Below are 56413 nucleotides of genomic sequence, written 5' to 3' on the forward strand. Positions count from 1 at the left end.
AAACTGAAGGGTAGCGTAGCATGCCGGCAGTCCACGTCGGCAGCGGGCGCAAGGTCGTCGCGTTACCTGTCCTGAGTCGAGGCCCTATGAGCACCGTCACACCGGCCGGACACGCTGAACCCGAGCAGCGCCAACCGGTCCTTAATACCGTCGACCGCGTCTGCGAAGTGTGTTTTGGTCTTTTCATGGCATTGACGTTCATCGGCGCCGTCAAGGCAGTCGCCGCCGGCGAAGATGCCGGGTACAAGATGTTCCTCGCCGCACTCGGGTGCAATCTCGCCTGGGGTCTCGCCGACGCAGTGATGTATCTCGTACGTACGCTCGCCGATCGAGGTCAACGCCTGAAACTCGCACTGACCGTGCGGCGGGCGGAAGACCATGCGGCCGCCGTGCGTGCGCTGCGCGACGCATTGCCTGACACCCTGGAACCGCTAGTCGAAGACGCTGACCTCGAGCGGATTCGTGCACGCCTGGCGGACATGCCGACGCTCCCATCTAGAGCGAATTTCGTGCGCGATGACTTCGTCGGCGCGCTGGGCATCTTTGTGCTTGTCGTCCTCGGAACATTCCCGGTTGCGGTGCCGTTTCTCGTCGTCAAGGATCTTACGACGGCACTGATCGCCTCGCGCGTGCTCACACTCGTGATGCTTTTCACCGCGGGCTTTGCGCTGGGGCGTTACACCGGAGCAGGGGCAACGAAGGCAGGCTTCGCCATGATCGCACTTGGTGTCGTGCTGACGATTGCAATCATTGCGCTGGGCGGGTAGTCGACGAGCCGAAGCCTTATTTGGCGTGGTAACAGCATCGAACATCCAATAGATGTCGCCTGCGGCGATGCGGCAAAACAGTCGTTAACCCGCCATGTAACTCGTCTTGCGAGTGCGTCTTCGCCCTGCGAGGAGATTGGACTATTTCCCGCACGCCGAAGCGCGTTGTGGTCGGCACTGCACCGGCACAGAAGCCTCTCCGGCATTACTATCGACGGGTCGACTGGCTTCCGGAATGCTCGCACATTGCTTTCTGTCTCAGGCCTTTTCGTTGAACAGTCAACTTGACGTACGTCAATTGAGCGGCGAGGCGCAGAGGTAAGTTTACCCGTATCGGCAATTGCTGGCGGCTGTCGCCGAGTCGCAGGAACGTAGACGATGAGGTATGCCGCGCGGACGCCGCCCCCGTGCCGGCACGGGCGACTAACACTGGCGAGGCAAACACCATGGGATTTTTGTTACTAGCCGCAATCTTCGTTACATCGGCTGGATTCCTTTTCAGTGATTCACTAGCACCGGCGCCGCCGGCGGCGATTGCGCCAGCCCCTGCTTCAGAGCCAGGAGAAGACGAGACCACTTCCCCGCAGTCGCGTCGCGAGCTGCCCGGGATGAATGCTCCACTCCGTCAACAGGAACCTGAGCCATCCTCCCCAATACGGCGTCGAACAAATGCATAAGCATGGAATGCGAAAAACTCGCAGACTTCACAACAATCCGGCAGGCGATTCAAATTACCGCGTAATGGTGAGCGATCGTCAACTATCCGGACCTCGCGTGACAGTCTCCCGTGGCAGGGCGATCCGTGTCGCGCGACACATGGCCGCAGCCCGGGCTGGCAAATGCAACTCGTCAATTTAATCCAAAGCGCCGCGAAAACCATGTTTTCGTCAAATGAGTGAACGACGCGTAGCTGAACAGGATGAGAACGAGCGCTGGCCAATACGTCCACGGCAATGGAACAAAGCCGAGAACATTTCCAAGCGAGGTAAAAGGCAGTATCACGCCGACAGTGGCAACGATCAGGCTTGTCGTCATGAGCGCCGGACTCGCGCGGCTCTCGAGAAACGGCACCTTTGCGGTGCGGATGATGTGGATGATCAGCGTCTGCGTGAGCAGGGACTCGACGAACCAGCCGGTTTGAAAGAGTGCCGGCTTGTCCCATGCGTCGAAGACGCGGAGCATCATGAAATAGGTCACGTAGTCGAATAGGGAACTGATCGGACCGATCAGAAGCATGAACTTCACGATGTTCCCGAGATCCCACTGGCGGGGCATGCTGAGATATTCCGCGTCGACGTTATCGGTCGGAATGGCCGTTTGGGAGAAGTCGTAAAGCAGATTATTGGTGAGTACCTGAATCGGCGCCATCGGCAGAAACGGCAGAATGATACTTGCGCCAAGCACGCTGAACATATTGCCGAAATTCGAGCTTGCTCCCATCTTGATGTACTTGGTGATGTTGCCGAATACCTTGCGTCCTTCCAGCACGCCGTCGTTCAGCACGGCAAGGCTCTTTTCGAGCAGAATGATGTCGGCGGAATCTTTGGCGATGTCGACGGCGCTATCGACTGACACGCCGACATCCGAAGCCTTGAGCGCGGGCCCGTCGTTGATACCGTCCCCAAGAAAGCCGACAACGTGCCCTTTGCTATGCAGCGCGTCGACGATAGAAGCCTTCTGCGACGGAGACAGTTTCGCGAAAACGGATGCCTTTTCCGCCAGATCCGCGAGTTCGGCTTGGGAGAGCAACTCCAGTTGCTTGCCGAGCACGATGCGATCGACGGCGATTCCCACTTCGTGACAGATCTTCCGGGTCACAATGTCGTTGTCGCCTGTGAGAATCTTTACCTGAACACCGCTCGCCTTCAATGCTGCAATTGCGGCCGCGGCCGTTTCTTTGGGCGGGTCGAGAAATGCAATGAAGCCGAGAAGCGTCAGATCGGTCTCGTCGGCAACTGAATAAGCCGTTTGATCTGGCGGCATGGCTTTATAAGCGACGGCGACCACGCGAAAGCCATCCGAATTGAGCTCGTCGGTGATCTGCTTTGTCGCGGCGTAGTGGCGCTCGTCGAGCGCATCGGTATCGCCGTCAATCGCGTAGCACGAACAAACGGAGAAAATCTCTTCGACGGCGCCCTTGCAGATCATGATGTGTGCGCCATCGTCCCGCGCGAGGACTACGGACATGCGGCGGCGCTCGAAATCGAACGGCATCTCGTCGATCTTGACGAACTGCTCATGAACCTTGAGCTGTTCGTGTAGCTCGACATGATTCAACACGGCGACGTCGAGAAGATTTTTCAGACCCGACTGATGCACGCTGTTCAGGTATGCATACTCCAGTACATGATCCGATTCGTTACCGTGAATGTCGAGATGACGTTTGAGAATGATGTGATCTTGCGTGAGCGTGCCTGTCTTGTCAGTGCAGAGTACGTCCAATGCGCCGAAGTTCTGGATCGCATTCAATCGCTTGACGATGACTTTTTTCCGCGACATGTCGATCGCCCCTTTGGCGAGATTGACGGTCACGATCATCGGAAGCATCTCGGGCGTGAGTCCCACAGCCACAGCGACCGCGAAGAGCAGCGCGTCAAACCAGTTGCCTTTGGTCAGGCCATTGATGACGAACACGAGCGGGACCATGACCAGAATGAAGCGAAGCATCAGCCAGGTGAATCGCGTCACGCCCTTGTCGAAGCTGGTCTCTGTTCGCTGTGCTGCAACCACGTCGGCAATGCGGCCGAACATGGTGGTCTTTCCCGTCAACACCACGACCCCGCAGCCAACACCACTGACGATTGCGCTGCCCATAAAGCAGATGCTGGGCAATTCGAAATGGGAGTCGACGGGCGCCGCATGAACGTGTGGTGCTTTTTCGAGCGGCATGGCTTCGCCCGTCAACGCGGACTGATTGACGAACAGATCGCGAGCGGAAATCAGCCGGAGGTCGGCGGGCACGAGATCGCCTGCCGATAGCCGAACGATGTCGCCCGGAACGAGCTGCTCGATTGGTATGTCGACCTGAGACGAGCCGGTTTCCTTCGATCGCCTGATGACTGTGGCCGTCGTGCGCACCATTTTGCGCAGCGAGTCGGCGGCTTTGTTCGATCGGTGTTCCTGCACAAAGCCCAGCGAGATGCTGAGCGTGACCATTGCCGCGATCATGATCGCCGCGTGTGGGTCGCCGAGCGCGTAAGATGCTGCGGCGAGCGATAAAAGCAGGAGGTTAAGCGGATTGATCGTTCGGTTGGTGAGTTCTCCGATGATCGTGTGGCGTGCTTCGTGGACGACCTGATTGGGGCCATACGTGCGTAGTCGCTGCTGCGCTTCGTCGGCGTCGAGTCCCGATGCGGTGCTGTGCAGCCGTGCCAACGCTTCATCGGGCGACGACTGCGCGAATTCGGTGAGTGCTTCCGCGCTCGCCGCCGAAGGGTGGACAACAGTACGGGACGACTGTCCACGCCAGTTCAGGAACGCAGCGATGGTGTGCAATCCACGTTTTTCGGCTGTCAGCGTCATGATCGCGTGTGTCTCTGATCGGGCAGGAATGCCCGAATCAACAGTCAAATAGAGGAAAGTGAACAGCCTGTACGTCGTAACCAGCCTCACGATTAAGAGCCGAGGCGATCGACGAACGATTGACGTAAGTCAATCGCGCCGGGGAATCGGCCGTCGTTGTCAGAGAAACGTCATATTGGCCGTCGAGACTGGGCGGGTTCATGTACCCCGGGTTGTCATGATGCAAAAGAACGAGACGATCTCTGTGTTGGGAGAGCGCGGCTTGCTGTTGCCAGGCTGGATCAAGGCGGCACTCTCTGCGAACAACCGTCTGAAGCTCTATCTGAGCGTGCTTCAGGCGGCATTGGCGCACGCCGACGATCCCAATACCGGTGCATCCGAATTGCCGAATGGCATCGTGATCGTCGTCAGGATCGGCAGCGTGGCGAGAAAGAGCACGATTGTCGCGAGCAGTCCTGTGAGCCGGCCGGGCATGGCCGCGGGAATACGCAAGATTCTCATGAGTGGGACTCGCCGTGGCGTTGCAGCGTGCGCACGAGCCGTTGCCAGATGGCCATCACGGCGAGTGTCGCCACCATCAGCACGACACCCGACGCGGATGCGGCATGCCAGTTCAGCAGCGGCGCCGCATGGTCATGCACCAGTACGGCGAGCATCGGGACGCGCCGTCCGCGGAGCAGCAGCGGCACCTCAAATGCGCTCGCGTTGTAGGCGAACAGGAGCAGCGCCCCGGACACGAGCCCTGGCATGGCCAGCGGCAGCACCACATCACGCATCGTCTGCCAGCGTGTGGCGCCAGGTGTGGCGGCCGCCTCTTCATACGAGTGCGATATCGCGCGCATCGCGCTCCAATTCGGCAGCACGGCGATCGCCCGATGCTGAAACGACTCGCTCAAATCTCATCGCGCGGTCCAGCCAGAGAATCGCGTAGACGGCGGGATCGGGGCATTCGAATATATCGAGGTGGATGGTGACTCCCATCGATTGCTCCCTTCACAGGCTGGATTCAAGACTCTTGCAACGCTCGCATCATTGGGACATGACCCATTCGATCAGCGTATGTGCGTCTTGTGCGGAAAGCGGCCCGCCGCGCTCGGCAGGCAACGGCATCGCCATGTCGCCCCAGTGCGCGCGACCGCCCATTCGCAGCTTGTGTTCGAGCATCGCCGTGGCGTTCGGCACGCCGCGATAGCGGTCGGCGATCTGATGAAACGACGGCGCGAGGAACGGCGCATCCGACGTATGGCAGAACATGCAATGCTGCTGATCGACCAGTTCCGTCGGTTCGTTGCGTTGCGCGAGCGCGGTCTGCGATGTCGCCAGCAACACGCTGCACGCGCAAACGAGCAACACGGATAAACGCGCACGGATCACGTTGAAGCCTCCTTGTTGGCGGACAGCTTCAATCTATCGCGCGACACATCGGGGCCATTGAGGCAGGTCAACGGATTCAGTGAGAGTCGGACGATGACAAGCGATCGTGAGCGTGTCAAAACACCACGTCGGACAGGGGCCGTCTTGGTGCATGACCGACCTGCGGGCCGCGTCCGACGCGCAGCAGCAACTGCGGTATCGCATCGACGCGCAGCAGGACTTTGAGCCGTTCGCGCAGCGCGCCGACTTCGACGGGCTGGTTCAGGTATGACGCGGTGAGTCCTTCCGCCGCCGCGACCAGCAGCATCCGCTCGAGCGCCTGCCCGGTCGCGAGCCACGCCTCCTTGTCGTCTCGCGACGTGGCGATGCCCACGATCAGCGGCGACCCTTCGACGAGATGGTGGTGACTCGCAGGCATGCCCGCGCCGACGTCGAATACGCGCACCACGGACGTGACGAGCGGCATCGCATAGTCGAGCAGGTCGCGCGCGGCCGCGCCGTAGGCGGGCATGCCGTCACCGCGTCGCTGCGGGTGAATCCAGCTTGCCAGCTCCCGCCGGAAGCGCGGATCGGCGAACTGGTCTTGGTCGGCTTCGGCGATCAGTTGCGCGATCGTCTGACGTTCGGCGCGGTCCTCCACACAACTTGCGATCGCGCCTTCTGCATCGCATGCGTCGATCAGCTTCTGCTGTACTTCTGCGGACACGGGTTCGTCGACGAATGGCGCACGTGTCGTGACGCGCGCCGTCAGCGCAACGAAGAGATCGGGCAGCCGCGCATCGCAATGCCCATCGCGCGACACGCGCACGAGCGCCACGATGTCGGGATCGGAATCGGACGGAAACAGCGTGATCGCATACGCGACGCCCAGCCGGCATAACGCAACGCGCAAGTTGAACAGCGCCGCGCCGCAACTGATGATCATCTCGCGATCGAACGGATCGACGACGGGAAGCGCGCGCAGGCGGTCGGCGCACACCTGCACGGTGTCGCCGTCGACGATGAATCGCCACGGCTGCGTGTTGTGATTCGACGGCGCAAGCACCGCGTATTGCAGCGCGAAGCGCAATTGCTGATCCAGAGGCGCGGAGCGGTCGAAACGCCGCTCGTCGATCTTCCATGCGGAAAGTTGCGCAGCGTGCATCATCTCGACGCCTCCTCTGGAAACGGTGCCCGCAGACATGCGGTGCCTGCAGCAATCGTGTCACTTCGAATCGCGACACGCTTGAGGCAGGTCAACGTTCCAGACGGGCTCGCCGAGCGGAGATGAACGGGCGCTGTCGCGCGACGCTAGATGTCGTTTTCGTCGTCGAACAGCTTGTGGCGGATTGCATAGCGCACAAGTCCGTTCTCGTTCGGCTTTTGCATCTTTTCGAGCACGCGTGTCTTGTGCGTGCTGACGGTCTTGACGCTCGCGCACCCTTGATCTGCTTGATGTGCTCAATGCCGTTTCGTACCGGCATCAACAGATCGAGCACGAGCACCTGCGCATCCGTTGAGCGCACCAGCGCGATCGTCGTGACGCTGTCTCAGGCTTCGCCCGCGACTTCATCCGCTGGCTTGCTGGAGGATATGGCGCAGCCCGTCTCGTACGAGCGTATGGTCATCGGCGAGCAATACTTTGGGTGCGGGTTCGGATCTCGATACGGGACTGGCGCCCTATGCGTATGTGGACGACGGTGGAGAGCCGCACGGCATGGCGCTCGACTGTATCCGCTATCTGGCGGACAAGCCGGGGATCACTTTCGTGCGCGAGCGCCTGCCTGATTTCGCCTTGACGGTGGCTTTCCAGACTTCGAATCACTGAACGCGGCCGTGTGCGCGGGCTCTGTGGATATCGCCGCCGATGCCCCGCATCGGCGAGCGAAAAAGCGGTTGCGCCGAATATCGTCCGTCAGAAAGAGAACGGCCCCGCGATCTGCCGCTGGATCGGCCCCGTAATCATCCAGCGGCGCACGATGCGCTAGGCTTCGGGACCCGGCAGACGCGTTGTAGCTGACCGTTTAGCTTTCGATGCCGCTCCACGTCGGCGAGCTGATGACCTTGCGCGGTTGCGCCTGCACGTCGCGATAGCGGATCTTTTCGTCTTCGCGATAGAGCGCGAGGGGATGGTGATCGCGCCCGGTTGCCTTCGACAGCGCTTCGCACGCCTTCACGGCAACGTGTCCGTTCGTTTCTGGCGCGAGTTGCAGGATCACTTCGCATGCGTCGATGTCGGACACGATGCGCGGCATGCCCTTCCTCGAACCTTCCGCTTCCGTGATGCCGTTGAGCTGGCCCAGCTGCTTGACCTCCGTTTCCGTTTTCTACGCGATGCCCTTGCCGCCGTTGCCTACCTTGTTCATCAGCGGGTCGAGCGCGGTGAAGCGCTTGTACAGGTTCGGATAGTCGCGCTCGACCACGGCGACCTGCGGCGCGGTCTTGCCCGGAATCAGCTCGCATTCGCCCTTGTGCCGTTCCTTCACGCCGAACGGTTGCGCGAGCTCGGCGGGCGAGTCGTGCATCAGCGGCGTGAGCACGACGTCCTGCTCGACGCCGAGATGCCCGACGCACACTTCGCTGAAGGCTTTCGCAAATCCCTTGTAGATTTCCCAGTCGGAGCGCGACTGCCAGACAGGATCGACGGCGGCCGAAAGCGGACGGATGAACGGATGCATGTCACTGGTGTTGAGGTCGTTCTTCTCGTACCAGCTTGCGGTCGGCAGCACGATGTCCGAGTACAGGCACGCACTATTGTTGCCGCGGCCGCTCGCGAGCGCACCAGGAACCTGAATCTCGACGCCTTGGTGCGTACCCGCATTGCCGCCGCCGATGGTCATGCGCTCATCCCTCTGACCCATGCCGTGAGCGCGACAAGCGAAGCGGCAACGGGAGAAATCGCGTTCGACGAGGCGCGCGAACGCCGCGCGGCTGGCGCATCGGTGATCCTGGTACGCCGCGATCCCGAAACGGAGGGGTACGGTCTATGCGGAGCCGTGCAGACGGTCGTCGAGCGGCTTGTCGACTTGCAGGCCCGCCTCGCGAGACTGCGGGCGCAATAGACTGTCGACTCAACGCGGAACGCCTCGCGACGTTTCATGGTCCCTCGCTCCCACGGCGGCAAGCGGCAGCCTGACGGTTATCGTAAAGCCTCGATCAGGGGCCGTCTGAACTTTCAGCTCACCGCGCAGGGCGGTAGCACGCTCACGCATACCCAACAGGCCGAACGAGTTTGATGCCGGTCGCGCGTCGCCCCGGCAGCCGCGACCGTTGTCTGCGATGCAGACAATGCAGTCTCGATCGTTGTGCGCGATGTCGACTCTGACCTCGCTCGCGCCCGAATGGCGTGCGACGTTGGTCAGCGCCTCCTGGACGATACGGAAAACCGCTGTCGAGCTATCGTCATTGAAGTCGATATCGTCTGCATCGATGCGCTGCGCGACGCGTACGCCATACAGAGACGAGAACCGTTCGATGAGCCATTCGATTGCAGGGATCAGGCCGAGATCATCCAGCATGGCTGGGCGCAGGTCGGTCGCTATCCGTCTCACGGAGACAACGAGCTGATCGATCAACGCGTAGACGTTGCTCATGTCCGCTTGAGTGGTCGGACCATCGGCACCGTCGACGCGGCCCTGGCTCCTCGCGCACTCCAGCTTCAACGCAGCCAGTTGCTGGCCAAGATCGTCGTGCAGCTCTCGCGCGATGCGGGTTTTTTCCTCTTCGCGTGCGCGCTGGATGTTCGCTGACAGTCGCTGCAACTCTTCGCGCGACTCTCGCAGCGCTTCCTCGGCGAGCCGCCGTTCCGTCACGTCGATGATCCAGCCGACCATGCGATAGGCCTCGCCCGATGGACTCCACAGTGCGTGCCCTCGCGAATGGATCCACCGAAATTCGCCGGATTTCGTGCGTACCCGATACTCGATGTCGTATGCGCGCTTTTGCTCGAGATGCGCTGCGAGGCTTTCTCTTACCCGGTCGACATCGTCGGGGTGAATTGCGTCCAGCACGGCCTGATTCAGGCCCGGCAGCTCGTGCGCTTCATATCCGAGAATTTCCCTGAAATGCGGTGAAAGATAGATCGCACCGGACTGCGGATTCCAGTCCCACAAGCCGGCGCTTGCCCCCCTCACTGCGAGCTGAAACCGTTCCTCGCTTTCCTTGAGCGCCATCGCGACGCGATGACGTTCAATCGCATAACGGATCGCACGGCCGAGTTCAGACGAGCTGATTTCCCGCTTCGAGAGGTAATCCTGCGCGCCGTCCTGAATCGCAAGCAGCCCGACCGACATGTCTTCGAGGCCGGTGAGCACCAGCACGGGCAGTTCAGGTGCCTTCTGGTGGAAACTCCTGAACGTGTCGATTCCTTTCGCGTCGGGCAGCCCCAGATCGAGCAGCACGATGTCGAAATGCGTCGGGATGATGCTTGAAAGGGCATCGGACAGGCGCTCCGCATGAACCAGCTTGTGCTGAAAGTCTTGCACATCGACGAGTGCCTCTTCGATCAACAACGCGTCGGTGGGGCTATCCTCAATGAGGAGAATCTGGATTTCCTGCGTCGTGTTCATGGTTTGACGGGAGGCAAGGTCACGACCCCGAACCAGAAGTCGCTGATTCTGCGCACGACGTCGACGAACTTTGTGAAGTCGACGGGTTTGGCAATGTAGCAGTTGGCATGCAGCCCATACGTCTTCGCTACATCTTCTTCTGACTTGGAAGTCGTCAACACGACGACGGGAATGTTCATCAGTTCCGGATCTGCCTTCAGTTCCTGCAATACTTCCCGCCCGCTCTTTTTGGGCAGGTTGAGATCGAGAATGATCAGACCCGGCCGGGGCGCATCACGATGCTTGCCTTCGCGACGTAGAAATTCCATTGCTGCCACGCCATCTTCGGCGACGTGCAGGGGATTGAGCAGCTTGTAATACTCGAAGGCTTCGCGCGTCATCATGACGTCCGTGGGGCTGTCCTCGACCAGAAGGATGTGGACGAGATCGTCGGCTGGCTGGGCAAGCATGGGCTACTCCTGCAGATTGGGTTGCGATCGAACGCCATCACAAGTCTTCGCATTCAGCGTGAAGAAGAACGTCGTGCCATTGCCGGGCGAAGATTCGACCCAGATGCGTCCTCCGTGCTGCTCGACGATTCGTTTGCAAAGTGCGAGGCCAATGCCCGTGCCCGGATAGTCGGAGCGGGAATGCAAGCGCTGGAAAATCATGAAAATACGCTCGAAGTACTGGGGATCGATGCCGATACCGTTGTCCTTCACAGAGATGATCCAATCGTTGCCTGCGCGTTCGGCGCCAATTTCGATCTGTACCGGCTGGTCCACGCGTCGAAATTTGATCGCGTTGCCCACCAGGTTCTGGAACAGCAGCGCCAGTTGCGTCGGGATCGCCATGACGGCAGGCAGTGTCCCGCGATTGATTCGCGCGCCGGATTCGTTCAGCACGACGCTCAGGCTCTTGAGCGCCTGATCGAGGGCGGCTTCGCACTCGGTCAACTGATGCGCGGCTCCCGATCGGCCGACGCGCGAGTAGGCGAGCAGGTCGTCGATCAGCTTCTGCATCCGGGTGGCGCCGTCTACCGCGTGAGTGATGAACTCGTCTGCACGCGCGTCGAGTTGTCCGGCATATCTGCGTTGCAGCAGTTGCAGCGGGCCGGCCACGGCGCGCAACGGCTCCTGGAGGTCATGCGATGCGACGTAAGCGAACTGTTCAAGGTCCTGGTTCGAACGCGCCAGTTCTTCCGTCCGGCTGATGAGTTCCTGCTCCGCTCGCTTTCGTTCCGTAATGTCGACAATCGCTGCCAGCACGAAGGTTTCTTCCGAAGTCCGGACCGGGTTCAGTCCGATCTCGACGGGAAATTCCGTGCCGTCCCGCCGACGACCGTAGAGATCACGACCGGTGCCCATTGGACGTGGCTTGAGCTCGTCAAAATACGCGGCGCGAAAGCCGTGATGATGAGTCTGGAAGCGTTCAGGGACGAGCGCTTCGATGGATCTTCCAAACAGCTCATCGCGAGCGTAGCCAAACAGCTTTTCGGTTTGTGCGTTGACGAGAACGATCCTGCCTCCGCGGTCCACCATCACCATTGCATTCGGCGCGGCCTCCACGACCTGACGGAAACGTTCTTCGAGACGCCTGCGCTCGGAGATGTCGACGATGGCCGCGAGGACGAACGTGCCCTCGGCGGTCGTGACGGGGTTGAGCCCGATTTCGACCGGGACTTCCCTACCGTCCTTTCGCCGCGCAAAAAGATCCCGGCCAGTGCCCATCGGTCTGCTACTCGGGTCGCCATAAAACATACGACGATATTCGTGATGCGCTGAACGCAGCCGTTCAGGCACGAGCATATCGACACTTTTACCAATCAGTTCACTGCGCGCGTAGCCGAACAGCTTTTCCGTCTGTGCGTTGACGAGCACGATCAGGCCGTCACGGTCGGCCATCACCATCGCGTTGGGCGCTGCTTCCACGACTTGCCGGAAGAGTTCGTGTGTCAGGCTGCTCAATTGCGTGTACGGTTCCATTCGCTCCTCATTGTCCGACGATGCAACCGCCAAACTTTGATTCTGATGATGGGTGCCAGTCTATGGCACCGACGCTCGCGGTGCCGTCGAGCCACCGAGCGTTGCAAAAATTCGACGAGGTTCAGAGAACACATGCGCACCGGAGCGGATGTCGCGAGAAACACATCCGTGGCGGATTTCTCGTCATTGACGATTCATATGTCACTTTATACCGCATATGAGGAAGGACATGACTCGCTCACCGCCGCCGGTCTGCACGGCTGCGCCGGGACTCATCACGCCCTTGACCCCGGGTTTTCCCCCAGTCTCGACCGCTGCTGAAAGTGAACAACGCAATCGAAATGCGTGGCCTCATGCAGAAATAGCATAGGCGAAAGGACATCCGGTATTCCGGGTTCGCCTCGAAGTTCCGGCCTGCTTATGCCACGCCTCAAGTGAAGTCTGGGCTGCGTGCAAGGCCAGCGTTCGGCAGATGGACCGGCCCTTGAGCAACGTCTTGTCAGCGACCGACGAATTAGTCGGAGCAATGTTCAAGGATCGCCTGATGCAGTTCCTCGACGAAGCGATGTAGTGAGGAAATCGAACCGGTCACGCTTTGATATCGCTCGTGGCCGATCTGTGCATCGAGCATGACAAGCATGCCGGCGCGCCTTGCGGCAGAAAGAATCGTGTCGTCAGTGAGCCGTTGCGCAGACTGGATTGCGCTTGCTTGCGAACCCTTGCAAATGACATCGCGATCGTTGTCGACGGACACATCGGCGACGGAAGTTGGGGATGACATGGCAATTCTCCCATCGGGCTCGCGTTAGAGATCGTTGTCACTCGTTATCGGTGGGCTGACACCAAGGCGGACTCCCGAGTCTTCAGTATTGGTCGCAACTGGCGATGCCCCAATAAGCAGAGGCCTAACCTCAAATAGGAGAAGCCGCGAAGCTATCGGAAAATTCCTACCGAAAAGTGAAGCCGCATGCCGGCAGACGATGGCTTCGAATCGACACGGTCGCCGTCGGGAGGTGATACGCGAGATTGTGATTGACTCAGGTCAACGACGACCGTCGGGGGGACGCCATGATGGCATCGGGGTTTGCGCGTATTGCGAGGCGCATCCAGCATCGATATCGCATGGAGACGAAGATGGGCATTGGCATGCAGATTGTCTATCTCGGCTTCTGCGGGACGAAGCAACTGGAATCAGAAGCCGCCGCCCAGCTAGTGCGGCTCGATCGCTACAGCGCGCTTGTGTCGAACTATCATCTGGCGATCGAAGCGATACGCTCGCAATCGGGAACGCCGACATACGATGTTCGCCTCGACCTCATCACGCCAGCGAATGACCTCGAACCCATTGGACACTGTTCAGGCGAGAACGCGGAGGAAGCGATTCGCCGTGCGTTCGACGTCGCAGAGAAGGAACTCCATATGGTCGCTGAGGCGGCAAGACTACGACGGCATTGAAACCAGGCATCGGCAACTCGATGCTGTGCGCGCCTGTAGGCGCCGCTTCTTCGGCTCGCGGTCGAATCGGAGAAGCTTCGTTGCCGCCGCGCTGAGGAGTTTCGAGAATCAGGACGCGATGCTTCGTAACGGATTGGCTGCGCGACGCCGTATATCGCCGCTTTTTCAGCCGAGCAGGGAAGGGTGTTCAGATATCGCTATCGTCTTCGACGAGCTTATGGCGAATCGCGTAGCGCACGAGCGCATTCTCGTTCGGCATTTGCATCTTTTCGAGCACGCGCGTCTTGTGCGTGCTGACTGTCTTGACGCTGACACACAGCTCGCGCGCGATCTCCGTAATGCTTTGGCCTTCCACGATACGCCTGAAGACATCGAATTCCCGATCGGAGAGTCGTTGATGCGGTAGCGCTTCGACGGGTTCGTTCAGGTTCTGCGCGAAGCGCTCGGCCATCGCGAGGCTGACATAGACGCCCCCGGCGGCGATCTTCGTGACGGCGCCGACGAGTTCCGCGCTTGCGCTTTCCTTGGTCAGGTAGCCAGATGCGCCCGCCTTGAATGCACGTACGGCGTACTGTTGTTCAGCGTGCATGGTCAGCACGAGGATGCGCAAAGAAGGTTTTTCGTCTTTGATCTGCTTGATCAGTTCAATGCCGTTGCGACCCGGCATCGACAGGTCGAGCACCAGCACTTCCGCTTCAGTGGATCGGATCAACGCGATCGTCGTCACGCTATCGCATGCCTCGCCGGCCACTTCGAATCCGCTTGCATTTTTTAGAATATGGCGCAGCCCGTCACGTACGAGCGTATGGTCATCGGCCAACAATACCTTGGTCATGGTGAGCCCTTTCCTGTGGTATGGATGGCAGGAGAAACGTGACTGCTAGTGCGACGCCCGTTCTCTCCGCGCTTTTTATGTGCATCCGCCGGGCGCCCTCGACCAGTGTCCCGTCGGCGTCCCCGGCGACGTCCTCCAGCGGCTTCGGATTGCCGTCCCGCAATCGTCGCGCAGCGTACGTTTGTCGCTCCCTCAATACGCTGACGATTGTCTGACAATTCGCGCGATGCATTGCGCGACGACGTCCGCATGCCTTCGATTTTACGCGTTCGGTCGCATCGCGCAGAACGACTGCGGCACACGTTGTCGTCAGACAGAAGCTGCGGACGGATATTCGAGTGGATCGGCTAACGGGCAAATACAACTCAGCAAATTCCTACTGCACATCCTCGTCGACTACGTGCGTTTAAAGCGCCGCTGATTTCAATCGGTGGAGGCCTTTTCAATAATCTGTTTAACGACCTCTGAATGACGGCCGGTCACGGAACAGGCAGGTCGAGGAGCACGAGATGGACGGCAATGGCATTTCACTTAGAGCGCTTGTCGACAAATGGCTCGCGCCTACACGGTCGATTCCGGCGCGGGTAATCAAGGTCGGACGTTTCGGTTCAAGCGGCGTGCGCTACGTTCGGCTCGAAGGCCAGATGGCGACGGGCCCGTTGAGCATCGTCTTCTTCCGGCATGGCGATCACGCATGGGATGTCTTCCCGCCTATCCCTTCGTCGCCTGCGATGGGCACGCGAATCTTTGCAGCCTGATGGCTCCATGGACCGCCACGCCCGTCCAATCAGCACTGGGCGTTAAACGGAAACCCCAGACGCGATCTCCGAGAGCCGCTTGTAGTACAGCATCGTCCGGGAGGCATAGGCAGGCAACATCACCGGCCCAATTGCTGCGCAGTCGAGGACGTTTTGTGCTGTTGCCATGCGCGTGCACATCTCCGTCCAGAGTGCCATCCATTTTGTGAGCGCTTCGGAGTGTGCGAGCGCGAGCGCATGCAAAGTTGCCGCGCCATAAGGCGGACAAGGCAGGCCGTACGCCGGCATGTTGGCCAGCTGAGGCGTTGAAGTCGTGGCATGAAGGTCGGCAGGGGCGGTATCCATGAATGTCTCCAGAACACATGACGAGTTCCCGTCTTGCTGCGGGATTGGCGACGGCAGCGAGCCGGTCGTTTAACTCTATAACGTCCATGCCGGACTCTCTTGAGACGCATCAAATCGACCAGGGCATATCTGCGGCAGCCCGGGCATTCCCCGATTGAACATCGGCAACATCGACGGTTGATACAAGTCAAGCCTGCAACGGTGCGAGCGCCGAAGATGGGAAACATGTCCGGCACCCGGCGCCGGCGATAGCGAGCATTGCGAGCGGAGCGGGCGATGAACGGCAAATCGACGAGTAGCGCACCAGCCGTTGCGTTCAAGCGTGTAATTGTTGCCTCGGAGGGGGGCGCCGGTCTGGTGCCGTTGACGCGATTCGCGTTGCGACTCGCAGCCCCGGATGCCTTCGTTCGGCTGACCGAGGTGGTATGCAATCCGGCCGCCCTCTGTCCGAGGTTGCTGATGTCCTATCCGGACTGGCGCGAAGCACATCGCGCGATGCAGCATGAAGCAAGCACACGGTTGACGCTGGCTGCTCGTCAAGCTGCCGCATTTGTGGCGAAGCCGGAAACCGACCTGATCGATCTTGCGGCGATGCATTGGCAGGCAACGGAAGCGCTCAGTCGGTCGGCCCGTGAATGGCACGCGGATCTTATCGCCGTGGCTTCGCATCCACGAAGTCATCGCTGGGCGTGCAGACTGAATCCCGAGGAACTCGTGGCGATGTCCCATTGCCCCGTGCTGCATGTGCCTTTCGCGCACGTGTGTACGAAGGACGCCGGGGTAACGAGAGTGCTGGTGGCTGTCGATAGATCGCCGCCGTCGCTTACGGCGCTGCATATTGCGGCGAGTGTCGTACCCAAAGGGACCGTTTTCAGGCTTGTCTACGTATTGGATCGTCCAGCCTGGCTCGGCGAACTGCTGCCGCGCGACCGCTTCGGACTGGATGGCGAACAGACGCTCCGTCAGGCCCGAAAGCTAATAAGGGGCACGTCGAAAACAGTGGAACTGGCAGTCGTCGAAACGGAAACTCTATCGGACGATATCGCGAGCACCGTTCTGCACGAAGCGAAGCGATGGCAAGCCGACCTTCTGGTGATGTCGACCAGCAGCAAACCGAAGTTTGTGCATCCGCTACCGGGGCACGTCGTCGCGCAAACGCTGCGCGACGCCGAATGTCCCGTTCTGGTGTGTCCTTCGACGATCGAAGCAACGGCGAATGTCGCGCACCACAATCAGCGTCCTTTGCAGTCGGCATCAAGAGGCGCTGTTTCAGCGTCCGGTGTTCTCTGACAGACGTCTGCACAATACATCAACGAGGAGTGCACCATGTACACGCGGATTCTGGTTGCGGTGGATGGCAGCAAAACGTCGGCTCGGGCGTTGAACGAGGCAGTGACGATGGCCGGTCTCACGCACGGAACGATTCATGCCGTGTACGTTGTCGACAAGACTCCGCTCTTCAACTATGGGGGGTACTACGATCCTGTGGCGCTCCTCGACGCGTTACGAAGAGATGGCCGCATTGCGCTGGAGAATGCGCACTCGGTGTGCGGCAAGGCAGGCGTCGCCTGCAAGATCGAGATGATCGAAACGGAGCGCATGACCGACGACATCGCGCAGACGCTTCAACGCTGCGCGGAACGCACGCGCGCCGAGCTTGTCGTGATGGGTACCCATGGCCGACGAGGCGTGAGCCGCATCGTGCTCGGCAGTGTCGCCGAGAGATTCGTGCGCTTTTCGCAGCGTCCTGTGTTGCTGGTTCGCGGCACCGAACCCGAACACGCAACTGCAAGCGAAGCGTGACGAGTAGGAGGCGGTGGTGCATCAGCGATACCGAATCATGCTTGCATTGATCGGCGTGTTCATTTCGCTGCGCGCACTCGTGTGGAGATTCACGACTGATCTTCGACGACTCGCTTGCATTCAGATGCGGTGTCGTCATCGCGACGGCATCGATTGCTGGCGTTGTCGCGCTACTCAACCTCACGGCGAACGGGCGTCGATAACGGTGCGCGCCTCGAAGGATCTCGCCTATGAAGGGCATATTGCGCCTCGCGTTCAAGTTGCTGGTCAACGACAGCGCGAAGTTCACTGCGCTCATTGTTGGCATTACGTTAGCGGTGTTTCTGATGATCGAAATGACGTCGATCTTCGCGCGTATCCTGAACAAGTCGTCGTCGACGGTGATCAACGTCGGCGCGAAGATGTGGGTGATGGACCCCGCGGTTCAGACGATCGCAAGCAGCATTGGAATGCCGGACTGTGTGCTTGACGCCGTGCGCAGCATCGACGGAGTCAAGTATGCGGTGCCGCTCTATTCAGGCGTCGCGTTGGTGCGGTTACGCGACGGCACATACCCGGCCGCTACGGTCATCGGTCTGCACGACGCGAGCCTGTTCGGCTTACTTTCGTTTCTGCAACTGAGGCGGCACGAACGCTGCTGGCTTGGTGGCGCGCTGCATCGGTTCGATAACGGGTCGCCAGTAAGCGGACGCGTCGAAGTTGCTGCGTTGTCGTGGAGGTGCCGGCACCGTATGCATCGCGCGGCCGCGATTGCGAGCTTCGATGGATTCGGGTCGGCCGTCATGCCAGTCTCATGCTGTTCACGAGATTTATTTCTTGCAACTCGCGCGGAACATCCGGCGCGGCGTTATCTACTTGGCTCCAGAAATTGCGCAGGCTGGGATTCACGATATCGCGCCGGCGTGCGCCGGTGAAGAGGTCATAGTGATTGCACCGGGAGATAGTCAACTGTCGGTCTAACGCCACTGACGAGGCATTGCAGAGGGCGTGCGCGCAATGGGTTTGTTCCGCGCCGGTGATATCGTCGCGATCACCTTCTATCGTGCATAAGGGCGTGTGCCAAAGCGCTTCCGTCGTTATGCGCCGTCCTGCCACTGACCATATCTGACGCGGCAGGAGATCTTCATGGAAAACGACGCGAATGATGTCGACGAAATAGCATTCCGCCATGTCCAGTACGGTGGCATATTTGTCCAGAGAGCGCAGCGCTTTCATGGCACCGGGCACCCGCCCGCGAACCAGCAAGACCAGTAGTCCGACTCGGAGGCGCAGATTCCTTTCCGGGTGCGCGGCCATGATGGCCGCCTGCTGGAGGAAGCCGGGATAGACGCGCCGTCCTGCGCCGCGATACGGCGCGGGCATGGCGTCGATCGCATTGATGCGAAACCAGTCGAGCGTGTGCGAACGGGCGAAGCGGTCAATGAGCGTCGGATGCAGATGCGTATCGATCGGCCCTCCCAGCAGCGCGAAGCTGGCGAATGGAGCGTCCTGCGAGCTTGCGAGCAACGCGGCCGCCGCGAGCGCCGGCACATTCGCCTGGCAGACGGCCATCATGTGGACGGGCGTTTCGTGCGCGCGAGCGCTGCGCATGAAGCGTTCGAGCGCGAGCACGTAATCGTCGAGCGGCAGAGGGCCGGCTTCGGGCGGCACGTCGCGGGCGTCCGCCCAGTCGGTGATATAGGCGTCGCGATGTTCGAGCAACGTTTCGACCGTCTCCCGCAACATCACGGCGTGATGGCCGGCGAGCGGCGCGCACAGCATGACGGGCCATTTTCCGGCCGGCTCCGGCGCGATCCGGTTGCGTGCGAACCTGCGCAGCGAGCCGACTGGCAGCGTGTCGACGACGGATTCGTCGACGGGAATCCGGCAACCGTTGCTCGTGACGCCATCGATGGCGAATAGCGGCGCCTGCTCGAACGCGCACATCGATCGGAGCAGCCAATTGCGGAACGCACTCGCCACTTCACGAGGGACGACCCAAGGTGCTGGCGCAGCGGCCGGGCAGACGCCTTCATCGGGCAGGCTTCCGGCCATTGCGCGAATCAGGCGTCGTTGTGCATCGATGAGCGCGTACCACATGATCTGCTCCGAGTGTTCATCAATAGCGCAGGTAGTGTTGCCGCATTGTCTGGAACGCGTCTGTTTCGCGGGTCATGTGCGTCTGTAACGCGTCGGGACTGGCGCCGTCCTCGATTGCCTGCGAGATCGTGGCCGAGCCGATCGCATCGCGCGTCGCGGCCAGATCGAAAGCCTGGGGATACATCGCGTGCAACGTCGCGACGATCGTCATACCGAGACTGCCCGGCACGCTTTGAGGCGCGATTCGCGTGATGCGGATGCCGTGACAAAGCTGGCCGCGATACGCCGACTCTGTGGGCACGAAATCGATGTGCTCGAAGTGTGCGTCGTCGCGCCGGCCGTTGAGCGCCGCAGCCAGTCTTTCGCCATCGATCCACGGTGCGCCGATCCATTCGAACGGGTGAGGCGTGCCCCGGCCGACGCTGACGTTGGCGCCTTCCAGCAGCGCGACGTCAGGGTACAGGTCGAGCGCGGACAGACTGCGAAGGTTGGGCGATATCGGCATCCATCCGAGACCGGTGTCGGTAAAGCGCATCGAGCGCAGGTAGCCTTCCATCGAAACGACGCGCAGGTCCGCGCCGATATGGCGCTCCTCGTTGAACAGGGTTGCAAGTTCGCCGATGGTCAGGCCGTGTTGCAACGGCATCGGGAAATAACCGGTGAAGCTTTCGTGCCCCGTATCCAGCGAAGGGCCTCCAAACCGGTCCGCGCCTAGCGGATTGGGCCGGTCGAGTACGATCAGCGGAATATGCGCCGCTGCGGCTGCTTCGAGCGCGTAGCCAAGCGTCGTCTCGTAGGTGAAAAAGCGCACGCCTGCGTCCTGCAGATCGAAAACGAGCGCGTCGAGCCCGTCGAGCGTGCCTGGCGGAAAGCGCTTCGTGTGCCCGTACAGGCTGTGCACAACAAGACCGCTCGATGGATCTACACTGTCGCCCACGCGTTCGTCCGAGTCGATGTCGAGGCCGTGCTCGGGAGAGAAGAGCCTCGCCAGCGTGACATGGGTCGCGTGCAACAGAACGTCGATTGTGCGCCGGCCGCGCCCGTCGAAACCGCCGCGATTCGTGACGAGGCCGATGCGCATACCCGCGAGCATCGCGAAGCCTTGTGCGGCGAGCACGTCGATACCTGTGCGGACGGGGCCGTTCGCGGCGGGCAGACGGGCAGCCTGATCAAGCGCGTCGCGAGCGCCGGGCAGCGCGTGGACGATCTGGGTCGAGGAGACAGGGGCCGCGTCGCTTGCCAATAGCGAAGTCACCTGTGCTCGCAACGGCGCCGCGTCGCCGCCATTGTCCATATGCACACGGTTGCTCAGCACGATCAGAAAGCGTCGCGTCACGAAGTCGATCCAGATGCCCGTCCCTGTGTAGCCCGTATGGCCGATCACCCCGATAGAGGGCAAGCGATCCCGGTTGGCCGCGAACGGCGGATACAGCTCCCAGCCCAGGCCGCGCCACGGCGAATGCGCAATGGCGGATGCCGGCACCGCCATCCGCGCGATGCTTTCCGGGTGAAGAACGCGGGCTTGCCGGGGCGATGTCGGCGTCGCATTTGCAGTGTCGGTGAGGCCGCCCCTCAGGAGCATGCGCGCGAAGCGAGCAAGATCGCCCGCCGTGGAAAAGAGCCCCGCGTTGCCCGCCATGCCTTGCATAGCACCGGCAACCGGGTCGTGAACACGACCTTGGCGCATACCGCGGGAATCCGCAGTCGTCGGCGCGCTGCGAGCGGCGTGTGCTGCATCGGGCGTAAAGCTCGTGTCCCGCATGCTCAAAGGGCGAAATATGAACTTGCGGCAATACGCATCGAGGGGAAGGCCGCTTACCCGCGTGACCAATTCCCCGAGCACGACGAAATTGACATCGCTATAAACGATCCGTTCGCCCGGCATCGCGATTGGCCTGATATTGGCAATGCTGCGCAAGAGCACTGCTCGCGTCATGCCACGCTTCCGTCCTGGGAGGTCAGGAGGCTCGGCGGGCAGGCCCGACGTATGGGATAGCAGTTGCTGTATCGTGATCTGCGCCTTTCCGCTTGCGCCGAACGCGGGCCAATAACGCGCAGCGGGCGCAGCAAGATCGAGCGTGCCGCGCTCGACGAGTTGCATGATCGCAGTCGTCGTGGCGACGGCCTTCGTCAACGAAGCGAGATCGAAGACGGTATCGGCTGTCATCGGCTCGACGTGCGGACGCAGCATGCGATTGCCCTGGACCAGTTGCCACGTACGGCCATCCGCCGTGCCCGCGATGACAACCGCGCCCGGAATATGGCCATCGGCGATCTCTTCAGAGACGATCTGCGAGAGGACTGTGCGCGCGTGTCCGTCCAAGACTGTCGTCAGGACCTGCGCATGGGCTGTACCGCTCGAACATGCGATGAACGCGAGCGCGCTCAACCGCCTCAGTGTGGCAATTGCGCGGGATCGTAGCGATTGCGGGGATTCCATAGCATCCACCCGTCGGTGTGCTCGGCATCGGCGGCATCGATCTGCGCGCGAATTTCATCGGCGTCGAATTCGCGGTGATCGAATGCATAGTCGCGAAAGGCCTGGAGCCAGGGACGAAAGCGCACACCCGGCAGCTTCGTGCGCCTTTGCGCTTCCGCCAGCGAGCGTCGCACGATCTGCCCTGGGTCGGCCGTCGGCTTTGTGCACCCGGGCAGGCCCCACGTAAATCCGGACGGATACAGCATCGGCGAAATATAGTCGAGCGGCGCGCCCAGTGTTTCGAGCTGCTGGCCAATCGCGGTGTCGTCGAGGTTCCAGCACACGTAGCCGAAAATATCGGCGGCCACGAAGACGTTGTAGCGCGCAAGGCGCGCACGGGCCGCGGTGAGAAAGCCCGCAATGGCGGCCGTCCGGTTCGCTCGCGTATTGGACTTGCTGAAAGAGAGCCCAGGTGCATCGGGAAACCGTACATAGTCGAACTGGATTTCGTCGAAACCGAGCCGCGCCGCCTCTTCGGCAACATCCAGATTGTGGTCCCACACTTCGTGCCTGAACGGGTCGACCCACTGCAGCTTCTCGCGATCCCGCCATGCATGGCCTTCGGCATCCCGTACGGTCCATTCCGGATGGGCGCTTGCCAGCGGATCATCCTTGAACACGACGATTCGTGCGATCAGGTACAGACCTTCCTGATGCAGACTCTGCAACAGCGCGGCCATGTTTCGGACGACGGGTGCGGGCGAGGGCGCTTTTTCAGCCGCGCCGATCGACTCGCGCGCTTCGCTCACGTACGAAGTCAGGCCACGGTCACCTTTCGCGTCGATCACGAGCGCGTTGATGCCGTTCGTATCCTTCAGGGAGACGGCTGCATCGCGCAACGTAGCACTTGCGACGCCATAGACGGACAGATAGACGGCTCGGGCCCGGAAAGGCGCGAGCGCAACGACGAGCGGCTCGTCCGGCGTCGGGGTCACGGACGTAGACCGGTAGCCAGGTGCACGCGCCGCGACGATGCGTACCGCGCTGCCGCTCGAGAAGGTTCCATTGGCGTCGGCGTATTGCGGTTTGCCGTCGAGCGTAACCGTCGCGTACGGGATGGGCTGGTGCGTCGATTCGTCGACAATCACGCCTTGCACTTCGAAAGCGGCGCGCGAGGGCGAGATGTCGACCGCGAGAAGGGCAGCGATGAACGACAGGACGACGGCGGGCCTTTTCATCGGCGCGCCTCCGTCGGGCGGACGGAAGGCGTATCGGGTTCGCCGAGCAGACGGCCGAGGATGCGCGGTGTCACGTCGTCGACCATCAAAAAGCGGGGCAGCGCCAGCAGCGGCGATGACCGATCGAGCCGATGCGAGCTCAGCGTGAAAGCCGCCACATAGCCGAGCTTGCCAGCAATGTGCATCGCCTCGTCGTCGTACACGCCAAACGGCCAGGCGAGCATGTCGACATGCCCGCCGAGACGGGACTCGATCAGTTCGCGCGAATGTTGCAGCTGTGTCGTAGCAAAACGCTCGAATTCGGCGGGCGACTGGCGACGCCGTTCGACATTGAAATTCGGGTGCCACCAGGTATGCGACTGCACATCGAACAGGCTTGTCGATTGCATGATCCGCAACTGCTCCCAGGTCAGCGCATACGACGCGTTCGAGATCGCGGACGGATAGATGAAGAGCGTGACAGGCAACTGCTCGCGCTGCGCGACCGGCAACAACCGCTCATAGACCGACTCATGACCGTCGTCGACGGTTATTGCAACCGCTTTTGCGGGCAGTGTCGCACCTGGCTCGCGCAACCAGGCGACGATCTGGCGCAGCGGCACGATCTGATAGCCGTGCTCCCTCAGAAAGCGCATGTGCGCTTCAAACGTGGTGACGCGAACGGTCATCGAATCGTCGGCCGTATCGGAAAAGCGATGGTAGACGAGGATCGCGACAGTAGCGACGGCCGGGTGCACGCCTTGGGCCGCGAAGCCCGCAGGCACCGCAAGCAGCGTGGCCGCCATCAACACGCAGACGACCAGCAACAACCGCGCAGCGTCGCGATACGCGGCGCCTGAAGTGGAGCGCAAGCGTCGGTGAAAGGCGGCGCTCATGCGAAGTTCCGGCTCCAGTTGCTGCTCGCCGCGCCGTCGGCGAGCGCTTTTGCCGGGTGCGTGATCATGCAGTCAGTCGTGAGCAGCAGCGATGCAACGGAGATCGCGTTTTGCAGCGCTGTGCGCGCCACCTTGACGGGGTCCACGATTCCGCGCTCGATCATGTCGCCATACTCGCCATGCGCGGCATCGTAGCCGAACGCCTCGCCGGCTTCGGCGACAGCATGGACGACGGCCTGCGCATCGGCGCCGGCGTTTTGTGCGATCTGGCGCAACGGCGCGGCCAGCGCATCGTGCACGATCTTTGCACCGATCTTCTGGGCCTGTGTTTCGCCGTATTGCTCCAGTACGCGGCGCGCTCGCAGCAGCGCAACGCCGCCGCCGGGCACGAAGCCTTCTTCGACGGCGGCGCGCGTCGAATGCAGCGCGTCTTCGAAGCGGTTCTTGCGCTCGCGCAGTGCGGTTTCGGTTGCCGCGCCGACGCGGATTACGGCAACGCCTCCCGCGAGTTTGGCCAGACGCCGGTTGAGCGTCTCGCGCTCGTGCGTATCGGCCGTCGCATCAATGCGCTTTTTCAGCCCTGCGATGCGCTCGGCAATGTGGGCATGATCGCCGTTACCCGCGACGATCGTCGTCGTGTCGCGCGCGATTTCGATACGCCGGGCGGCACCCAGGTCGTCGAGCGCGGCATTTTCAAGCGTGCGGCCCGTCTGCGCCGAGATCACCGTTGCGCCCGTGAGCGCGGCAAGATCGGCGAGTTGTTCCGTGCGGCTTTCGCCAAAGCCCGGCGAGCGGATCGCGCAGGACTTGAACGTGCCGCGCAGATGATTGATGACGAGCGTCGCCAGCGCTTCGCCTTCGACCTCGTTCGCGATGACGAAAAGCGGCTTGCCCGTCGCCATGACGGCTTCGAGTACGGGGAGCAGTTGCGCGATCGACGAGATGTTCATGTCGCACAACAGCACCCTCGGCTCGTCGAGGACGACATCGCGGTGCTCTTCACCGAGGAAGAGCGGTGAAACGAAACCCCGGTCGATCAGCGAGCCGTCGACCGTCTCCAGTTCGTCGTCGAGTTTCGAGCCGTCCTCGATGCTGATGGCGCCTTCCTTGCCGACACGCTCGACAGCGCTCGCCACCAGCGCGCCGATGCTCGCATCGCCGCTCGCCGAAATCGTCGCGATCTGCCTCATTTCGTCTGCGGAGGAACACGGGCGCGCCAGCCTGTGCAGTTCCGCGACCACCTGTTTGCCTGCATCTTCGATCGCGCGCTTGAGCGCCATCGGGTCATGCCCGGCCGTGACGCACTTGTTGCCTTCGACGACGATCGCCTGCGCGAGCGTCGTGGCCGTTGTGGTGCCGTCTCCGGCAACTTCGCTGGTACGTGTGGCGACCTCGCGCAGCAACTGTGCGCCCATTTCCTCATAGGGATCGGACAGGTCGACCGAACCTGCGACGACCACGCCGGAGTTCGCCACGAGAGGCGCGCCCGGGACGCGTTCGACGATCACGTTGCGCCCGCCGGGTCCAAGCGTGACCTTCACCGCTTCGGCAAGCGTGTTGACGCCATTGAGCAGCAGTTGCCGTGCATCCTGATGAAATGCGAGCGTTTTGTGCGACACGACAGACCTCCGCATGCGTTGATGGATCGCACTGATTTCGTGCATCCGTGTGGTTTCTCAGCTATTAGGACATCGCGTGCGGCCGTCGGCTTGACCTGTATCAACGGGGATAGCGCCCCGCAAAGGACGTGCGAAACGTTCAGGTAGATCACACCCGATTGATCGACATCAAGCCATGTGCTGCGCCATCGGCAATGCTGAGACTGTCATGCGTTTGCTGGAATGGAGACTGCAATGAAATGGGATGAAGCACTGCTGCAGAAGGTCGAACAATCATTGCGTTCGGACGCGAGGATCGATGCGAGACAAATCCGCGTGCACGTGCACAGCGGCGTCGTCACGTTGACGGGCACGGTGCCCAATGCGTTGCAAAAACAGTCCGTCGAACAGGTGCTGCGCGGTATCGTGGACTGCCGCGCGCTCGTGATGGAACTGGCGCTTGAGCCCGCGAGCGGCTATGTCAAATCCGATGAGATGCTCGCTGCGCGCATCGTCGCGGCGCTGTCGCAGGTGATGCATCTTCCCGTGGACCGCGTGCGCGTCGAAACCGAGCGCGGCTGCGTGACGCTCACGGGCTGGGTCGACACGGAAAAGCAGCGGCACGCAGTCGACATGCTGGTCGGCCGGATGGAAGGCGTCGTCGGCGTGAGCAACCGGCTCGCCGTGTGCGAGCCGCCCGCAGCCGATGTCGCCGCCCAGATCGCACAGACGCTGAGCGAGCGTCTGCAGCGGGAAATAGAAAGCATATCCGTCGATACGCACGACGGCGTCGTGACGCTTGCAGGTACCGTCGGTTCGCTCGACGAGAAGCGCGCGGCATGCTTCGCGGCGTCGCAGGTGCAGGGCGTGCGCCAGGTCGTTGACCGGCTGGGCGTTGCCTGAGCGAATTTTGTGGCGCGGCGGTGTTGTGATCGCTGCAGTTCGCGGTTCGCAGTTGGCAGCGGCGCCTCGCGTTCATGGCGAGGCGCATCCGCCATTCGGCGAACCGGCGGTAAACAGCGTGCCGGTTCATTATCGACCGCTGCATATGGCGTTGGCCGGAGGCGTAAGCCTGGTGCTGCTATCGCAATGTCGGCGCCTTCAGTCGCGCAATCTGCCGGCGTGCCCTTGTCCTTGTTTCCAAGAGTTCACGATGCCCGTCCAGCGTCCTTCGCGCGATGTCCGCAAACCTGATCGCTGGTCCGATCTGGCGAGTGTCGCGCTCACGGTGTTCGTCGCGCTGCTCATTGCGGTGCAGTTCCTGACGATGCAACGCATGACCACGGAAGTCGCCTACAGCGATTTCCAGCAGCTCGTGGCCGCGAGACAGGTGGACGAGCTCGAGGTGACGCCGACGCGGATCAGCGGCACGCTCAAGATGCCGGGCGCCGCCGCCTGGCTGCCCGCATCCGATGCGGCTGCCTTGAAGAAAAGCGGCGAGCCCTGGCGGTTCACGACGGTTCGCGTCGCCGATGACGGGCTCGCGCAGAGACTTTCCGCGGCGGGCATACGCTACACGGGCGGCGCCGACAGCGCCTGGCCGGGCGTGCTCCTTTCGTGGGCCGTTCCGCTGGTGGCGCTGTTCTTCGTGTGGAACCTGATGTGGCGGCGCTCGGGCGGCGTGCAGGAATACACGAAGATCGGCCGTGGCAATTCGCACATCCTCGTGCAGGACGAAACGGGCATCACCTTCGACGACATCGCCGGCATCGACGAGGCCAAAGCCGAACTCCGGCAGATCGTCGCCTTTCTGCGCGACGCCGAACGCTATCGCAGGCTCGGCGGCAAGATACCAAAGGGTGTGCTGATCGTCGGCGCGCCCGGCACGGGAAAGACGCTGCTCGCGAAAGCCGTTGCCGGCGAGGCGGGTGTGCCGTTCTATTCCGTCAGCGGCGCAGCGTTCGTCGAGATGTTCGTCGGCGTGGGCGCGGCCCGCGTGCGCGATCTGTTCGAACAGGCGCAGGCGGAAGCGCCGTGCATCGTCTTCATCGACGAACTCGATGCGCTCGGCAAGGTGCGCGGGGCGGGTCTGACGTCGGGCAACGACGAGCGCGAGCAGACGCTCAATCAGCTGTTGATCGAGATGGATGGTTTCAGATCGAACTCCGGCGTCATCATCATGGCGGCGACGAACCGGCCGGAGACCCTCGATCCTGCGCTGTTGCGTCCCGGCCGCTTCGACAGGCATATCGCGATTGACCGGCCCGACCTGAACGGCAGGCGTCAGATTCTTGCCGTACATACACGAACGGTGAAGCTGGCAGCCGGCGTCGATCTGAACGAACTGGCGTCGCGCACACCGGGATTCGTCGGCGCAGACCTCGCCAACGTCGTCAACGAGGCCGCGTTGCACGCCGCCGAAGCGGACAAGCAGGCCGTCGACATGTCGGACTTCGACGAGGCGATCGACCGCGCGATGGCGGGCATGGAGCGCAAGAGCCGCGTGATGAACGCGCAGGAAAAGATCACGATCGCGTATCACGAGGCGGGCCATGCGCTCGTCGCGAACAGCCGCAAGCACTGCGACCCGGTCAAGAAGGTGTCGATCATCCCGCGCGGCGTGGCGGCCCTCGGCTACACGCAGCAGGTGCCTACCGAGGACCGCTACGTGCTGCGACAAAGCGAGCTGCTAGACAGGCTCGACGTGCTGCTCGGCGGGCGGGTCGCGGAAGAGCTCATGTTCGGCGACGTATCGACGGGCGCGGAGAACGACCTCGAACGCGCGACCGCGATGGCCCGCCACATGGTGACGCGGTACGGGATGAGCGAGCGCACGGGGCTTGCGACGGTCGGTGAATCCGCCGATAAGATGGTCTTGCCGGGATTCGAACGCTGGCGCGGCGCTTCTTGCAGCGACGACACCGCTCGGCTCGTCGATGAGGAAATTCGCCGGATGCTTGACGACGCGCACGCGCGTGTCAGGGCAACGCTTTCCAGCCAGCGCGCGGCGCTGGAGCGGATCGCAAAGCTGCTGCTCGAGCGCGAAGTGCTCGGCCACGACCAGCTGCAAAGGGCGATCGACGGCTCGTCGATACCTGTACATGATGCGTCCTCCGAACGGGTGGTCGTCGCTGCAGTGAACACGGAAGTGCAGGCGCGGGGGCGTGTCGCGGACGACCGTTCCAAAGTAGCAGGGCGCGACAAGGAATCCTGTTCGGGTTGAAAGCAAGCAACTTACATAGGATCGGAGTACGTCAGGGGCGGGAGCTCAAAGTGTCACTCAGATCGACACGACGGCTCTGGCCGACGGGAGAGAAACCATGCCCCTTGACAACGCGGATTTTGTTGCACTTTCAATGAAATGGCCGACCTGCTCGAGATACTGAATGCCAATCCATTCCGGGTGCACGCATACCGGCAGCCGGCACGTAACCTCTCCGCACTCGGGCACGACCTCACCGCCATGATCGCGAACAAGGAGGACCTGCACGCGATTGGCGGCATCGGCGCGGACTTGAGCGCAAAGCTCATGAGATCGCAGACACGGGAGGTGCGGATTGCTCGAAGAATCGCGGCACAAGGTCCCCGTCGCGCTGCTCGACATGCTGGCCATTCCTGGCATTGGGCCGCGGCGCGTGCGCATGCTGCATGAGGCATTGCATGTCGATTCGCTCGACGAGCTTCGCGAAGCGGCCAAAGCAGGTCGGGTGCGCACGGTGCCGGGTTTCGGAGAGAAAACGGAGACCCAGATACTCGCGGCGATCGACGCGCGACGCAGCAAATCGCGGCGGTTCCTGCTGACGGAAGCGGAACAACGTCTACAACCGCTGCTTGCCTGGCTCAAGGCGGCGCCGGGAACCCTGGGGGCTGTCGGCGCGGGCAGCTACCGACGCATGCGTGACGCGGTGGGCGACCTCGATATCCTCGTCATGTCATCCGACGCAGATGCCGTGATGCAGCGTTTCGAGCGATACGAAGACATCGAAAGGATGCTGACAAGCGGGCCGACGCGCGAGCGCGGCATTGCGCGGCGGATTGCGAGATCACGGTGAAGTCGAGGCCGCCCGGGCGGGTGAGCTGCCCGATCTCGTCGAGCTTTCTGACCTGCGTGGCGACCTTCACGCGCATACGGATGCATCCGACGGGCGCGACAGCCTGCGCGACATGGCGCCGGCCGCTCGCGCGCGCGGCCTTGAATATCTTGCCATCACCGACCATTCGCATCGGCTGCGGATCGCGCACGGTCTGAACGCGGACAGGCTCACACGACAGATCGACGAGATCGACCGTCTGAATGAGGAACTCGACGGTATCGTGCTGCTCAAGGGCGTCGAGGTCGACATCCATCGAAGATGGCAGGCTCGATCTGCCCGATGAAGTGCTAAGTCGCCTCGACATCGTGGTGGCTGCTGCGCATAGTCATTTCGGGCTGACCCGTGCGAAACAGACCGAGCGGATGTTACGGCCGCTGGACCGCCGCATAGCTCGACCCTTGCGCATCCGACGGGACGCCTCCCTCCTGCTCGAACGTGATCCGATGGAACTCGATCTCTACCGGATCATTGCTCACGCGGCAGAGCGGGGATGCCGCCGGGAACTCAATGCTCAACCACAACAGCTCGACCTCGACGAAACGGCGTGTCGTTCGGCGAAAGACGCGGGTGTGCTCGTATCGGTGGCCTCCGACGCTCACAGTTGCGACGGGCTCTCGAATCTTCGATGGGGTATCGCACAGGCGCGACGCGCTTGGCTCACAAAGCGCGATGTGCTCAATACGAGGTCGCTGGCACAGTTGCGGACGCTCCTCATGAAACGCGTGTCTTCGGAACGGCATGCACAGCCGCTTTATCCTGACGCAATTGATTGAAGCCACGCGCGCTTGTGAGGGAAGGCCGCGCTTGACGTGGATCAATGAGGCGACCTTCCCCGGGCCTACGCTGAACATGCAGCCTGACGATGCGGCGGCTCGTGAAGGGCGGCTCGGACACAGGAGATTTGCAATGAAGAGCGACGTGCAACTGAAGAAGGAAGTGGAGCAGGAACTGGAATGGGACCTATCGATCAATGCAGCGGGCGTCGGTGTGGAAGTTCATGACCGCATCGTCACGCTTGCGGGCCATTTGAGCAGCTTCGCGGAAAAGCTCGCGGCTCGCCGCGCGGCGCAGCGGGTGGAGGGTGTGAAAGGCGTCGTGGTGGAACTCGACGTGCGCGTGCCGAGCCACGACAAGCGCACCGACGAGGAAATCGCCGCCTCGGTCCGCTCGGTTCTCGAATGGACTGCGGGACTGTCGGAAAGGGCGGTCCAGGTCACGGTGGAAAGTGGCTGCGTCACGCTCTCCGGCGAGGTCGACTGGGGCTATCAGATGAAGGCGGCAGAGAATGCCGTCGTGCCCCTTCGCGGTGTCGTGAGCGTCGTCAACCAGATCAACGTGCGTGGCAATGCCTCGGCGCGCGATATCGCCGGCGAGATCAGCGCCGCGCTGAAACGCCATGCCGAGGATGAGGCGCGGCACATCGACGTCGCGGTGAGCGACGGTACCGTGACGCTGCGGGGAAAAGCGGGTTCTTTCCCTGAGAGATCGATCATATGCGCCGCAGCCTGGTCCGCGCCCGGCGTGCGCAACGTAGTCGATCAACTCTCTATCGGCGCGTAGCGCGATCTCGCATGCAATTGTGTTTCTGTGGCCAAGACGCGCCGGAGAAACGGTTCCAACCGGTTTTGTGGCCGGGCAATCGAGGGCCATGTCTTCGCCCTCATAGTTGAAGGAGATGTGCGATGAGCAATCTGACGCGGTTTGACCCGTTTTCGCTTGACCCTGTTTCGGACCTGTTCCAGGGGTTCTTCCGACCCATGCGGTCAATGGTTGCGACGCAGGACGCCGAGCTTGCGTCGATGAAGATCGACGTGACGGAAAGCGATGGAGCCTACTCGGTGAAAGCCGAGCTTCCGGGTGTGGACAAAAAGGATATCGACGTTCAGATCAACGGTAGCATCGTCTCGATCCATGCCAAGGTCGAGCGGAACAAGGAAGAGAAAGAGGGCGAACGTGTGATTCGTCGCGAGCGGTATTCAGGTACGTTCAGCCGCTCCTTCTCACTGGCGGGCGAGATCGACGAGGCTAATGCGAAAGCCGAGTACAAGGATGGCGTGCTGTCATTGAGCCTGCCCAGGAAGGCGCCTGCCGATAACAAACGTCTGATGATCAGTTGATACGGATGGGCGGGCCGATTCTGGCTGCCTGATCTATGCCTCGAATGCGCCCACAAGACGATGACATGGAGTACGGCCGCAGAACATGGCCACCGGACATGCGCGAGGATGCGTTTGCGGGCCGGGCATACATCGCCGGCCCGTTTCGTTCCGTGGCTTGTTTGTGGGTCGCGGGATTTCAATCCGCGAGAGAAGTTAGTGTCGTGCCCAGCGCCCCGACTGTCTGCGCAACAATGGGCAATTCATCTTCATTCAGCTTGAGCGCGTCGCTCAACAGGTGGTGATTGATCCAGCCTCGTACGACGCAGCCGAGCCCTTCCGACGCGCAATACAGTGCCACATTCTGCGCCATCGCCCCTGCGGAAATGGCAGAAAAGACATCACGTTGCTGGACAGGCATTTCGAGCAGACGGGACGTGTTGACCACATACACCAGATCAAGGGGAGCGTCGTCGACGAAGAAAACTCGCGCCGGCTCTCGCGCAGCGCGAGCGCCTTCATCAGCGGTGCGCCCGAGGACATGTCGGGCTTGGGCAATTCGATGAAGTCAGGGGCCTCTCCCCGGGCACGAGCCGGTGAACGGCCGGGCGCGGGTTCGTAGGTTAGCAGTTGCGTGTCGGTCATGATCGGCTCCTCCTCCGATGATGGGGCGGTGCTTTCGCGGGTACGTCGGCGCATCGTTCCGAACATAGTGGCCATCTGGTGTCTCGCGATCGACTTCAGTCAACCGCATTGTGATGTGGCTTGCGAGAGCGACACCCGGATGATTCGGCGGCACCCGTCCGCCGATGGGCATGGTCCGGCGAGTTCGCGAACTGCAGCAGACGGGCAAGGCCACGATCGACGTTGCGAAAACGCACGCAGTTGATCTGCGTCAGTCGAGTCACCTGGTCGCGGACCGAAGCTCTCCTCACGGTGGCTGGGCCACGATTCACTTGGAGGAGATGCGTGATGAAAACAGACCGGCAGTTGAAGAACGAAGTCGAAGCGGAACTCGATTGGGACCCGGCCGTCACGTCGACGGACATCGGCGTGGAGGTAACGGATCACGTCGTCACGCTTTCGGGGCATCCGCCGAGCTTTGCGGAAAAGCTCGCAGCGGAAAAGGCCGCGCATCGGGTGGCGGGTGTGAAGGCAGTCGTGGTGGAAATGCAGGTTCACTTGCCGCAAAAAGACGAGCGCACCGATGAAGAAATCGCCAACGCCGTCCACGCGATTCTGCATTGGACGGTCGGCCTGCCTGAAGATTCGGTGAAGGTTCAGGTGGAGAAAGGGTGGATCACGCTGAGGGGCACGGTGGATTGGGCGTACCAGAGCCATGTCGCCGCGCGCGCTGTCAGCCATATGCGCGGCGTGCGCGGTGTGCTGAATCGCATCGAAGTGCGCGGCAAGATCGCGTCCGAGGACATCGGCGAAAAGATCGCGCAGGCCATGCAGCGGCATGCCGAACGCGAAGTCAAACACATCGGCATCCACGTCAAGGATGGAATGGTGACGTTGACGGGCAAAGTGGGTTCTTACGCGGAACGTGCCGTCGCGCGAGGAGCCGCCTGGAGCGCGCCCGGCGTGCTCGCCGTAGTGGACGATCTCGTTGTGGAGTGAGATGCGGGCTTTCGCAGCCGCGACTTTCACGCGAGGCGCGGCTGCAAAAAGAAGGAGTGCGCGATGACCCTATCGGGAAACGTACACCAGCAAACATGGTCGGTGAACGTGCAGACGGAGGCAGTGGGCGAAGGCGGGTTTCGGCCGACGATCAACGTCAGGCATTCGTCGCCGCACGGTGACTTCAAACATACCTTTCGTCACGGAGGCATCTTCAGCACGGAACGGGAAGCCGTGCTCGCAGGTCTACGCGAAGGTATGACATGGATCGAACTCAAGATGGCGCGGACCATCTCAGTGTGAACCATAGAAGATTGTGTAGCTAGGTGTGTGTCGCTGTAGTTTGCGCGGGCGCGGCCGGTGTCGTGCCGATGAAACCCAGACGCGCTGCGTCGCTTTCACCGCAATGCGCCCGGATGCTCACGCGAGCGTTGTCGCGCAGGCTTGCCATTGCGGTGAGATCGGCCACATCGGGTTCGATCGGCGTGCAAGCCGTTACGGTGACGTGAGCGCGATGCGGCAACAAGTCACCATCGGGCAACGCGGCACGGGTGCCGTTTAGCGCAATCGGCACGACCACGCGACGTGCAAGGCATGCCGCGCGAAACGCGCCGAGATGAAACGCGCGCAACCCGGGCGCCCGCGTAAAACTGCCTTCGGGAAAGTACAGCAGACGCTCGCCGTTAGTAGCCAACCGCACGAGTTCCTCCTCATCGGAGACACTCGAAGAAAAATTCGCCCGCTCGACGAAACGCGTGCCGAGCGCGTGCAGCAGGCGCCCGATCAGCCACTGGTTCGCTAGCTCCTGCTTCGCGACGAAGTGCACCGGAGAGGGCAATACCGACGCGAGCACGACCACGTCGAGATAACTGGTGTGGTTGGATACGAAGATGGCACCTGTTGTATCCAGCGCCTGTACTTCACCTTCGAGCGTAACTTCGATGCCTGCAAGCCTAAGAAACACACGACAGGCACGCGCAGCTTGGCGCCAGTTGCGTGACTGATCGCGACTCGAAGCGGTCACTGCGAGCAGCCATGCGCCTGATATGGCAACGACACCGTAGCACCAGACGCCATGCGCGGCGCGCAAGGCGAACTTCATTGTGCGCCGTGCCAAAGGCTCGAAACTTCCTTTCGTCAATGCGAACAGCTGTCGCCATACCGGGCGCCCGACGAGGACGCCACCGTTCGACGTCAATGCCTGCAGCGTCGCTGCATGACGGATCTTTCCCCCGGGTGTGCGCAGAATGCTGTCGGGCGGTACAAGCGCGACCTGTTCCGCGGGCGCCCCGTACAGCGCGATAGTTGCGGCGTTGATTTTGGCCTTTAGGTTCTCGCGTTCGGCCGTGTCCTTCAAGCGGGTCTCGGCAAGAATAACCAGGCGCTCAGTAGCGCCAGATGAACCGGAACCACCGCATACGGCGACGCCGCCGTGAATGACCCCGGAAAGTCGGCCTATCGCTTCTTCCAGTTCATACGGGAAGAAATGCTGGCCGCCCCGAATGATCATGTCTTTTACCCGGCCCGTGACGAAAAGCTCGCCATTCGCGATGTATCCAAGATCGCCCGTATCCAACCAGCCGCCATCGATTAGCCGCGCTGTCTGCGCGGGGTTTTGCCAGTAGCCCTCCGTGGCCGATGTTCCGCGAAATTCGATGCGTCCGATATGGCGCTCAGCGAGCTCGTGCCCTTCGCTGTCGACGATTCGCAGTTCCGTGCCGTCGAGAGCAAAGCCGCAGCCGACGATTTCCGTCGTGTCGTCGCCGTTTAGAGCCTCTGTTGCCACTTGCTGTCTGTCATACGCAGCGCGCACGACGCGGTCAGTATGCAGGCCGCGGCCCGACGGTGGAAATGTCACGGCCAGCGTATTCTCGGCCAGGCCATAGACAGGTGCAATTGCACCAGGATGCAGTCCGTAACGCTCGAAGCGTGCGGCAAACGCACGCATCGTGTTCTGATTGACAGGCTCGGCCCCGCAAAACATATAGCGCAACGAGGAAAGGTTCACACCCATCAATTCGTCATCGCGGAGTTGCCGTGCGCAGCGATCATACGCGAAGTTAGGCGCGGCCGTGAGTGTGCCGCGATAGCGATCGACCAGGTGCAGCCAGCTTGCCGGACGCGCAAGAAACATGAGTGGCGATGCCATCACGACAGGCAACGCATAGTAGAGCGGTGCAAGCCACGTGCCGATCAATCCCATATCGTGATAGAGCGGCAACCAGCTGATCATCACATCGTGCGGCGTCACGCCGATGCGATCACCCATTGCGCGAATGTTGGCGAGCAGGTTGGCGTGAGTCAACGTGACGCCTTTCGGGTCCCCTGTGCTGCCCGACGTGTACTGAAGCAAAGCCACATCCGTCGGATGGGCTGGTTCGACGTGATCGAGCGGCACGCGGCGAATCTGCTGCGGCACGAGAACATGGCGAAGTTGCGGCACGCGCAACGCAAGCAGTTGTGCAATGGTGGCAACCTTATCGAAGGAAATCAGCGCCTTCGCTTGCGCGTTGTTGAGAATGGCCGCATTGCGTGCGACGTGTTCCTCCAGCGCCTGCAATCGCGCGGGCGGGTAGAGCGGAACCGGAATTGCGTTGCACAGCAGAATCCCGAGAAAACAGACGAAGTATTCACGGGACGTCGGCAACATAAGCGCTACCGTGTCACCGCGTTCGATGCCTGTTGCCCTCAAGCCTCCCGCTATTTCCAAAGCTTCGCGACGCAAATCGCTGTATGTGATGCGCGTTTCGTTGAAGGAGTCGTCGATCAGTATGAGATGCGCGCGCCCACCATCGTGCGCCGTGTGCCATTGCAGGGCGTCGCATAGCGTCGAGGCAGCCGTTAGCGCGTTGGCTGCACGTTCATCGGTTTGCCGGACAGGCTCGACTGTGGACGACGACTCTTTCAATGCCGTCTCAGCCTGGCCAATCGCGTCGAGCGCCCGCAATACATCGCTTATGCAGTCTGCCCGAGCAAAAACATCGACGGGCAGTTGCATGCCGAATACCTGCTCGATGCGCGACAGAAGTTCGGCACGCGCGAGGCTGTCGAAGCCGAGCTCGCTTTCGAAGCGAGTCGCGAGCGTGACCTTGTCTGGCTCGAACGCCGTACCCTGCAGTTCCTTCGCGAGTTCGCTGACGATCGCAAGCAGCCGGTGGTCGGCCGCACGTTGTGCGATCCCGCCGTTGGTTTGCAAGGAGGAAAGGGGCATGACCACGTCTCCGATAGACGTCGCAAAGTGCTGCGTCTTCTATAGCCCTTCGAGTTCAACCGTCTGCTGATAGACGGGCACTTCGCACGGCCACCCGAATGTCTCGGAGATGCGCCGGCGCATCGCGTCTGCCGCCACGGGCTCGCCGTGCGTGACGAAGACGCGAGACGGCGCGTCCGTCAGGCTCGACAGCCATTGCAGCAGTTCGCGGTAATCGGCATGCGCCGAAAGCGACGCAATCGACTCCACGTTGGCGCGTACGCGTACATATTCGCCGTGCACCTTGATCGACGGCTCGTGGGCGGCGAGCGCCGAGCCGCGCGTGCCTGCCGCCTGGAAACCGACGAGCACGATCGTGTTGCGAGAGTCCGACGCATACAGGCTCAGGTGATGCAGCACGCGGCCGCCCGTCGCCATTCCACTGCCCGCGATGATCACCATTGGGCCGTGGTGTGATGCAATCGCCTTGGACTGATCGACGGTCCTGGTCTGGATCGCCGCCCTGTCGATTGAACTCGCCTCGGACATGGTCAGCCGATGTTCGTCGAGATGTTTTCGATAGACTTCGGTGACGCTCGTCGCCATCGGACTGTCCAGGTACACGGGGACGTTCGCCATACGTCCGTTCTCTTTGAGCTTCGAAATGTAATAGAGGATCTCCTGAGCGCGCCCGACCGCGAAACATGGGATCAGAACCATGCCGCCTTTTGCGAACGTTTTGTTGAATATCCGCGCGAGTTCGTCCTCCGGATTCGTGTCAGGGTGCAAGCGCTCGCCATAGGTCGATTCGACGACGAGGTAATCCGCATGCGCGAGAGGCGCGGGCGCGCGCATGACGGGATCCTCCGGGCGGCCAACATCACCGGAGAACGCAAGCACCTTGTGGTTGCGGCACATCACGACGCTCGCCGCCCCGAGAATGTGGCCAGCGGGCAGAAAGCGAAAGCAGATTCCGTGCATCAGGTCGATCGGGTTGTCGAATGGGCACGGCACGAACAGACGCAGCGCGCGCTCGGCGTCATCGACCGTATAGAGCGGCAGCGCGGGGTGGTGCTTTGAAAACCCATGCCGGTTTGCGTAGTCGGCTTCTTCTTCCTGGAGCCTCGCGCTGTCGCGCAGCATGATTTCGCAGAGCGCGGCCGTGCCGGGCGTGCAATAGACGGCACCGTGAAAGCCATTGCGAACGAGCAAGGGCAGATAGCCGCTGTGATCGATATGCGCATGAGTGAGTATCACGGCGTCGATCGAGTCGGCCGGGACGGGCAGGGGGGCCCAGTTGCGCAAGCGCAGGTTCTTGACCCCTTGAAACAGCCCGCAATCGACGAGTATTCGTAAGCCCGGTTCTTCGAGCAGGTACTTCGAACCGGTAACGGTATCGCTTGCACCGAGAAAAGTCAGTTTCACAGGTTTCTCCGCTTCATAGAGATGCGTTGCCTCACAGCCTCAATTGCATCCCATGCGAGTGCGAGGCCATTGACCTAGATCATCGGCGGACTACGGAGCGCCGCTAGATTGAAGCCGTCATTTAAATGGCTTATCAAGATCCGCATCGGAATGACGCCGATCACCGACCTTCACTCAGAGCGCCCCAGGACAAGCCGATGAGCGATGGGAACCGCGTTGACTGGGAACCTGAAATAAAGGTCCGCGCATCGCCTGCAAGTCATTGGCACCGTCGATATCGGGCGCGAAAGCATGTGACTTTGTTCTGGTCGGCGGTGGCCCGGCCAGTGTCGCGGCGGCGCGTGCGTGCGGTACGGGCGCTCGAAGAGAAACGCGTGCGACCCGACGTGATCTCGGCCGTTTTCATTGGCGCCTTGAATGGCGCGATCGTCGGGAGTCGTCGGGGTTGCGCGTCGCACCAGCTCGCGCATTTCTGGCGCGACCTTTCGATCGCTTTGCCCAACTGCGCCAATTCGCCCATGCACGAAACGCTGCTGCTCGGGTACACGTTTTGATTCGGCGTGCCCATTGCTTGCGCCCGCGCTGGTGGATCGCGTTCGCAACGATCTGCGCTTTGAACAGTATGCGAACGACTTTAGCGACCTGGTGCTCGACCTGATGCATGAGGTCGATCCCGAGACGGCAAGGCGTCTGAGCCAGCGGCCGAACTATATACGGTTGATGGGAAACCGCGCACCCATTCACGTGACGCGGATATCCCTGCAAGACGAACCGCCATTTGCCACCGATTTTGATTTCTTCGCCGCGACACAATCGAAGCGCTGCAGCAACGTGGCTTGCAGGCCGCCCAGAATGCGCTGAAGGAGTCGACTCCCGAACTGCAGGAGCTGCGCGTGCTGGAGTGAGTGTGCAGGTTGACGGCTACGCTGCATATCGACGTGGGCGGTCGCATGGCTCTTCCTCAGAGCTTGACTTGCATCAATTGTGCGCCGAACTCGGCTGATAGCTTGAAGTCACCAAAGGTTGTTTTCAGCGTGACGCGATGTTGACTGCTCGCGACAAGGACTTTCAGGAGACGACATTGGCGAGATTGTTTGCGGTGGATTGCGTGTTCATCGCATTGGCCGCCGTCATTGCGCTCGCCCTGTATTACCTCATCTGGAAGAACACCGAATGATCGGCTTCTTCGTGCGGGGGTCGCGCGTCGGCAGCGATACGGAGGTTGAACTCGATATGAAATCCCTTAACCCAATAATGATTCGACTGTGCGTTGCTTTTGCGCTGAGCGTCGTGAGCATGGCAGCGTCGGCGCAGTCGTTGCCGGAGGCGGTCAGCCGAAACGGCGTGCTGTATATGACGGGTGGAATCGGCGTAGACGAGGCAAAGACGTTTCTTGCGCTTGCACCTCGGTACAGTCTGCGGTTGATGTTGACATCGGGGAAAGGCAATTACCTCGCGGATGTCGACGTGAACATTGCAACCGTGGACGGCAAGCCCGTTCTCGACACGCGCACCGACGGTCCGTTCCTCTACGTGATGCTGCCGGCCGGACGCTATCGCATCGTCGCGAATGCAGGGCGCGCTGACGTGATCACGCTGGTGGACGTGCCGCGTCGCGGAGGCGTCGATCTGCACGTTTCGCTGCAGGAATCCGTCACGCCCGATGCGGCCGCGATTTGCCCGCGTTGTCGCCTGTCGGCCAGGCTCCGGGGGACCGTCGATGGCGGCTGAGGACACTCCATCGCAAGCGTTGGCGGGCAACGAGTCACCTCAGTCAGCGCCCGGCACGCATCCGTCCGTCGGGCTGACAGCCGCCGAGGTAAAAGCGTTGCAGGCCACGCACGGCGGCAACGTGATCGTATCGGGCACCGACAGCCTGTGGTTACGCACGGTGCGCGACGTGCTCGCCGAGCCGATGTTTGTTCTGCTGCTCATTGCAGCCGCGCTGTACGGTCTGCTCGGCGATACACCGGAAGCGTTGACGCTGCTCGCGTTCGTCATGGCAGTCGTCATGCTCACGATCTTTCAGAGTCACCGCACGGCGAGCGTTCTGCGCGCGCTACGTGACCTGTCCGCGCCACGCGCTCAGGTACTGCGCGATGGAAAGCGGGAGTATGTGTCGGCTGCCGAACTCGTCCCCGGCGACATCGCGTTCGTCGAAGAGGGCGCGAAAGTCCCTGCCGATGGCACGATAACGGAAGCACACGAGCTGAGCGTCGATGAATCGCTGCTCACAGGGGAATCCGTTGCCGTGATGAAGTCGCCGGGCTTGCCGAACGGCTCGCTGGCGGATCCCTCGTCGAACCGGCTGTTTTCAGGGTCGATGGTGGTGCGCGGCCAAGGTTGCATGACGGTCACGGCTATCGGTTCACAGACGCAGCTTGGCCGGATCGGCACGCGCCTCGCCGATGTAAAAGAGCCGCCTTCGCCCCTCCAGATAGAGATTCGCGGCTTCGTGACGCGTTTCGCGACCCTCGGGCTTATGATCTGCGCGTTGCTCGTGCTTGCCTACCGCTGGCGCATGGACGAATGGATACCGGGGCTGCTCGCGGGTATCACGCTCGCAATCAGTCTCCTTCCGGAAGAGCTTCCTGCGATACTGACCATCTTCATGGCATTAGGCGCCCGCCGTATCGTCGACGAAGGGGTGTTGACGCGACGCCTGAGCGCGATCGAAACGCTCGGGCAAACGTCGGTGCTGTGCGTGGATAAGACGGGCACGCTGACACAGAACCGCATGTCGGTGCGCGCGCTCTATGCGAACGGCGAGGAGGCATCGGTACAATATGGCACAGCGGAAATCGGCGCTGCGTTTCATGAATTGCTTGAGTACCTCGTGCTGGCGAGCGAAATCGAGCCGCTCGATCCGATGGAACGCGCGTTTCACGAGACGGGCAATGCATGCCTCGCGAATACGGACCGCTTGCACGCGCACTGGTCTCTCGTGCAGGAGTACGCGCTGACCCCCGAATTTCCGGCGATGTCGCACGTGTGGGAGACGCCCGAACTCGATCATCGCACTGTCGCGTGCAAGGGTGCGCCCGAAGCGATCTGCGCGTTGTGCGATCTCGATCCCGCCGTCGAACAGGCGTTGCTCGAACGCGCGACGCGCATGGCTGAAAGTGGACTGCGTGTGCTTGGCGTCGCGAGGGCATGCTATGACGGAGATGGATGGCCGCAACAGCAGCACGACTTCGATTTCCAGTTTGTGGGGCTCGTCGGGCTGCTCGATCCCGTTCGTCCGGACGTGGCAGGCGCGATTGCCGAGTGCAAGGCGGCGGGTGTGCGTGTGGTGATGATTACGGGCGACTACCCGTCGACGGCGCGCGCGATCGCAACGGAAGTCGGCATCGACGGCACGCGCGTCGTGACGGGCCCGGAACTGGAGGCAATCGACGACACCGCGTTACAGCGGATCATTCGCGATGTGTGTGTCTTTGCGCGCGTCACGCCGGACCAGAAGCTGCGGCTCGTCGAAGCGTTCCGGCACGCGGGGGAGGTCGTGGCGATGACGGGCGACGGCGTCAATGATGCGCCTGCGCTCAAGGCCGCGCACATCGGTATCGCGATGGGCAGGCGCGGCGCGGAAGTGGCGCGCGAGGTCGCCTCGCTGGTACTGTTGCGCGACGACTTCACGCCGATCGTATCGGCAGTTCGGCTGGGGCGGCGCATCTACAGCAACCTGAAGCAGGCGATCTGCTTTACGGTTGCGGCGCACATTCCGATGATCGCCGCGGCGACCATTCCCGTTCTGGCAGCGTGGCGGCCCATGCTGGGGCCTGTTCACATCGTCGCGCTCGAACTGATCATCACCCCTGTGTGCTCGATCGTGTTCGAGAACGAGCGCGAGCAGCCTTCCGTGATGCGGCAGCCGCCACGGCGCGTCGGCGAGCGGTTGATGACCGACGGCGCGCTCGCGATCAGCATTGCGCTCGGATGCGCGGTCGGCTTTGTCGTCGTGAGCGCCTACGCGTGGATCCTGTCCCGTGGATTCGATGCCGTTGCCGCGCGCACGGTGGCGTTTCCACTGCTGGTCGCGGGCAACGTCGGCATCATGTTTGCCGTGCGCCTGCTGGCCGTACTGGCGCAGGGCAGGGCATCGCGCCATCTGCAAGGTACGAATCCATATGGATGGGCGGTCACAGGGTTTGCCGCGCTGGCGCTATCGGCTCTGCTGACTGTCCCCCCGATCGCAAGACTATTCGGCATGCGTGCCGTTCTCAGCGGATTGATGTGAGTTTTCGCGGCGACGGATGAGCAGCACGGGTGTATCGGCGAGCCGCACCGTGCGCGCGGCGACGCTGCCGAGAAACCATCGCGCGAGGCCGCGTCTGCCGTGCGTACCGAGAACAAGCAGGTCGCCGTTCCACTGTGCGAAGTCTCGCATGATCGTGTGTGGGACGTCGTCGCGGGTTTCGTGCGTTTCGATCAATCTTGTTTCAGCATAGCGGCCCTGATCGGCACATATGCGTGCAGCGCGCTCGAGGGTCGTGCAACCCTCGTCGAGAAATGCGCGCTCCAGTTGAACGTTTGGCGTACTGTCCGTCAGATGCACGGCGCGATCCACCACGTAGATCGCGCGCAATCGGGTCTCGGGCGTCGAGATCTGGAGACCTGCCCGTAGTGCACAGAGCGAGCAGGCGCTGCCATCCAGTGCGAAGGCGATACTTTCGGGCGGCCTGTCGGTGGGGACGCGGCTGTTCTCGGGCACGACCAGCAACGAGCAGTCTGCGCGTCGCATGACGGGCTCCGATACGGTGCCCTCGATCCAGCGCAGCAGCCCATGATGGTGCCGCGCGCCCAGTACAATCAGGTCCGCCTGCCAGTGCGATGCCGCGTCGAGCACCGCATCGACTGTATTTCCGTTGTGGACGGAAAGATCGACGAGCCCGAATTCGACATCGGTCCCGGGAAACATGGCGCCGAACTTGCCGAGCACCGCGCGTGCATCGTCGACGATTTCTTCTCTCGCGACCGCCAGAAAGCCTTGAGTCGTCACACCGAGCGGAAACAGCGTGCGCGGGTTTTGCGCGACGGTCACGATCCGGATCTTCGCGCGATCGCCAAACAAGGCTCTTGCATACTCGGCCGCGCGTATCGTCGCGTCGGAATCGTCGACGGCCAGCATGACACGTGTGAACGCGCTACCGGCCGTGGACGGAACATTCGATGCCTGCACCATGATGGCCCTCCGCTTTGGGGACATGTCGACTCATTCATTCTCTCTGCGAAGAGGTGCTGGTGATTGATCGTAGTCAACGTCCCTTGCGACGTGCGACCCACTCGATTCCGCCATACGCTGAACCCGTTACGGCGTGGCTCGATTGACTTCGATCAACGGGATGGCATCGACGCGCGCTAGCATGACTTGATGTAGCTCTCTACGCGCAGTGCGACGCGCTAGAGAACGGTACGCACCACATCATTGCGGCACGCCGATACGCTGCCCAACGAGCGACTATTCCGGAGGACATCAGCCATGAAGTCGGACAATCAACTGCGTCAGGAAGTCGAGGACGAACTGGCGAACAACCCGGCCATCGACGCAATTCGCATCGGCGTGGCGGTCGCCGACGGTATCGTTACGCTCACGGGACATGTGGCAGACTATGCGCAAAAGGTCGCTGCCGAAAAGTCCGCGCTCAGGATCGCGGGCGTTGTCGCCGTGGTCGTGCGCATCGACGTGAAGCTTCGCGAGACCGATCAGCGAACGGATGAAGACATTGGGTTAAGTGTGCGGGCCGTGCTCGACTGGATCGCGGGGCTCGAGGAAGACGCCATCAAGATCAAGGTGGAGAAAGGGTGGGTGACATTGAGCGGCGAAGTGCAGGACGGATATCGCAGCCATGTTGCAGAGAAGAATATCGTGCATATGCGGGGCGTGACGGGTGTGACAAACGACATCAAAATCCGGGGTTCCGCGTCTTCGACCGATATCGAGTACAACATCCGCAAGGCAATCCAGCGTCACACGGACCGGGAAATGAAGCATCTGGGCGTGCAGGTCGACAAGGGAAACGTCACGCTGTCGGGGCGTCTGAGCTCTTCGGTGGAACGCTCCATCGTATGGGGCGCGGCGCGCTCGACGCCAGGCGTGAAGGCCATCATCGATCGTATCGTGATCGGCTGATCAGATGTGTCGATGGCGACGGGCGCGCGCGTGGATTCAACGCAACATGCATTCAAATTTGCATATCGTGCGTTTCGTGCCAGTGGACGATTGCGGCCCAGATCTCTTCCGCCGTCTCACGGAAAACGAAAAGACGCATATCGTCGGGTGAGATCATGCCTTCGGCGATCATGAAATCGAAGTCGATCGCGCACCGCCAGTACGACTCCCCGACAAGGACGACAGGTAATGGCTTGATCTTTTCCGTCTGCAGCAGCGTCAATACTTCGAACAGTTCATCGCAGGTGCCAAAGCCACCGGGAAAGAAGACGGCCGCACGAGCGCGTTCCAGCAGATGGAGCTTTCTGATCGCGAAGTAATGGTGCCTGAAGCATAGATCAGGTGTGAGATAGGGGTTGGGCGCCTGCTCGCGAGGCAACGAGATGTTCAAGCCGATGCTAGGCGCGCCGCGGTCGTAAGCGCCGCGATTCGCAGCCTCCATGATTCCCGGGCCGCCTCCCGTGATAACCGCAAGCGATGATAGCGGTTCAGTGCAATGTGCCGCGCCCACAATGTGGCCCAATTCGCGCGCGACGTCGTAGTAATGGCTGCGCTCGAGCAGATGTCTCGCGGCTTGTAGCGCGCGCTGACGTTCAGGTGAATCGGGGTGTTCGTGGAGCGCGCGCTGCGCGTCCCGGAGTCGACGGCGCGCGTAAGCGGGCGACATGATACGGGTGCTGCCATACACGACAATCGTGTGGCGAATCGCGTGACGTTGCAGCGATTCCTCGGTCTTCCAGTAGTCGAGTTGCAACCGGATGCCGCACATTTCCGGTCGACGCAGGAAAGAGAGATCTTCGTCTGCCTGAAGATAGGTCGGGTTATCGACCAGACGATGCACGCGCAATGAGAGTTCGGTTGCAGTGGGACGATCAGTGTCCATCGCGGAATGAGCCAGGCGTTCGTTTGCGCTTGCCATGTGCGTCCCCGATTTCGCAAATGCCTTCACCTTAAGGCTGCGCAGCGTTGTTGAGTTGATTCAGGTCACGCAATGCGATGCCGACCTTTTCGCCATTATCCGTTGACCTCAGTCAAGTTCCGCATCGTTCGGGGTGCGATTCTATTGACGCCAGTGCATCGGTTGTAAGGACAGGTGCGGCCTGGCAAGCATCGATTGGAGGCACATATGAACTGGCTGTCGGAATGCTTTGCGCAAGAGACCAAGACGCTCAACCTCTCCTTGTGGGTCTATCCACCAGCAGTATTGGGCCCCGACGGGCCGGTCGCCCAGCCTGCGCTGTGCGCTCCCTATCCTGGGATCGAACTTGTCTTTTCTCCGGGGGGCGTAGTGCACCACGGCGATCGGATCTATGAACTGCCGGCGCGATATGACAGCGTCGGGCCGGTCGGCAACCAATCCCTGCAAACGATGGCAGACGGTTCCGGGTTCTTTCGGGAAGTCACGATCTATGCGCCTTCGCCTCTTAACCGCGAAGCGGTCATCGTCGTGAACAAAGCGTTTTCATTCACGCCCCTTTTCGCGGCGGATGGCGCGCCTGGCTTCGTTGGCCAAAGCACGCCTGGCTCTGACGAGTATCTGCGCACCGGGGAGATCAGGCTGCCGTGGCTCTTTTCGGGGTACGTCAGCATCTGAGTCGACGCAGCCGCGCCGGGTTCACACTAACGCAAGGAGCCGATCATGAACCAGTATGAAGCGCAGGTAATCTGGTTCGACGCGCTACGCCGAACAGACGTGCCGTCCGTGGGCGGCAAGAACGCGTCGCTGGGCGAGATGGTGGGTTGCCTCTCCGGTAAGGGAATCAGCGTCCCACCGGGCTTCGCGACGACGGCGAGCGCATATTGGGAGTTCATCGACTCGAATGGATTGCGGGACACCATTTCGACGGTACTCTCCGAATTCGCAGCAAACCGCCGCTCGCTTGCCGATACAGGAGAGACGATCCGCCGGGCAATCCTTCGCGGCGAATGGCCTGATCGCACGGCTCAGGCCATCTGCGACGCGTACCTCGAACTGGCGCGCCGAGTGGGCGTAGACGATGCCGACGTCGCGGTACGCTCCAGCGCGACTGCTGAAGATCTGCCGGACGCGAGCTTTGCAGGCCAGCAGGAAACACTGCTCGCTATTCGCGGCCCCCGGGCCTTGATGGATGCATGCCGTCGCTGTTATGCATCGCTGTTCACGGATCGCGCGATCAGTTACCGCGAAGCGAGAGGCTTCGATCACATGAAGGTCGCACTGTCGATCGGCGTGCAGCAGATGGTGCGTTCCGATCTCGGCGGTGCGGGCGTCGCTTTTTCGATTGATACGGAAACGGGCTTTGACAAGGTCGTTCTGGTCAGCGCGGCATGGGGACTTGGCGAGAACGTCGTGCAGGGCGCTGTCGATCCTGATGAGTATGAGGTGTTCAAACCGCTTCTGATGAACACCGACCTTACGCCCATCATCGGCAAGAGGCGCGGCAGCAAGCTAAAAAAGATGGTGTATGCAAAAGGTGGCGCGCATTCGACCAGAAACGTGCCGACCTCGAAGGCAGAACGTGCAGCGTTTGTGCTCACTGACCAGGACGTGCTCACGATCGCTCGATGGGCGTGCGAAATCGAGTCGCACTATGGCGAACCGATGGATATCGAATGGGCGAAGGACGGGATGACCGGGAACATTTTTGTCGTCCAGGCGCGCCCTGAAACGGTCCAGTCGAGACGTGAGGCGACGGCAGTGAAGTCCTTCCGGTTGTGCTCGGCTGGACGCGAACTGGTCTCTGGCGTGAGCGTCGGCGAGGCGATTGCTGCCGGCAACGTCTGCGTAATTGACCGTCCCGGCGAGATGGATCGCTTCGTCGACGGATCGGTGCTGGTGACGTCCGCAACAGACCCCGACTGGGTGCCCGTCATGCGACGCGCAGCAGGCATCGTGACCGACCATGGCGGCCGCACGTCGCACGCAGCGATCGTCAGCCGGGAACTCGGCCTTCCTGCCATCGTCGGCACGGGCGACGCCACGAGGGTGTTGCACGACGAGCAGGAAGTGACGGTTTGCTGCGCGCAAGGAGAGGTGGGGCGGGTATTTGAAGGGACTGCGGAATACCGGGTCGAAGAAATCGACTTTTCCGCGATTCCGCGCACGCATACCCACGTGATGCTGAACCTCGCGAATCCCGACGCAGCATTGCGCTGGTGGCGCATGCCCGCCGATGGTGTGGGACTGGCGCGAATGGAGTTCGTGATCAGCAATCACATCAAGATTCATCCCATGGCGCTCGCTCGCTATGATCAGCTCAACGATCGGGAAGCCGCGCGCACGATCGACGAAATGACGGAAGGATACAGCGACAAGACCGAATATTTCGTCGACCGTTTGTCCTGCGGACTCGGACGCATCGCAGCCGTTTGCTATCCGCGACCTGTGATCGTGCGGCTCAGCGACTTCAAGACGAACGAATACGCGCACCTGATCGGAGGTCAGCTTTTCGAGCCTGTCGAGGAGAACCCGATGCTCGGCTTTCGCGGCGCGTCGCGCTACTACTCGCCGCGCTATGGTCCGGGCTTTGCGCTCGAATGCCGCGCGCTGAATCGGTTGCGCGTGGAAATGGGCATGAGCAACGTCATCGTCATGGTGCCGTTCTGCCGGACGCCAGATGAGGCAGACCGCGTTCTCGAAGTAATGGCTGCGAACGGGCTCAAGCGCGGAGAGCAGGGGCTGCAGGTCTACGTGATGTGCGAAATTCCGTCGAACGTCATTCTGGCTGAAGCGTTCGCACAGCGCTTCGATGGTTTTTCGATCGGCAGCAACGATCTTACGCAGCTCACGCTCGGCGTCGATCGGGACTCGGCCGAACTGTCAGCGTTGTTCGACGAGCGCAACGATGCTGTCAGGTGGATGGTCCGCGAGGTTATCAAGCGGGCACATCGCGCGGGCGCAAAGGTTGGCCTGTGTGGCGAAGCACCGAGCGCGCACCCCGAGTACGCACGCTTCCTCGTGGAATGCGGGATCGATTCGATATCGGTCAGTCCGGACAGCTTCATAGCCGTCAAACGGCACGTCGCGCAGGCGGAAGCATCGGACGCCTCGCAGGACTTGCCGGAAACGTCAGCGTTCTCTGCGACAGCGCGGTAGGGCAGCAAGGACTTCCCTATGCGAAGCGACTCTGCAAAGGCGCACTGAGTATCCTGGTGAGGCTTGAAACATCACAGGTATATCGAATCGACATTTCGAAAGGCTGAATGTACTCGCGAGGCGACTCGACGTCGTGTCAGGTGCGGCTTGACCCGACGCCGCGCGATGCCGTCCCGGCGCGCGCGTCAAAAAAGTGGGCACAGTTGAAATCTCCTCATGCTCGCCCAGATGGGTCACGAGAAGGCATCTGGGTACAGACGGGCGGCTGAGTCACACCGGCAGCCGGAATGGCGAATTCCCACTCGCCAGATGGATCGCGGGTCAACCCGCCAGTGAAAAATATGCGAGACCGTGTGCAACGCGCGGACGACATCGCAGAGCGCGTAAGAAACTTCTATCCCTCGTGTCGCAACAGGGCTATCTGACTCAAGCCGATATCATCGACGAGTTCCCGGACGAGCATACGTCGCCGGGGGCGCTGCAAGGAATGCCTGCCGCGCTCGCGCAGATGGGAATCGTTGTGCTCGAGGACGACGCAAAAATGCAGCCAGATGCGGATCGCGCACCGATGGCGGTGATCGATCGCGATGCACTCGACGAAGGCAGCGCGCTGCTGGAAGATATGGTGCGAGGAGCAAGCGCGTCGACGGATCCTCTCGCCGTTCACGCACGCCGTATGCATGAAGTGCCACTCCTGACTCCCGACGATGAAGTGACGCTCGTCAGAGAAATCGAGGCTGCGCGTCATGCCATCCTTTGGGCGCTCGCGTCGTGTCCTGAGGCCGTCGAGGCTCTGATCGTGCATTTGCACGTGTCCGCCGACGAAGACGCGAGAGCCGGCAATTGCACTGATATCAGGCAATCGCTCGCCTCGATGCGCGGGGCGTTGCGCAGCAAGGGCGATGAATCGCGTACCGATAGCAACGCGCGGATGAGGATGATGGAGGCGCTCGGCGAGCATTCGTGTCAGCCGATGCGATCGAGCAAGCGTGCGCGGTAGTGAGGGCGTTGCGATGCGGCTCGCTCTCGACGGATGCGCTCGCGGCCGTTGCACGCGATCTGCGTGCGGGTCAAGCGAGCCTTTGCACGGCGACGCGCAGAATGCACGAAGCGAACCTGCACCTCGTCTTGTCGATTGCAAAGAAATACGTAAATCGTGGACTCGAGCTTGCCGGTCTTGTTCAGGAGGGCAATCTTGGGTTGATGCGCAGTCGATAAGTTTGATTATCGCGAACAATTCGGCTCCCCGTTCATGTCGGTGATCAGTTGCGGCGCGTACAGCGTGTCGAACAGCAGATACTGCAACGTACGGGCCGCAAGGCCACATGCGACGAACTGGCCACTGAAAGCGGCTTCGACGAAGCCAGACTCAAGGCGTTACTCGCATTACCCGGTGAACCGGCGTTACTCGATATGCTGCTCGCGGACGGCGAAGGTGCGCTTCCAGAAATTGTCGAGGACCAGAAAGTTAACGACCACTTGAGATACTTGTCGACGCACGTATGCGTGATTGTGTCGGAGCACTGCTGGCTAGTATCGGCCCGACCGACACGGAAGTTTTGCGCCGTCGCCGGTTCGGCATCGGCGGGGGCGCGCCGGAAACCTGCGAGATGATCGCACGCAGCGCAGGCGCTTCACATATCCGCTCGATGGAGCGCAGAGCACTGGAAGCACTGCGTGCGCACGCGCAAGCGAACGGGGCGCACGTCTTTCTCGAATCAGGTGTTTGACAATAGCGTGCTGATCGGCTTGATGGAGGTCAACTGCGTGACTGCCGCCGCCGCGCAATATGGTTCCCGGAAGCCATCGACTATCTGGGAGTCCGCGTGTACCCATATCATGAACTCGAGCGCGATCTCGCGCACATCAAGTCCGCTATATCGTTGCTCGAGCAGACGGGAGCCTATTTTTCAGTTAGAAACCCTGTCAGTGATCCAGCGTACTGGCGGGCCAGGCTCAAGGCTACGCTCAGTAACGCAGCGTACGTCGACGTAGCACAGAAGCAGATCGAGCATCTGCTCAGGCGATTGGATCACCTGCAAACGCGCAAGGCCGACGAACACGCCACCCAGTCTTCCAACCGGTTCGAAATCGAACGGCGTGCTGGCCGAAGCACTTGACCACGACCAAACGGGCGCCAGTCACCACACGCCGCAGACGCAGTTCCTTCAGATCTATGGCTCAAATGAGGCAACGCCCGACGAATGGAATCGGACGGCACCAGAATGAGAGGTTGTTTGACCGCGCTGGAATTCAACACGTGATTGAATGTCCCATGCGGATATCGCAAACGCTGATCTGCATCAGTCTCACAAGGCCATGCATCGCACACCATGAATTCGCTCCGGCTGGCACTTTACCGCGGAACCGTAATGGAAATTATGGAGTACATCATGCATCGCCATCTTCCCCTTTTCGAGCGGCTGGCATTTTCCGTGGTGACAGCGTCGGCAGTGGTTTGTGCTGCATTTCTGCTCGGCCACCGATATGGCGCGTTCGACGGCACAGCTCTGACATGGACGTTCAACTTGTGCCTTGACCGCGCCTTGATGTGTCAGGAACCGGCCACACCCGGCGAGAGAGGATGTGGGCTTGCCGTTGGTAACAACAACGAATGCGCATCCGCAGTCTGGTAGCGCCGGCCGATGCTTTCCGTATCCGAAGTTCGAGAAACATCGCGTCCGGTCGGTCAGCGATTGAGTGCACAAGTTATCCCGCCAAGAGGTGCCGCACCAGCGCCTCATCGGCATCGCTGCAACTGAAGTCGGACCCACCGATGTCGCGATACACCGGGAAGCGCGCAGCCTTCATCTGGTACGCGAGTGCACGCGCTTCGCGCTCAGCGATTTCCGGCTTGAGCAGTCCGGCCAGCACGAGTGCGGCCGACTTGTACGCCGGCGAGTCGTGCTCCACGTGTCCCGCCGCCACAACTTCAAGTCCGAACAGTCGGTGCATCTGCAGGAACTGCGGGCCGCCAACCAGCCGTTGTTATGCGTCTACCTGCTGCGCGACGAACTGAAGCGGCTCTGGTTCTGCCGCAAACCGGCATGGGCGCAAAAGGCATAGGAGCAATGGATCGAACAGGCCCGGCAAAGCAGGATCGCGGCCCTGCAGCTGTTTGCGCAGCGCCTGCAAGGCTACTGGCATGGAATCCTGGCGCGCTGTCGCCATCCACTCAACGCCAGCGTCGTTGAAGGGATCAACAACACCATCAAGGTCATCAAACGTCGCGCTTACGGATACCGCGGCGAGGAGTACTTCTTCCTCAAAATCCGCGCCGCGTTCCCCGGTAATCCTCGACGAACCCAAAAAAAGCCCGGCGAGGCGCCAACCCGGCCGGGCCGAACACATGCCGGCGTCGGGAACCGCCGTACATTTACCCACCGAGAGACATGACGTTTCCCAAAAACCGTGTAACGCTTTGCCACCGCGGTTCGAATGAACCGTTTACCGCGAAACGAAATAAGGGGTTGATCGTCAACTGCGCGAGGGTCCGTCGTCGGCGTGCGATTTAACCTATGCGCCCGATGGCCTGCTGCGTCACGAGTCGATCAGTCGCTCTACGCGTCACAGAACACTACACCGACACCAACGGATCGCCCGCCCAGCGCGTGTTCGCCTGCTTCGCGCGGGCAGTGGGCGACGGGACGGCACCAGCCGCAGTACACGCGACGCCCGGCGATGTGTCTGCCGCGATCGGCCGCGGTGATATGAGCGACCAGCGGCAGTGCATCGACCGCGGCCTTCAGATAGCGCATCAGCAGCGGCCCCGAGGAGAGGGGCGCCTCATGCGCAGAGTCCGCGTCACGGATCTCGAGTCGATAGCGGTCCCGGGCGGTTGCTCCGTCGAACCGGATCAATATGTTGTAGGGATGACGAGGTTTCTCCGGATGGCAATAACAGAATGAAAACTGCGTCGTTGCGCCAGCGCCGGTCCCGGCGCCACAGGAAGCGGGCGGATGGTCGTCTCGATGCTGCATCATTATGTTGCTGTTCCGCTGTAGACAATCGGATAAGGGCGATGGCCGTTCTTGAAACGGCTGTGGAATTTTCCGGGCCTACCAGCCATGTTGATTGATATGGGTCACAGTAATCCGGAAAAGTGGTCACGGCTCTCGTGCGCAGTAACAGCGAGGGGAAGACTGAAGTCTTCCCCTCGCTACGGCTATCCAGCCTTCCCAGGTTACACGCGAACCCAACCGCGCAACGGGTCCTGATCTTCACATGTAGGGCCGACCGACAACATGATGCGCATCGACCCGTCGGCGTTGCGGGTACGCTGGGCTCTCAATCTCAATTCGCCAGCGGCGATCGCCGCTTCGTCGGAAGGCGGTTCGTCCCTGAACATGGGCAACAACGACAGCCAGCCGATGTATTCCGGTTCGGAAACCTCCGCATGCGCAAACCCGAAGTTCGCCGACGTAGTGAACGTCTGTCGATCCAAAGGCAAGACAGAGCAGATGCTCGCCGTCTATGCCAACGCCAAGCGAAGCAATGACGGGCATCACGGCTTCAGCCGTCCGGACAAATCCCATCATCAGCGACTTGCTGATCGGACCACGCCATTCATCGATCGCTTTCCGGGCCTCCGGAAGAACGAACAATTCACCCGTTGCAATGGTTGTCATCGAGAAGATATGGCCTCCAGAAAAAGGCCATCCGGGAGCGTCGTTTGACGTTCCACGAGTGGCGGAACGTCGAACAACACTCGGTCGATTTCAGGCGAAAAAGGGCGGTTGTCCAGGCCAATGCTTAACGAGAACAGTACGCAAATCATTTTCCCGCCGCTGTGCTTCACGCGCGTGCCTGTCAGGTTAGCAACGTGTAGCGAAAAGCATCTCTCGTATGGTAACGGTTAACGTAGGACGACGAACATGTGCGATCATTTTTGGGCGCGTTCAGCGCGAATTGAAGACGCGCGTAACCTCTCATTGCGCGGGGCGATCGCTGCGTGCGATCAGGTTTCCCTTCAGCGCGGCACTCATCGGCATGTTGAGATTTGCGCCGCGCGGCGGAATCGGCGATTCGAACCACTTTGCATACAGGCGCGCGAACTCGCCGCTCTTCATCAGCCGGGTTAGCGTACCGTCGATGAGCCGCTTGAACGCCGGATCGTCCTTTCGCACCATACACGCGTAAGGCTCAATCTGCAGCGCTTCGCCGACGACTTCCCACGTATCCGGGTCGCCAGCGTTCGCACGTAGCCCGTAAAGCAGAACATCGTCGAGTGCGAGCGCCGCCGCTCTGTTGTCCGCAACCTCCTTCAGTGCTTCGGCATAATCCTTTGTGAGCACCACGTCGGCTTCGACATGCTGCGCGTCGAGTTGGCGGCGTAAGGCCTTTTCATTGGTGCTGCCGCCGACGGTCGCGACGACCTTATGTGCGAGATCGGAATAGTCACCGATGTGTGATCCACGTTTGGCCATTAGTCGCGTGCCGGCGTAGAAGTAGTTGGTCGAAAATGTGACATCCTTGCCGCGCGCCGCCGTATTCGTCGTCGATCCGCACTCCAGGTCAACGGTGCCGTTGACGAGCAACGGAATGCGGTTTTGCCCGGTAACAGGCATGTAGACCGTACGTAGGTCCGGCTTTCGAAGCGCCTTTCGGACGTCATCGACAATTGCTTCGGTCACGTCCACCGAAAAGCCAACCGCCTTATGCGGCGTCAGCAGATAACTGAAGGGCACCGCAGATTCCCGATACGAAACGACGATCTGATTGGTTCGCGCAATCTTGTCCAACGTCTGCGCGTGAGCGGCCGTCAACGCGGCATGGCCGACAAACAATGCGGCGAGTGCCACAAGGGATCGATAGATCATGATGCCTCCAGGTCGGGTATACGCGCCCAGTGGTACGTTCCTGGTACGAGTCGCGGCGGCGCGGTAGGCGGACCGGCACCTGTCATTTCGGCTCATTCGTAACCCACGATAGGGTCGAATCGACCGTATCCGATTGATTCAGATCAACGGCTTCGCTCCCGTTGAAACATCGTCTTCCAATCAGGACTTGGCCCATCCATCGTGCTTTCGGAAAGAAAGTCGCGTCAACCGGGGCTTGGAATCGTGCGAGCGACCGCAAACGATTGGCTCGATTAACCATTTAGAGAGTGGGCTTGAGCATCTGAAAGATCTTAAGCGCCCTTGCGCAACGTCTCAGACCGCAGACAGCTAGCGGTTTTTCATCGTGCGACCAATTGACCGCGATCAGATTCGCGTGTCCGCCCTTGTGCTAAAACATGCATCAATAATCCATTTATACGCTAGGTAAGCGCAACGCGGGCCGACCCAGTCTGGGAGCCGCCGTGGTCCACCGTCATGACGAGCGATACGGCTCGCGACATGCGCTCCGCTAGACCTGTGCATGGAAGCTTTTCGTTCATCTCACTGTGTTTGTTGTTTCATTCTGGAGTACGAAAATGTCTACCGTCGCAACACCTTCCGCCGTGATTGTTGTTGATCTTGGCACGGTCGATCCGCGCGAGCGCCATTCAATGGTTTTCGACACGTTTGCAAGACTGGCTCCCGGCCAGGCCCTCGAGCTCGTGTCGGACCACAATCCTGAACCGTTGCTTGAGGAGTTTGCTGCCGAATTGGCGGACGGGTTCTGGTGGCAGGGCGAAAAGGGTTCCCTCAACCTGTGGCGCGTGCTGATTGGTAAGTCAGCGACGGCGCTCGATTGACCGTAAGTGCCGGGTTTCACGCACCTGGCTTCTGCGTTTGAGACGGTCCATGATTGCGCGCGCAACCCACACATTAACGCAGGACAATGCAGGACACTGTACTATTGGCGGATTTGATGGAGGGAGCGCGCACCAGCGAGCATTGCAAGTGGCAATCCGGGAAGTCAGAGGAACACGCTGCTTTTTTCCGGGATGCCGAATATATGAATATCCACAACTCTTTCATGTTGCGTAGATTCCCTTCGAGCCTCGCCGAAACATGACCATGGAGCGCGATAATGTGACGCAACGCATCCTGATTGTTCAGGCGCATAGCTACCTGAACGGCATGCTGCAGCGAGGGCAACAATGGTTACGTGCAGCGGGCTTCGAAGTGGATCTCGCGAAACTGGCGGACGGTGCGTCCACCTCCTTCGGGCAGGATGCGTATTCGCTGCTGATACTGGGCTCGACGTGTCACGACGGGCCGGGATTCCGACTGCTGAAGCGACTGCGTGAAGACCGAAACGATGTTCCGGTGATCATCGCGTCAAGCAGGTCGGAATCCGACGAGAAAGTCAGTATGTTTAACGCTGGAGCCGACGACTACTTCGTGCTGCCGTGTGATGCGGACGAACTGGTGGCCCGTTGTCGAACGTGATACGTCGCTGCCATCCGGTTCTGGCGAAGGACATATCGTGGCGCGACATCACCGTGGACCAGGTGAGTAAGACCGTGACCCGGCGCGATGAACGGGTCGCACTGAGAGCGCGAGAATGGCAGATTTTGGCCTGTCTGCTGGAGCGGCCCGGAATCGCGCTGACTCGTGCCCACATCGCGCGATCCATATATGGCGTCTGCACCGGGTTCGAAAGCAATGGGATGGAAGTCCACATTTCGAGCCTGCGCAGAAAGCTCGGACCGGAATGTATCCGTACCATTCGCGGCACTGGCTATCTCATGGAAAGATGGTGAGCATACCTGGTCAATCGGTGCTGCCCTCGCTTGAGGGAAAAGTAAATGCGATGCCGATCGTCGCTGCCCGCGCCGATGCTCCCGCGCTGGATCCAGCGTGACCGATCCTGGTTGTCGTCATCATCGTGATGATGATGCCCGCCGTGATGCCGGCCGGGATCATCCCACCAGCGCTAATCGCGATAGCCGTATCCGTGGCAGACGGGGCGCGGGCGCATAGACGCCGGGTGGCAGCACCTCTTACACGACGGACGGCTGCGCGACATAGACGGGGGGGAATGCCAAACGGGACCCGGCGTTCATTTGTAGTCGATAGAGGTTATACGCCAATTCGCCGAGGGCGGGGGCAAGATCGAAGGCTCCCTGACGGTTGATCGCGACCTGACGGTTCACGGCATGGTTGCCGGATGTGCGACGGTGCGTCCGGGCTGTGCGCTGACCCTGCGCGGAATGGTGATGGATCTGCTGGTGGAACCGGGCGCGCACGCCACGGTCCACGGCAAGGTCAACGGGACGGTAATCAATCGAGGTGGCCACGTCGAGATCTACAGCATGGTTGGTGCGGTTGCTGATACTTCGCCGTCGTCCC

52 protein-coding genes and 8 pseudogenes are annotated in these 56413 nt (G+C 61.1%); 32 read left to right on the top strand and 28 right to left on the bottom strand.

Annotation, left to right across the window (positions count from 1 at the left end; all coding sequences use genetic code 11):
• Window positions 1-86 precede the first annotated feature (86 nt).
• Window positions 87-767: a VIT1/CCC1 transporter family protein gene (locus BMW76_RS35270; protein ID WP_090873454.1), complete on the top strand. Its 681-nt coding sequence runs from the start codon at window positions 87-89 to the stop codon at window positions 765-767.
• A gap of 849 nt (window positions 768-1616) precedes the next feature.
• On the opposite strand, the gene mgtA is transcribed toward BMW76_RS35270, so the two are convergent.
• From mgtA to BMW76_RS35295, 7 genes and pseudogenes are all read right to left on the bottom strand, one after another.
• Window positions 1617-4289 carry a magnesium-translocating P-type ATPase gene (mgtA, locus tag BMW76_RS35275; protein ID WP_090873455.1) on the bottom strand — a complete coding sequence of 891 codons (2673 nt, stop codon included), beginning with the start codon at window positions 4287-4289 and terminating at the stop codon, window positions 1617-1619.
• 333 nt (window positions 4290-4622) lie between these two features.
• Window positions 4623-4790, bottom strand: coding sequence for a hypothetical protein (locus BMW76_RS40710; protein ID WP_407669069.1), 168 nt, complete (start codon window positions 4788-4790; stop codon window positions 4623-4625).
• Window positions 4787-5158: pseudogene (locus tag BMW76_RS35280) on the bottom strand (ABC transporter permease); the annotation flags it as partial. The gene BMW76_RS40710 and the pseudogene BMW76_RS35280, both read right to left, overlap by 4 nt.
• Window positions 5106-5270: a DUF3564 family protein gene (locus BMW76_RS40715; protein WP_143062404.1), complete on the bottom strand. Its 165-nt coding sequence runs from the start codon at window positions 5268-5270 to the stop codon at window positions 5106-5108. The gene BMW76_RS40715 and the pseudogene BMW76_RS35280, both read right to left, overlap by 53 nt.
• Before the next feature lie 48 nt (window positions 5271-5318).
• The gene (locus BMW76_RS35285; protein WP_090873456.1) at window positions 5319-5663 is read right to left on the bottom strand and encodes a c-type cytochrome; all 345 of its coding nucleotides are present in this window, start codon (window positions 5661-5663) and stop codon (window positions 5319-5321) included.
• 115 nt (window positions 5664-5778) lie between these two features.
• Window positions 5779-6810: an Acg family FMN-binding oxidoreductase gene (locus BMW76_RS35290; RefSeq protein WP_090873457.1), complete on the bottom strand. Its 1032-nt coding sequence runs from the start codon at window positions 6808-6810 to the stop codon at window positions 5779-5781.
• A 143-nt stretch (window positions 6811-6953) separates the two neighbouring features.
• A pseudogene (locus BMW76_RS35295) lies at window positions 6954-7280 on the bottom strand (response regulator transcription factor).
• A 4-nt stretch (window positions 7281-7284) separates the two neighbouring features.
• Between BMW76_RS35295 and BMW76_RS35300 the strand changes: the two are divergent.
• Window positions 7285-7470 carry a type 2 periplasmic-binding domain-containing protein gene (locus tag BMW76_RS35300; RefSeq protein WP_090873458.1) on the top strand — a complete coding sequence of 62 codons (186 nt, stop codon included), beginning with the start codon at window positions 7285-7287 and terminating at the stop codon, window positions 7468-7470.
• A 199-nt stretch (window positions 7471-7669) separates the two neighbouring features.
• On the opposite strand, the pseudogene BMW76_RS35305 reads toward BMW76_RS35300, so the two are convergent.
• A pseudogene (locus BMW76_RS35305) lies at window positions 7670-8398 on the bottom strand (molybdopterin-dependent oxidoreductase); the annotation flags it as partial.
• A 108-nt stretch (window positions 8399-8506) separates the two neighbouring features.
• Here BMW76_RS35305 and BMW76_RS35310 point away from each other — a divergent pair.
• On the top strand, window positions 8507-8704 hold the full coding sequence (locus tag BMW76_RS35310; protein ID WP_090873459.1) for a hypothetical protein: 198 nt from the start codon (window positions 8507-8509) through the stop codon (window positions 8702-8704).
• A gap of 9 nt (window positions 8705-8713) precedes the next feature.
• Here BMW76_RS35310 and BMW76_RS35315 read toward each other — a convergent pair whose 3' ends face one another.
• The 4 genes from BMW76_RS35315 to BMW76_RS35330 all read right to left on the bottom strand — a co-directional run bounded on the left by BMW76_RS35315 (window position 8714) and on the right by BMW76_RS35330 (window position 12955).
• Window positions 8714-10210, bottom strand: a complete 1497-nt coding sequence (locus BMW76_RS35315; RefSeq protein WP_090873460.1) for a hybrid sensor histidine kinase/response regulator — start codon at window positions 10208-10210, stop codon at window positions 8714-8716.
• A complete protein-coding gene (locus BMW76_RS35320) occupies window positions 10207-10659 on the bottom strand; it encodes a response regulator (RefSeq protein WP_090873461.1) in 453 nt (150 codons plus the stop codon). Before BMW76_RS35320 ends, BMW76_RS35315 begins: the two co-directional genes overlap by 4 nt.
• 3 nt (window positions 10660-10662) lie before the next feature.
• On the bottom strand, window positions 10663-12174 hold the full coding sequence (locus BMW76_RS35325; protein ID WP_090873462.1) for a sensor histidine kinase: 1512 nt from the start codon (window positions 12172-12174) through the stop codon (window positions 10663-10665).
• 514 nt (window positions 12175-12688) lie between these two features.
• Window positions 12689-12955, bottom strand: coding sequence for a hypothetical protein (locus BMW76_RS35330; RefSeq protein WP_245763524.1), 267 nt, complete (start codon window positions 12953-12955; stop codon window positions 12689-12691).
• Window positions 12956-13308: 353 nt separating this feature from the next.
• On the opposite strand from BMW76_RS35330, the gene BMW76_RS35335 reads away from it, so the two are divergent.
• Window positions 13309-13629 (top strand): hypothetical protein, encoded by a 321-nt coding sequence (locus BMW76_RS35335; RefSeq protein WP_090873495.1) that lies wholly within the window; start codon window positions 13309-13311, stop codon window positions 13627-13629.
• Window positions 13630-13816: 187 nt separating this feature from the next.
• Here the strand turns inward: BMW76_RS35335 and BMW76_RS35340 are convergent, their stop codons facing one another.
• Entirely contained in the window at window positions 13817-14464 is a 648-nt protein-coding gene (locus BMW76_RS35340; RefSeq protein ID WP_090873463.1) for a response regulator, read from the bottom strand.
• A gap of 509 nt (window positions 14465-14973) precedes the next feature.
• Here BMW76_RS35340 and BMW76_RS35345 point away from each other — a divergent pair.
• The gene (locus tag BMW76_RS35345; protein WP_090873464.1) at window positions 14974-15222 is read left to right on the top strand and encodes a hypothetical protein; all 249 of its coding nucleotides are present in this window, start codon (window positions 14974-14976) and stop codon (window positions 15220-15222) included.
• A 42-nt stretch (window positions 15223-15264) separates the two neighbouring features.
• On the opposite strand, the gene BMW76_RS35350 is transcribed toward BMW76_RS35345, so the two are convergent.
• Complete coding sequence (locus BMW76_RS35350; protein ID WP_090873465.1) at window positions 15265-15567, bottom strand: hypothetical protein; 303 nt, start codon at window positions 15565-15567, stop codon at window positions 15265-15267.
• Between the two features lie 276 nt (window positions 15568-15843).
• Between BMW76_RS35350 and BMW76_RS35355 the strand changes: the two genes are divergently transcribed.
• From BMW76_RS35355 to BMW76_RS35365, 3 genes and pseudogenes are all read left to right on the top strand, one after another.
• Window positions 15844-16857: a universal stress protein gene (locus BMW76_RS35355; protein ID WP_090873466.1), complete on the top strand. Its 1014-nt coding sequence runs from the start codon at window positions 15844-15846 to the stop codon at window positions 16855-16857.
• A 36-nt stretch (window positions 16858-16893) separates the two neighbouring features.
• Window positions 16894-17370, top strand: coding sequence for a universal stress protein (locus BMW76_RS35360; protein WP_090873467.1), 477 nt, complete (start codon window positions 16894-16896; stop codon window positions 17368-17370).
• Window positions 17371-17600: 230 nt separating this feature from the next.
• Window positions 17601-17969, top strand: a pseudogene (locus BMW76_RS35365) (ABC transporter permease); the annotation flags it as partial.
• A 181-nt stretch (window positions 17970-18150) separates the two neighbouring features.
• On the opposite strand, the gene BMW76_RS35370 reads toward BMW76_RS35365, so the two are convergent.
• The 5 genes from BMW76_RS35370 to groL all read right to left on the bottom strand — a co-directional run bounded on the left by BMW76_RS35370 (window position 18151) and on the right by groL (window position 25600).
• Complete coding sequence (locus BMW76_RS35370) at window positions 18151-19131, bottom strand: polyhydroxyalkanoate depolymerase (protein ID WP_322789340.1); 981 nt, start codon at window positions 19129-19131, stop codon at window positions 18151-18153.
• Between the two features lie 337 nt (window positions 19132-19468).
• Entirely contained in the window at window positions 19469-21889 is a 2421-nt protein-coding gene (locus BMW76_RS35375; protein WP_090873469.1) for an exo-beta-N-acetylmuramidase NamZ domain-containing protein, read from the bottom strand.
• Window positions 21844-23106, bottom strand: a complete 1263-nt coding sequence (locus BMW76_RS35380; protein WP_090873470.1) for a putative glycoside hydrolase — start codon at window positions 23104-23106, stop codon at window positions 21844-21846. The genes BMW76_RS35375 and BMW76_RS35380 overlap by 46 nt, the downstream gene beginning before the upstream one ends.
• A complete protein-coding gene (locus BMW76_RS35385; RefSeq protein ID WP_090873471.1) occupies window positions 23103-23981 on the bottom strand; it encodes a polysaccharide deacetylase family protein in 879 nt (292 codons plus the stop codon). Before BMW76_RS35385 ends, BMW76_RS35380 begins: the two co-directional genes overlap by 4 nt.
• Window positions 23978-25600, bottom strand: a complete 1623-nt coding sequence (gene groL / locus BMW76_RS35390; protein ID WP_090873496.1) for a chaperonin GroEL — start codon at window positions 25598-25600, stop codon at window positions 23978-23980. Before groL ends, BMW76_RS35385 begins: the two co-directional genes overlap by 4 nt.
• A gap of 234 nt (window positions 25601-25834) precedes the next feature.
• On the opposite strand from groL, the gene BMW76_RS35395 reads away from it, so the two are divergent.
• From BMW76_RS35395 to BMW76_RS35415, 5 genes and pseudogenes are all read left to right on the top strand, one after another.
• Window positions 25835-26482 (top strand): BON domain-containing protein, encoded by a 648-nt coding sequence (locus BMW76_RS35395; RefSeq protein ID WP_177200584.1) that lies wholly within the window; start codon window positions 25835-25837, stop codon window positions 26480-26482.
• Between the two features lie 250 nt (window positions 26483-26732).
• On the top strand, window positions 26733-28742 hold the full coding sequence (gene ftsH / locus BMW76_RS35400) for an ATP-dependent zinc metalloprotease FtsH (protein WP_090873497.1): 2010 nt from the start codon (window positions 26733-26735) through the stop codon (window positions 28740-28742).
• 97 nt (window positions 28743-28839) lie between these two features.
• Window positions 28840-30386 (top strand): annotated as a pseudogene (locus BMW76_RS35405) (helix-hairpin-helix domain-containing protein).
• A 133-nt stretch (window positions 30387-30519) separates the two neighbouring features.
• Entirely contained in the window at window positions 30520-31173 is a 654-nt protein-coding gene (locus tag BMW76_RS35410; RefSeq protein ID WP_090873473.1) for a BON domain-containing protein, read from the top strand.
• Window positions 31174-31295: 122 nt separating this feature from the next.
• The gene (locus tag BMW76_RS35415) at window positions 31296-31730 is read left to right on the top strand and encodes an Hsp20/alpha crystallin family protein (RefSeq protein ID WP_090873474.1); all 435 of its coding nucleotides are present in this window, start codon (window positions 31296-31298) and stop codon (window positions 31728-31730) included.
• A 178-nt stretch (window positions 31731-31908) separates the two neighbouring features.
• On the opposite strand, the pseudogene BMW76_RS35420 reads toward BMW76_RS35415, so the two are convergent.
• Window positions 31909-32354, bottom strand: a pseudogene (locus tag BMW76_RS35420) (nitroreductase family protein).
• A 327-nt stretch (window positions 32355-32681) separates the two neighbouring features.
• On the opposite strand from BMW76_RS35420, the gene BMW76_RS35425 reads away from it, so the two are divergent.
• Window positions 32682-33332, top strand: a complete 651-nt coding sequence (locus tag BMW76_RS35425) for a BON domain-containing protein (RefSeq protein ID WP_090873475.1) — start codon at window positions 32682-32684, stop codon at window positions 33330-33332.
• Between the two features lie 63 nt (window positions 33333-33395).
• A complete protein-coding gene (locus tag BMW76_RS35430) occupies window positions 33396-33635 on the top strand; it encodes a hypothetical protein (RefSeq protein ID WP_090873476.1) in 240 nt (79 codons plus the stop codon).
• A 19-nt stretch (window positions 33636-33654) separates the two neighbouring features.
• Here BMW76_RS35430 and BMW76_RS35435 read toward each other — a convergent pair whose 3' ends face one another.
• Complete coding sequence (locus BMW76_RS35435) at window positions 33655-36543, bottom strand: AMP-binding protein (protein ID WP_090873477.1); 2889 nt, start codon at window positions 36541-36543, stop codon at window positions 33655-33657.
• A gap of 39 nt (window positions 36544-36582) precedes the next feature.
• The gene (locus BMW76_RS35440; RefSeq protein WP_090873478.1) at window positions 36583-37947 is read right to left on the bottom strand and encodes an MBL fold metallo-hydrolase RNA specificity domain-containing protein; all 1365 of its coding nucleotides are present in this window, start codon (window positions 37945-37947) and stop codon (window positions 36583-36585) included.
• Window positions 37948-38144: 197 nt separating this feature from the next.
• Here BMW76_RS35440 and BMW76_RS40720 point away from each other — a divergent pair, with 197 nt between their 5' ends.
• From BMW76_RS40720 to BMW76_RS35460, 5 genes are all read left to right on the top strand, one after another.
• Window positions 38145-38501, top strand: a complete 357-nt coding sequence (locus BMW76_RS40720; RefSeq protein ID WP_143062405.1) for a patatin-like phospholipase domain-containing protein — start codon at window positions 38145-38147, stop codon at window positions 38499-38501.
• A 13-nt stretch (window positions 38502-38514) separates the two neighbouring features.
• Window positions 38515-38808, top strand: coding sequence for a DUF3734 domain-containing protein (locus BMW76_RS35450; protein WP_090873480.1), 294 nt, complete (start codon window positions 38515-38517; stop codon window positions 38806-38808).
• A 181-nt stretch (window positions 38809-38989) separates the two neighbouring features.
• Window positions 38990-39124 carry a hypothetical protein gene (locus BMW76_RS42550; protein WP_281248586.1) on the top strand — a complete coding sequence of 45 codons (135 nt, stop codon included), beginning with the start codon at window positions 38990-38992 and terminating at the stop codon, window positions 39122-39124.
• A 290-nt stretch (window positions 39125-39414) separates the two neighbouring features.
• On the top strand, window positions 39415-39678 hold the full coding sequence (locus tag BMW76_RS42260; RefSeq protein WP_245763526.1) for a hypothetical protein: 264 nt from the start codon (window positions 39415-39417) through the stop codon (window positions 39676-39678).
• The gene (locus BMW76_RS35460) at window positions 39668-42184 is read left to right on the top strand and encodes a cation-translocating P-type ATPase (RefSeq protein ID WP_090873481.1); all 2517 of its coding nucleotides are present in this window, start codon (window positions 39668-39670) and stop codon (window positions 42182-42184) included. Before BMW76_RS42260 ends, BMW76_RS35460 begins: the two co-directional genes overlap by 11 nt.
• On the opposite strand, the gene BMW76_RS35465 is transcribed toward BMW76_RS35460, so the two are convergent.
• Window positions 42146-43129: a universal stress protein gene (locus tag BMW76_RS35465; RefSeq protein ID WP_090873482.1), complete on the bottom strand. Its 984-nt coding sequence runs from the start codon at window positions 43127-43129 to the stop codon at window positions 42146-42148. The two genes, BMW76_RS35460 and BMW76_RS35465, sit on opposite strands and share 39 nt — an antisense overlap.
• Window positions 43130-43426: 297 nt before the next feature.
• On the opposite strand from BMW76_RS35465, the gene BMW76_RS35470 reads away from it, so the two are divergent.
• The gene (locus BMW76_RS35470) at window positions 43427-44077 is read left to right on the top strand and encodes a BON domain-containing protein (protein WP_090873483.1); all 651 of its coding nucleotides are present in this window, start codon (window positions 43427-43429) and stop codon (window positions 44075-44077) included.
• Window positions 44078-44129: 52 nt separating this feature from the next.
• Here the strand turns inward: BMW76_RS35470 and BMW76_RS35475 are convergent, their stop codons facing one another.
• Window positions 44130-44999: an LOG family protein gene (locus tag BMW76_RS35475; protein WP_245763527.1), complete on the bottom strand. Its 870-nt coding sequence runs from the start codon at window positions 44997-44999 to the stop codon at window positions 44130-44132.
• A 243-nt stretch (window positions 45000-45242) separates the two neighbouring features.
• Between BMW76_RS35475 and BMW76_RS35480 the strand changes: the two genes are divergently transcribed.
• The 6 genes from BMW76_RS35480 to BMW76_RS40725 all read left to right on the top strand — a co-directional run bounded on the left by BMW76_RS35480 (window position 45243) and on the right by BMW76_RS40725 (window position 50827).
• On the top strand, window positions 45243-45710 hold the full coding sequence (locus tag BMW76_RS35480) for a hypothetical protein (protein WP_090873485.1): 468 nt from the start codon (window positions 45243-45245) through the stop codon (window positions 45708-45710).
• A 45-nt stretch (window positions 45711-45755) separates the two neighbouring features.
• Window positions 45756-48191: a phosphoenolpyruvate synthase gene (ppsA, locus tag BMW76_RS35485; protein WP_090873486.1), complete on the top strand. Its 2436-nt coding sequence runs from the start codon at window positions 45756-45758 to the stop codon at window positions 48189-48191.
• A gap of 193 nt (window positions 48192-48384) precedes the next feature.
• The gene (locus BMW76_RS42685) at window positions 48385-49191 is read left to right on the top strand and encodes an RNA polymerase sigma factor region1.1 domain-containing protein (protein WP_407669070.1); all 807 of its coding nucleotides are present in this window, start codon (window positions 48385-48387) and stop codon (window positions 49189-49191) included.
• A gap of 101 nt (window positions 49192-49292) precedes the next feature.
• Window positions 49293-49409: a sigma factor gene (locus tag BMW76_RS42690; RefSeq protein WP_218162580.1), complete on the top strand. Its 117-nt coding sequence runs from the start codon at window positions 49293-49295 to the stop codon at window positions 49407-49409.
• 48 nt (window positions 49410-49457) lie between these two features.
• On the top strand, window positions 49458-49805 hold the full coding sequence (locus tag BMW76_RS42695; protein ID WP_218162581.1) for a sigma-70 domain-containing protein: 348 nt from the start codon (window positions 49458-49460) through the stop codon (window positions 49803-49805).
• A gap of 758 nt (window positions 49806-50563) precedes the next feature.
• Window positions 50564-50827, top strand: a complete 264-nt coding sequence (locus tag BMW76_RS40725; protein WP_218162582.1) for a hypothetical protein — start codon at window positions 50564-50566, stop codon at window positions 50825-50827.
• 85 nt (window positions 50828-50912) lie between these two features.
• On the opposite strand, the pseudogene BMW76_RS35495 reads toward BMW76_RS40725, so the two are convergent.
• Window positions 50913-51098: pseudogene (locus tag BMW76_RS35495) on the bottom strand (ATP-binding protein); the annotation flags it as partial.
• Between the two features lie 12 nt (window positions 51099-51110).
• On the opposite strand from BMW76_RS35495, the pseudogene BMW76_RS35500 reads away from it, so the two are divergent.
• Window positions 51111-51491: pseudogene (locus BMW76_RS35500) on the top strand (ISL3 family transposase); the annotation flags it as partial.
• A gap of 260 nt (window positions 51492-51751) precedes the next feature.
• Here the strand turns inward: BMW76_RS35500 and BMW76_RS40730 are convergent.
• Window positions 51752-52174 (bottom strand): hypothetical protein, encoded by a 423-nt coding sequence (locus BMW76_RS40730; RefSeq protein ID WP_143062407.1) that lies wholly within the window; start codon window positions 52172-52174, stop codon window positions 51752-51754.
• 261 nt (window positions 52175-52435) lie between these two features.
• Between BMW76_RS40730 and BMW76_RS41465 the strand changes: the two genes are divergently transcribed.
• On the top strand, window positions 52436-52867 hold the full coding sequence (locus tag BMW76_RS41465) for a hypothetical protein (RefSeq protein WP_177200585.1): 432 nt from the start codon (window positions 52436-52438) through the stop codon (window positions 52865-52867).
• A 252-nt stretch (window positions 52868-53119) separates the two neighbouring features.
• On the opposite strand, the gene BMW76_RS35520 is transcribed toward BMW76_RS41465, so the two are convergent.
• Window positions 53120-54010, bottom strand: a complete 891-nt coding sequence (locus tag BMW76_RS35520) for an amino acid ABC transporter substrate-binding protein (RefSeq protein ID WP_090873489.1) — start codon at window positions 54008-54010, stop codon at window positions 53120-53122.
• A 596-nt stretch (window positions 54011-54606) separates the two neighbouring features.
• Between BMW76_RS35520 and BMW76_RS35525 the strand changes: the two genes are divergently transcribed.
• The 3 genes from BMW76_RS35525 (at window position 54607) to BMW76_RS42910 (ending at window position 55824) form a co-directional block, all read left to right on the top strand.
• Window positions 54607-54870, top strand: a complete 264-nt coding sequence (locus BMW76_RS35525; RefSeq protein ID WP_090873490.1) for a DUF2249 domain-containing protein — start codon at window positions 54607-54609, stop codon at window positions 54868-54870.
• 265 nt (window positions 54871-55135) lie between these two features.
• Window positions 55136-55510: a response regulator transcription factor gene (locus tag BMW76_RS35530; protein ID WP_177200586.1), complete on the top strand. Its 375-nt coding sequence runs from the start codon at window positions 55136-55138 to the stop codon at window positions 55508-55510.
• Between the two features lie 74 nt (window positions 55511-55584).
• A complete protein-coding gene (locus tag BMW76_RS42910) occupies window positions 55585-55824 on the top strand; it encodes a winged helix-turn-helix domain-containing protein (RefSeq protein ID WP_407669071.1) in 240 nt (79 codons plus the stop codon).
• Between the two features lie 240 nt (window positions 55825-56064).
• Here the strand turns inward: BMW76_RS42910 and BMW76_RS41470 are convergent, their stop codons facing one another.
• Complete coding sequence (locus BMW76_RS41470; RefSeq protein WP_177200587.1) at window positions 56065-56361, bottom strand: hypothetical protein; 297 nt, start codon at window positions 56359-56361, stop codon at window positions 56065-56067.
• Window positions 56362-56413: the final 52 nt, after the last annotated feature.

The sequence above is a fragment of the Paraburkholderia diazotrophica genome, from assembly GCF_900108945.1.
Taxonomy (GTDB): domain Bacteria; phylum Pseudomonadota; class Gammaproteobacteria; order Burkholderiales; family Burkholderiaceae; genus Paraburkholderia; species Paraburkholderia diazotrophica.

Excerpts from the sequence above, each read along its gene's own strand:
- BMW76_RS35270 (WP_090873454.1), top strand. The coding sequence starts at position 87 with ATGAGCACCGTCACACCGGCCGGACACGCTGAACCCGAGCAGCGCCAA.
- mgtA (WP_090873455.1), bottom strand. The coding sequence starts at position 4,289 with ATGACGCTGACAGCCGAAAAACGTGGATTGCACACCATCGCTGCGTTC.
- BMW76_RS40710 (WP_407669069.1), bottom strand. The coding sequence starts at position 4,790 with ATGAGAATCTTGCGTATTCCCGCGGCCATGCCCGGCCGGCTCACAGGA.
- BMW76_RS40715 (WP_143062404.1), bottom strand. The coding sequence starts at position 5,270 with ATGGGAGTCACCATCCACCTCGATATATTCGAATGCCCCGATCCCGCC.
- BMW76_RS35290 (WP_090873457.1), bottom strand. The coding sequence starts at position 6,810 with ATGATGCACGCTGCGCAACTTTCCGCATGGAAGATCGACGAGCGGCGT.
- BMW76_RS35315 (WP_090873460.1), bottom strand. The coding sequence starts at position 10,210 with ATGAACACGACGCAGGAAATCCAGATTCTCCTCATTGAGGATAGCCCC.
- BMW76_RS35320 (WP_090873461.1), bottom strand. The coding sequence starts at position 10,659 with ATGCTTGCCCAGCCAGCCGACGATCTCGTCCACATCCTTCTGGTCGAG.
- BMW76_RS35325 (WP_090873462.1), bottom strand. The coding sequence starts at position 12,174 with ATGGAACCGTACACGCAATTGAGCAGCCTGACACACGAACTCTTCCGG.
- BMW76_RS35330 (WP_245763524.1), bottom strand. The coding sequence starts at position 12,955 with ATGTCATCCCCAACTTCCGTCGCCGATGTGTCCGTCGACAACGATCGC.
- BMW76_RS35335 (WP_090873495.1), top strand. The coding sequence starts at position 13,309 with ATGGGCATTGGCATGCAGATTGTCTATCTCGGCTTCTGCGGGACGAAG.
- BMW76_RS35340 (WP_090873463.1), bottom strand. The coding sequence starts at position 14,464 with ATGACCAAGGTATTGTTGGCCGATGACCATACGCTCGTACGTGACGGG.
- BMW76_RS35345 (WP_090873464.1), top strand. The coding sequence starts at position 14,974 with ATGGACGGCAATGGCATTTCACTTAGAGCGCTTGTCGACAAATGGCTC.
- BMW76_RS35350 (WP_090873465.1), bottom strand. The coding sequence starts at position 15,567 with ATGGATACCGCCCCTGCCGACCTTCATGCCACGACTTCAACGCCTCAG.
- BMW76_RS35355 (WP_090873466.1), top strand. The coding sequence starts at position 15,844 with ATGAACGGCAAATCGACGAGTAGCGCACCAGCCGTTGCGTTCAAGCGT.
- BMW76_RS35360 (WP_090873467.1), top strand. The coding sequence starts at position 16,894 with ATGTACACGCGGATTCTGGTTGCGGTGGATGGCAGCAAAACGTCGGCT.
- BMW76_RS35370 (WP_322789340.1), bottom strand. The coding sequence starts at position 19,131 with ATGCTGTGCGCGCCGCTCGCCGGCCATCACGCCGTGATGTTGCGGGAG.
- BMW76_RS35375 (WP_090873469.1), bottom strand. The coding sequence starts at position 21,889 with ATGGAATCCCCGCAATCGCTACGATCCCGCGCAATTGCCACACTGAGG.
- BMW76_RS35380 (WP_090873470.1), bottom strand. The coding sequence starts at position 23,106 with ATGAAAAGGCCCGCCGTCGTCCTGTCGTTCATCGCTGCCCTTCTCGCG.
- BMW76_RS35385 (WP_090873471.1), bottom strand. The coding sequence starts at position 23,981 with ATGAGCGCCGCCTTTCACCGACGCTTGCGCTCCACTTCAGGCGCCGCG.
- BMW76_RS35395 (WP_177200584.1), top strand. The coding sequence starts at position 25,835 with ATGAAATGGGATGAAGCACTGCTGCAGAAGGTCGAACAATCATTGCGT.
- ftsH (WP_090873497.1), top strand. The coding sequence starts at position 26,733 with ATGCCCGTCCAGCGTCCTTCGCGCGATGTCCGCAAACCTGATCGCTGG.
- BMW76_RS35410 (WP_090873473.1), top strand. The coding sequence starts at position 30,520 with ATGAAGAGCGACGTGCAACTGAAGAAGGAAGTGGAGCAGGAACTGGAA.
- BMW76_RS35415 (WP_090873474.1), top strand. The coding sequence starts at position 31,296 with ATGAGCAATCTGACGCGGTTTGACCCGTTTTCGCTTGACCCTGTTTCG.
- BMW76_RS35425 (WP_090873475.1), top strand. The coding sequence starts at position 32,682 with ATGAAAACAGACCGGCAGTTGAAGAACGAAGTCGAAGCGGAACTCGAT.
- BMW76_RS35430 (WP_090873476.1), top strand. The coding sequence starts at position 33,396 with ATGACCCTATCGGGAAACGTACACCAGCAAACATGGTCGGTGAACGTG.
- BMW76_RS35435 (WP_090873477.1), bottom strand. The coding sequence starts at position 36,543 with ATGCCCCTTTCCTCCTTGCAAACCAACGGCGGGATCGCACAACGTGCG.
- BMW76_RS40720 (WP_143062405.1), top strand. The coding sequence starts at position 38,145 with ATGAGCGATGGGAACCGCGTTGACTGGGAACCTGAAATAAAGGTCCGC.
- BMW76_RS42550 (WP_281248586.1), top strand. The coding sequence starts at position 38,990 with ATGTTGACTGCTCGCGACAAGGACTTTCAGGAGACGACATTGGCGAGA.
- BMW76_RS35460 (WP_090873481.1), top strand. The coding sequence starts at position 39,668 with ATGGCGGCTGAGGACACTCCATCGCAAGCGTTGGCGGGCAACGAGTCA.
- BMW76_RS35465 (WP_090873482.1), bottom strand. The coding sequence starts at position 43,129 with ATGGTGCAGGCATCGAATGTTCCGTCCACGGCCGGTAGCGCGTTCACA.
- BMW76_RS35470 (WP_090873483.1), top strand. The coding sequence starts at position 43,427 with ATGAAGTCGGACAATCAACTGCGTCAGGAAGTCGAGGACGAACTGGCG.
- BMW76_RS35475 (WP_245763527.1), bottom strand. The coding sequence starts at position 44,999 with ATGGACACTGATCGTCCCACTGCAACCGAACTCTCATTGCGCGTGCAT.
- BMW76_RS35480 (WP_090873485.1), top strand. The coding sequence starts at position 45,243 with ATGAACTGGCTGTCGGAATGCTTTGCGCAAGAGACCAAGACGCTCAAC.
- ppsA (WP_090873486.1), top strand. The coding sequence starts at position 45,756 with ATGAACCAGTATGAAGCGCAGGTAATCTGGTTCGACGCGCTACGCCGA.
- BMW76_RS42690 (WP_218162580.1), top strand. The coding sequence starts at position 49,293 with ATGCACGAAGCGAACCTGCACCTCGTCTTGTCGATTGCAAAGAAATAC.
- BMW76_RS40725 (WP_218162582.1), top strand. The coding sequence starts at position 50,564 with ATGGAAATTATGGAGTACATCATGCATCGCCATCTTCCCCTTTTCGAG.
- BMW76_RS40730 (WP_143062407.1), bottom strand. The coding sequence starts at position 52,174 with ATGATGCAGCATCGAGACGACCATCCGCCCGCTTCCTGTGGCGCCGGG.
- BMW76_RS41465 (WP_177200585.1), top strand. The coding sequence starts at position 52,436 with ATGATGCGCATCGACCCGTCGGCGTTGCGGGTACGCTGGGCTCTCAAT.
- BMW76_RS35520 (WP_090873489.1), bottom strand. The coding sequence starts at position 54,010 with ATGATCTATCGATCCCTTGTGGCACTCGCCGCATTGTTTGTCGGCCAT.
- BMW76_RS35525 (WP_090873490.1), top strand. The coding sequence starts at position 54,607 with ATGTCTACCGTCGCAACACCTTCCGCCGTGATTGTTGTTGATCTTGGC.
- BMW76_RS35530 (WP_177200586.1), top strand. The coding sequence starts at position 55,136 with ATGGAGCGCGATAATGTGACGCAACGCATCCTGATTGTTCAGGCGCAT.